The organism is Pseudomonas sp. zfem004, assembly GCF_032621715.1.
Lineage (GTDB): Bacteria > Pseudomonadota > Gammaproteobacteria > Pseudomonadales > Pseudomonadaceae > Aquipseudomonas > Aquipseudomonas sichuanensis.
In genome coordinates, this window is the sequence record NZ_JAVYJF010000022.1 from 1 (window position 1) to 57,671 (window position 57,671).

Here is a 57,671-nt window from a genome sequence, read left to right on the forward strand (position 1 = left end):
CAAGCCCGCTCCCACGCCATGTAGCTATTGGCGTGGGAGCGGGCTTGCCCCGCGATGCATTTCAGATCAGAACTCGACCTTGACCGCCTGCGAGGCGCGGGTCGCCTTGGCCCGGGCGGCCTCGACCGACTCGTCGCGCGCCAGGCACACGCCCATGCGGCGGGTGCCGTTGATCTCTGGCTTGCCGAACAGGCGAATGGCGGTATCCGGCTCGCTCAGGGCGGCGCCAAGGTTGGCGAAGCTGGTCTGCTGCGACTGGCCTTCGGGCAGGATCACCGCCGAAGCCGACGGGCCGAACTGGCGCACCACCGGGATCGGCAGGCCGAGAATCGCCCGGGCGTGCAGGGCGAATTGCGACAGGTCCTGGGAAATCAAGGTCACCAGGCCTGTGTCGTGCGGGCGCGGCGACACTTCGCTGAACCACACCTGGTCGCCCTTGACGAACAGCTCGACGCCGAACAGGCCACGCCCACCCAGGGCGTCGGTGACCGCCTGGGCCACCCGCTGCGACTCAGCCAGGGCTTTCGGGCTCATGGCCTGAGGCTGCCAGGATTCCTGGTAGTCGCCCTTCTCCTGACGGTGGCCGACCGGCTCGAGGAAGGTGGTGCCGCCCACATGGCGCACGGTCAGCAAGGTGATTTCGTATTCGAAGTCGATGAAGCCCTCGATGATCACCCGGCCCTTGCCGGCGCGGCCGCCTTCCTGGGCGTAGTCCCAGGCCTTGCGCAGGTCATCGGCGCTGCGCAGCAGGCTCTGGCCCTTGCCCGACGAGCTCATCACCGGCTTGACCACGCACGGGTAGCCGAGATCGGCGACGGCCTTGCTGTAGTCCTCGAAGGTGTCGGCGAAGTGGTAAGGCGAGGTCGGCAGGTCCAGCTCTTCGGCGGCCAGGCGGCGGATGCCTTCGCGGTTCATGGTCAGTTGGGTGGCGCGGGCGGTGGGAACGACATTGAAGCCTTCGTTCTCAAGCTCCACCAGGGTGGCGGTGGCGATGGCCTCGATCTCGGGGACGATGTAGTGCGGCTTTTCCGCCTCGATCACCGCGCGCAGGGCCACGCCGTCGAGCATGTTGATCACGTGGCTGCGGTGCGCGACCTGCATGGCCGGGGCATTGGCGTAACGGTCGACGGCGATCACCTCGACGCCCAGGCGCTGCAGCTCGATCACCACTTCCTTGCCCAGCTCGCCGCAGCCGCACAGCAGTACACGGGTCGCGGTGGGCGACAATGGGGTTCCGATACGGGTCATTTCAGGTCCTCGAAGGCGTCCGGGGCCGCGCCACGCTGGCTGCCGCCCGCTGAAAATTGGACCCGCATTCTACATCAGGATGCGACCACCGCGCGCCGGGCGCGCCAGGCCATGATCAGCCACACCGCGGTGACCCCGGCGAACTTCGACGCCAGCGCCGTGCCGATCACCACGGGGGTCAATGCGCCAATCATGCCGAAGAAGATGAAGGTGTCCACCGGGATGCTCAGCGCCGAGCTCAGCCACAGGCGGTCGCGCAGGGGCCGGCGGGTGACGCTGAATACCAGCCAGTCGATCAGTTCGGAGACGAAGAACGCCGTAGCGCTGGCCAGGGCGATGGCAGGCTCCGAGGTGGCATACGAGAGCACCAGCGCCACCAGCATGGCCAGCAGCGCACCATGGCCGTAGCGGGTCTGCACCATGTCGCGCAGGATGAACACCAACCCGCCCCAGGCGGACCAGATCACATCCAGGTGCGGCGCGCTGGAGAAGGCGTAGTTGATCAGCACCACGCTGCTGATATAGGCGATGAGATAGAACATGGTCTGCATGTGTGGTGGGCAAGCCGCACAGATTACTTGAATTTGCAGTCAGCGCCAGACTCTTCGCGGGTAAACCGCAGCGGCGAACCGCCGCTCCCACAGGTTTTTCGGTAAGCCTGTGGGAGCGGGCTTGCCCCGCGAATGAAACCGCAACGGTTCACAAGCCGATGATCAGCCCCGCCGCCACTGCCCGCTCATGGCAGCGTTTGAGCACCTCACGGCGCTCCTGGTTGTCCATCCGCCCCCAGCGAGTGATCTCGCTCACCGTGCGCTGGCACCCGGTGCAGATATCCTGCTCGTCCAGGGCGCAAACACTGACGCAGGGCGAGGCCACGGGCCGTTCGTCAGTCTTCATCGAGCACCAGCTCACGGGCGTAACGCTGGGCGTTGTGCACGTAATGCGCAGCGCTGGCTTCGAGCATGCGCTGCTGCTGCTCGGTCAGCTCGCGCACCACCTTGCCAGGCGAGCCCATTACCAGCGAGCCGTCGGGGATTTCCTTGCCTTCCGGGATCAGCGCATTGGCGCCGATGATGCAGTGCTTGCCAATGCGCGCACCATTGAGGACCACCGCATTGATGCCGATCAGGCTGTAGTCGCCCACCGTGCAGCCATGCAGCATGGCGTTATGGCCGATGGTCACGCCCTTGCCGAGGGTCAGCGGCGAGCCCATGTCGGTGTGCATCACCGTGCCGTCCTGGACGTTGCTGTCCTCGCCGATGTCGATCAGCTCGTTGTCGCCGCGCAGCACCGCGCCGAACCACACGCTGGCACGCGCCTGCAGGCGTACCTTGCCGATCAGCGTGGCATTGGGCGCGGCCCAGCTGGTGGGATGGGTCTCGACCCGCAGGTCGCCCAGGCGGTATTTCATGTGTCGCTCCTCACGGTTGAACGCCGGTGGCGGGGTGTGCCCCGCTCAGTTCTGGATGAAACGCTCTGGCGGCTTGTGCAGGCTGATGCCGGCATCGAACAGCAGATTGACCAGTTCGACGATCATGATCGCCGACAGCCCCCAGATCTTGTAGTCGCCATAGCGGTAGCTGGGCACGTACCAGCTGCGGCCCTGGTAATCGATACGGTGGGTGTGGTCGCGCGGGTCCTGGCGAAAGAACGCCAGCGGCACCGTGAACACGGCGGCGATTTCCGCATCGTTGGCGTGGTACTCGACGTAATCGGGGATCACCCCGACGAATGGCGTCACCTTCAGACCATGCAATGAAATCAGCGGACTGAGCGGGCCGATCACCTCGACGAGGCCAGGCGGCAAGCCGATCTCTTCTTCTGCTTCACGCAGGGCCGTGAACACCAGGTCCGGGTCTTCCGGATCGCGCCGCCCGCCAGGGAACGCCACTTCGCCACCGTGGGTGGACAAGCCCTTGGCACGCAGGGTGAGCACCAGCTCGGGCTCATCGCTGCGGGTGATGGGTAACAGCACTGCCGCTTCCGGAAAGCGGCTGTCCACCTGCAGTGACGCAGGGGTGTGGTTGCTCATTCGGCGAAGAAGCTCGTCCAGCATTACGCACTCTCGATTCCAAGGCCTGCCGTGCATGATGCACCAAAGCCTGCGGGCACCCAAGCCCTGCCCCGGGCTGCTTGCAGTGGGCCGACCGCGCGCGCCAAGATAGCCAGACCCCACAGGAATGATGAAAGCATGAAATTCTGCAGCGCGTGCGGCCAGCCGGTCATCCAGCGAATCCCCGAGGGCGACAGCCGCCCAAGGTATGTGTGCGACCACTGCCAGACCATCCATTACCAGAACCCCAACATCGTTGCCGGGGTGTTGCCCACCTGGGGCAGCCAGGTGCTGCTGTGCCGCCGAGCCATCGAGCCACGCCGCGGCTTCTGGACCTTGCCCGCTGGCTTCATGGAGAACGGCGAGACCCTCGACGCCGCCGCTCGTCGCGAAACCGTCGAAGAGGCCTGCGCCCGGGTAACGCAAATGAGCCTGTACCAGTTGTTCGACCTGCCGCACATCAACCAGGTGCACGTGTTCTTCCGCGCGGAACTGGCCGACCTGGACTTCGCCGTCGGCGTCGAGAGCCTGGAGGTGCGATTGTTCGAGGAACACGAGGTGCCTTGGGATGAGCTGGCTTTCCGCACCGTCACACGCACACTAGAATGCTACTATCGCGACCGCGTCAGGCAGCACTACCCGATAGGCCATGAATACCTGCCGCCGATGAATGTCGCGTCGTCCACCACTTAAGTTTTCAGGGATACGGTTTCATGCGCTGGTTGCTTGCCCTTTTCTGCCTCAGTGTCGCCTCGGTGTCGCATGCCGCGTTCACCGAAACCATCATTCGCAAGCCACAACCGGTCGTGCAGACCGTTTCACCCGCCAGCGCCGTGGTGCAGGGGCCGTTGATCGACAAAGTGCTGGTGCTCAAGTCCGAACGGCGCCTGCAACTGATCAGCCGTGGCGAACCGCTGAAGACCTACCGCATTTCCCTGGGCAAGCAACCCAAGGGCGCCAAGGGGCGCGAGGGCGACAAGAAAACCCCCGAAGGCCTGTACTGGCTCGACTGGCGCAAGGTCAGCGACCGCTACAACCTGGCCATGCACATCTCCTACCCGAACATCACCGACGCCGCCAAGGCCCGCCGTGAAGGGGTGGAGGCCGGTGGCATGATCATGATCCACGGCACCCCGATCAACGAGGAATACCCGGAGTGGTACTTCCACACCCTCGACTGGACCGAGGGCTGCATCGCCATGCGCAACGACGACATGCGCGAGGTGTGGAGCATGGTCAAGGACGGCACACTGATCGAAATCCGCCCCTGAGCCGAGCGAATCACTCTCGGTAACATTTCTGCCAAACAATCATCACATTGGCGTCTTAAAGTCGCGGTTTGCCACAAAATCAGCGAACAAAGGACAGCCTGATGAGTCGAGACAGCGGCGACAACCTGGACCGCAACCAGAGCGGCAACCTGCCGATGGCCAGCGTCATGGACACCTACCTGAGCCGTCGGGCCGTGGTACGCGGCGGCCTTGGCGCGGCGATCGCCATGATCGCAGGCGCCGGCCTGGCCGGCTGCTTCGACAGCGGCACCAGCAGCCCTGCCCCTACGCCGAAACCTGCCACGCCCAAACTCGGCTTCCAGTCGATCAAGGGCTCGCGCACTGACGCCTGCGTCGTTGCCGCCGGCTACAGCGCCTATGTACTGGCGCCCTGGGGCACGCCACTCAACAGCAGCGGCAAACCTTGGCAAGCGGACGGCAGCAACAGCGCCGCCGATCAGGCCAATGCCATGGGCATGCACCATGACGGCATGCATTTCTTCCCCATCGATGGCAGCTCCGACGACGGCCTGCTGGCGATCAACTTCGAATACATCGACACTGCCGCCCTGCACCCGGCCGGCCCTACCATGGTCGACGGCAAACGCCCGGCCGAAGAGGTGCGCAAGGAAATCAACGCTCATGGCGCCGGTGTGGTGCGCATACGCAAGGTCGGCGGGCGCTGGCAGGTCGTCGACAACGACCCGCTGAACCGGCGCTTCACCACCGCCACGGTGATGGACATCGCCGGCCCCCTGCGTGGCACAGAGCACGTCAAGACCCGCTTCTCGCCCAGTGGCATGGAATGCCGTGGCACCAACAACAACTGCGGCAACGGCTATACCCCCTGGGGCACCTACCTGACCTGCGAGGAGAACTGGCCGGGCATCTTCGTCAACACTGCTACCCGCCCTGCCGACCAGGTGCGCATCGGCGTCTCCGCCACCACGGGCCAATACAGCTGGGAAACCGCCGCCGGTGACGCCAGCGAGTTCGACGACGAATTCGCCCGCTTCAACCTCACCCCGAGCGGTGCCAGCGCCAGCGACGACTTCCGCAACGAGGCCAGCACCTACGGCTACATCGTCGAGATTGACCCGTACAACAGCGCCACCCGTGCGGTGAAGCGCACCGCGCTGGGCCGATTCCGCCACGAGGGCTGCTGCCCGGGCCTGGCCATGGCCGGCAAGCCGCTGGTCTGGTACACCGGCGACGACTCCAACAACGAGTACCTGTACAAGTTCGTCTCGGACGCGCCGTGGGACCCGGCCGACGCCAAGCCTGCCGACCGCCTGGCCACCGGCGCCAAGTACCTGGACAAGGGCAAGCTCTACGTGGCGCGCTTCGATGCCGACGGCAAGGGTGTGTGGCTGCTGCTCGATGCCGCAACCGCCACCACGGACGGCGCCACCCTGGGGGCACGTTATGGCGACCTGGCCGGCATCATCCTCAATACCCGTGGCGCCGCCGACGCCGTGGGCGCAACGCCGATGGACCGCCCCGAATGGACCGCCGTCAATCCGCTCAATGGCGACGCCTACCTCACCCTGACCAACAACAGCGCGCGCAGCCCGGACAAGGTCGATGCGGCCAACCCGCGCGGCCCCAACCGCCACGGCCACATCATCCGCTGGCACGAAAGCGACGATCACCAGCGCTTCACCTGGGACATCTTCGTGTTCGGCGCCAACGCCGCCGGTGGCCCCGACATCAACCGCTCCGGCCTGACCGAGATGAACCAGTTCGCCAGCCCCGACGGCATGCGCTTCGATAGCCGCGGCGTGCTGTGGTTCGAGACCGACAACGGCGAACAGAGCGTGACCAGCTATACCAACGACCAGCTGCTGGCGGTGATTCCCACCGACCTGGTGGATGGCAGCGGCAGGCAGATTCCGGTCAACCCCAGCAACCAGGCGGACCTGCGTCGCTTTTTCGTCGGGCCCAATGGCTGCGAGGTGACGGGTATCACTTTCACGCCGGATAACAAGACCTTGTTCGTCAATATCCAGCACCCGGAGAACTGGCCGTCCACCGATGTGGCGACCGTTGTCACGGCTGCGGGTAGCAAGGTGCGGCCGCGCTCATCGACCGTGGTGATTCAGCGGCTTGATGGCGGGGAGATAGGCACGGCCTGAAACGCATCGCGGGGCAAGCCCGCTCCCACGGGCCTGTATGGCACGTAGGAGCGGGCTTGCCCCGCGATGGAGAGTGCGGCGAACTTCAGAAATCGGCCAGCGGCCAGACCTCGTAGGCCGGTGTTTCGTAGGGGTGACTGCGCTTGAGCGCGCCGACGACCTCAACGATCAGCTCGTCAGCCACCACCAGCTCCACCTTCCACTCCTCGACCACCTCGACCTGGCCGGCCTGCCCGAGGTACGGCTGGCTGCCGTCCAACGGGCGGAACTGGCCCTGGCCGAGGGTCTGCCAGGCGCAGTGGTCATAGTCGCCGATGCGTCCGCCACCAGCGGCGAACACAGCGGCCTTGACCTCTTCGACATGGCTGTCAGGGACGAAGAAGGCGAGCTTGTGCACCCTTAGTTCACCCAGACGCGCGCGTTACGGAACATGCGCATCAGGGCCGCGTCTTCCTGCCACTCGTCCGGGCGCCAGGAGTTCTGCACGGCACGGAACATACGCTCCGGGTGCGGCATCATGATGGTCACGCGGCCGTCGCGGCTGGTGAGGCCGGTGATCCCGCGCGGCGAGCCGTTCGGGTTGGCCGGGTAGGCTTCGGTGACCTTGCCGTGGTTGTCGACGTAGCGCAGGGCCACACAACCGGACAGGTCGGCTTCCAGCAGTGCCTCTTCGCTTGCGAACTCGGCATGGCCTTCACCGTGGGCGATGGCGATCGGCATGCGCGAACCGGCCATGCCCTGCAGGAAGATCGAGTTGGACTTCTGCACCTCGACCATGGCCACGCGCGCCTCGAACTGCTCCGAGCGGTTGCGCACGAAGTGAGGCCAGTACTCGGTGCCCGGGATCAGTTCGTGCAGGTTGGACATCATCTGGCAACCGTTGCACACACCCAGGGCGAAGCTGTCGGTACGCTCGAAGAACGCCTGGAAGGCATCGCGGGCACGGGCGTTGAACAGCGCCGACTTGGCCCAACCTTCACCGGCACCGAGCACGTCGCCGTAGGAGAAGCCACCGCAGGCCACCAGGCCTTTGAACGCTTCGAAATCGACACGGCCGGCGAGGATGTCGCTCATGTGCACGTCGACGGCAGCAAAGCCTGCGCGGTCGAAGGCGGCAGCCATCTCGACCTGGCCGTTGACGCCCTGCTCGCGCAGGATCGCCACTTGCGGGCGCACACCTTTCTTGATGTACGGGGCGGCGATGTCGTCGTTGACGTCGTAGCCGAGCTTGACCGACAGGCCAGGGTTGTCTTCTTCGAGCAGCAGGTCGAATTCCTGGTCGGCGCAGTCGGCGTTGTCGCGCAGGCGCTGGACCTGGTAGCTGGTCTCGGCCCACTGACGCTGCAGCAGGCGACGATCACCCTTGAACAGTTCCTCACCTTCGAAGTTGATCAGGACTTCGCCGTTGTTGATCGGCTGGCCGATCACCGCGACGCAGTCTTCACCCAGCCCGGCGGCGCTGAACTGTGCCAGCACTTCACCGGTGGCGTCCTGACGCACCTGGATCACCGCACCCAACTCTTCGTTGAAGAGGATCGCAGCAACCTTTTCACGCTTGCTGGTCAGGGTGTTCAGTTCCAGCTCGAGGCCGCAGTGGCCAGCAAACGCCATTTCCAGCACGGTGGTCATCAGGCCGCCGTCGGAACGGTCGTGGTAGGCCAGCAGGTGACCGTCTTCGTTGAGGCCCTGGATCACGGCGAAGAACGCCTTGAGGTCTTCGGCGTCGTCGACGTCAGGGGCGGCACTGGCCAGCTTGCCGTGGGTCTGCGCCAGGATCGAGGCGCCCATGCGATTCTGGCCACGACCCAGGTCGATCAGGATCAGGTCGGTTTCGCCCTTGTCCATGCGCAATTGCGGGGTCAGGGTCTTGCGGATGTCGGTGACCGGGGCGAAGCCGGTGATGATCAGCGACATCGGCGAGGTGACGCTCTTCTCGGCGCCCGCTTCGCTCCACTTGGTCTTCATCGACATCGAGTCTTTGCCGACCGGGATGGTGATACCCAGTTCAGGGCACAGCTCCATGCCCACGGCCTTGACGGTGTCGTACAGACGGGCGTCTTCACCCGGGTGACCAGCGGCGGACATCCAGTTGGCCGACAGTTTGATGTCGGACAGTTTCTCGATACGCGAGGCAGCCAGGTTGGTCAGGGTTTCGCCGATGGCCATGCGACCGGACGCCGGGGCATCCAGCAGTGCCAGCGGAGTACGCTCGCCCATGGCCATGGCTTCGCCGGTGTAGACGTCGAAGCTGGTGGCGGTGACGGCGCAGTCGGCCACCGGGACCTGCCAAGGGCCGACCATCTGGTCGCGGGCGACCAGGCCGGTAATGGTGCGGTCGCCGATGGTGATCAGGAAGCTCTTGCTGGCCACGGCCGGGTGACGCAGGACGCGCTCGACGGAATCGGCCAGGGCCAGGGTGCTCGGGTCGAACTCATCGCCCAGCTCGGCTTCGCGGGTCACCGAACGGTGCATGCGCGGCGGCTTGCCCAGCAGCACGTCCAGCGGCATGTCCACCGGGGTGTTGGCGAAGTGGCTGTCGGTGACGGTCAGGTGCGGTTCTTCGGTGGCTTCGCCAACGACCGCGAACGGGCAGCGCTCGCGCTCGCAGATGGCCTGGAAGCGCTCGAAGTCTTCGGCGCTGACCGCCAGCACGTAGCGCTCCTGCGATTCGTTGCTCCAGATCTCGTGCGGGGCCATGCCCGGCTCGTCGTTGGGCACGTTGCGCAGTTCGAAGCGGCCACCGCGGCCACCGTCGTTGACCAGCTCGGGGAAGGCGTTGGAGATACCGCCGGCACCCACGTCGTGGATGAAGGCGATCGGGTTCTTGTCACCCAGCTGCCAGCAACGGTCGATGACCTCCTGGCAACGGCGCTCCATTTCCGGGTTTTCGCGCTGTACCGAGGCGAAGTCCAGGTCGGCGGAGCTGGCGCCAGTGGCCACCGACGAAGCGGCGCCGCCGCCCAGGCCGATCAGCATGGCCGGGCCGCCGAGCACGATCAGCTTGGCGCCGACGGTGATCTCGCCCTTCTGCACGTGGTCTACACGGATGTTGCCCATGCCGCCGGCGAGCATGATCGGCTTGTGGTAGCCGCGCACTTCTTCGCCGTGGGGGGTGTTGATGCTCTGCTCGAAGGTACGGAAGTAGCCGGTCAGTGCAGGGCGGCCGAATTCGTTGTTGAACGCAGCGCCGCCCAGCGGGCCTTCGATCATGATGTCCAGCGCGTCGACGATGCGCTCCGGCTTGCCATAGGCTTTTTCCCAAGGCTGTTCGAAGCCCGGGATACGCAGGTTGGACACGGTGAAGCCGGTCAGGCCAGCCTTGGGCTTGGCGCCGCGGCCGGTGGCGCCTTCGTCGCGGATTTCGCCGCCGGAGCCGGTGGAGGCGCCGGAGAACGGAGCGATGGCGGTCGGGTGGTTGTGGGTCTCGACCTTCATCAGGATGTGCACCGGCTCCTGTACCGCGCCGTACTGGCGGGTTTCAGGGTTCGGGAAGAAGCGGCCGGCCACCGAACCGACGATCACCGAGGCGTTGTCCTTGTAAGCGGACAACACGCCTTCGCTGTGCATCTGGTAGGTGTTCTTGATCATGCCGAACAGGCTTTTTTCCTGCTCTTCGCCGTCGATGTCCCAGCTGGCGTTGAAGATCTTGTGGCGGCAATGCTCGGAGTTGGCCTGGGCGAACATCATCAGCTCGATGTCGTTCGGGTTGCGCTTCAGGCCCTGGAAGGCATTGACCAGGTAGTCGATCTCGTCTTCGGCCAGGGCCAGGCCCAGGTCGATGTTGGCTTGCGCCAGGGCCGCGCGGCCACCGGCCAGCACGTCGACCGAGGTCATCGGCTTGGGCTGGGCGTGGCTGAACAGGTCGGCGGCGCCTTCGAGCTTGGCCAGCACGCGCTGGGTCATGCGGTCGTGCAGCTCGGCGGCGATCAGCTGGGCGTCGGCGTCGGACAGTTCACCGGCGACGTAGTAGGCGATGCCGCGCTCCAGGCGCTGGATCGACTGCAGGCCGCAGTTGTGGGCGATGTCGCTGGCCTTGGAGGCCCAGGGCGAGATGGTGCCCAGGCGCGGGACCACCAGGAACAGGCGGCCGGTCGGCTCCTGCACCGGCACGCTCGGGCCGTACTTGAGCAGACGGCCCAGCACCTGCTGCTGGTCGGCGGTCAGCTCGCCGTCGACGTCGGCGAAGTGGGCGAAGTGGGCGAATTCGGCATACAAACCAGTAACAGCGGGGACTTTCTGGCTCAGTTGCTCGAGTAATTTACCGTGGCGAAAGGCAGAAAGGGCAGGAGCGCCGCGCAGGATCAACATCGTCGGGACAGCCTCAGGAAGGGGTGTGCTTAGAGGCCGTGCATTCTAGCCTAATTTGCAGGCTTTCGGCACCCGCTCTAAGCCAATGGTGCCGGGCGGTGGAACCGGACTTCGGGGTCAGAAAAATCTGAAATATTTGTGGGTACTGACTTGCCCTGCGGTGAGATCTGAAACCCAGGCAGGCCTTCAATCGCAGGGCAATCCCGCTGCCACACCCGGCCCAATGGCGCTAATGGCGGACAATCCGCTACCAGACAACCCGCATATTGTCGAGATATGGCACCAGCAGTCCTTTGCGTATACTGCACGCTATGTTCGCCCACACTGCTTTGCGCCAGCGTTGCGCCAAATGGCTCTTCGCAACCGGACTCTTCCTGATGCTCGGTGCCTGCGTTGAAAAACCCAGCACCCTCGAACGCGTCAAGGAGGACGGCGTATTGCGCGTGATTACCCGCAACAGCCCGGCCACCTACTTCCAGGACCGCAACGGCGAAACCGGCTTCGAGTACGAGCTGGTCAAGCGTTTTGCCGACGACCTTGGGGTGAAGCTGCAGATCGAGACCGCCGACAACCTCGACCAACTGTTCGACCAGCTGGGCAAGCCGTCCGGCCCGGTGCTGGCCGCCGCCGGCCTGGTCAGCAGCGAGCGGCGCGCCACCCAGGCAAGGTTCTCCCACCCCTACCTTGAAGTCACGCCCCAGGTCATCTACCGCAATGGCCGTTCGCGCCCCACCAATGCCAAAGGCCTGGTGGGCAAGAAGATCATGGTGCTCAAGGGCAGCAGCCACGCCGACCAGCTGGCGGAACTGAAAAAGCAGAATCCGGGCCTGGAATACGAAGAGTCCGACGCCGTCGAGGTGGTCGACCTGCTGCGCATGGTCGACGAAGGCCAGATCGACCTGACCCTGGTCGACTCCAACGAGCTGGCGATGAACCAGGTCTACTTCCCCAACGTACGCGTGGCCTTCGACCTGGGCGACAGCCGCGACCAGCGCTGGGCGGTGGCCGCCGGCGATGACAACAGCCTGCTCAACGAGGTCAACGAGTTCCTCGACAAGGCGCAGAAGAACGGCACCCTGCAGCGCCTTAAAGACCGTTACTACGGCCACGTCGATGTACTCGGCTACGTGGGCGCCTACACCTTCGCCCAGCACCTGCAGCAGCGCCTGCCCAAGTACGAAAAGCACTTCAAGAGCTACGCCAAGGTCGAGCAAGTGGACTGGCGCCTGCTGGCGGCCATCGGCTACCAGGAATCCATGTGGCAACCGGAGGTCACCTCCAAGACCGGCGTGCGCGGCCTGATGATGCTCACCCAGCGCACCGCCCAGGCCATGGGGGTGTCCAACCGCCTCGACCCCAAGCAGAGCATCCAGGGCGGTGCCAAGTACTTCATGAAAATCAAGGAAGAGCTCGACGACAGCATCAAGGAGCCCGACCGCACCTGGTTCGCCCTGGCCGCCTACAACGTCGGCGGCGGCCACCTGGAAGACGCCCGCATCCTGGCCAAGCGCGAGAAGCTCGACCCGAACAAGTGGCTGGACGTGAAGAAGATGCTGCCGCGCCTGTCGCAGAAGCAGTGGTACAGCAAGACCAAGTACGGCTATGCCCGTGGCGGAGAGCCTGTGCACTTCGTGGCCAACATCCGCCGTTACTACGACATCCTCACCTGGGTGACCCAGCCGCAGCTCGAGGGCCAGGTGGCCGAAGGCAACCTGCATGTGCCAGGGGTGAACAAGGACAAGCCGGCAGAGCAGTCGCCGGCTATGTGAATGATCGCGGGGCAAGTCGCAGCGGCGCACCGCSCAGCGGCGCACCGCCGCTGCGACTTGCCCCGCGATTGAGCTACCCCTTCGCCCGCCTGGCCTTGAAGAACTCACTCAAGATCGCCCCGCACTCCTCGGCCAACACCCCACCCTCGACCATCACCCGATGGTTGAGAAAGCCCTGCCCGAAGAACTGCCCCTGGCTCTGCACGATGCCGGCCTTGGGCTCCAGCGCGCCAAACACCACCCGTGCCACCCGCGAATGGACGATCAACCCCGCACACATGCTGCAGGGCTCCAGGGTTACGTAAAGGGTGCTGCCCGGCAGCCGGTAGTTGCTGGCGGACTTCGCCGCAGCACGGATGGCAACCATCTCGGCATGGGCGCTGGGGTCGCTGTCGATGATCGGCCGGTTGTAGCCCTGGCCGATCACCTGGCCGTGCTGCACCAGCACCGCACCCACCGGCACTTCGCCCAGGCTCGCGCCTTCGGCGGCCAGTTGCAGCGCCAGGCGCATGAATTCCTGATCGCGGCTGCGATCGATGATCTGTGGGCGCATCAGACCACCGCGATCGCGGCCATCAGGCCGGTTTCCATGTGGTCGATGACATGGCAATGGAACATCCAGGTCCCGGGGTTATCGGCCACCAAGGCCACCTGGGCACGCTCGTTCTTGCCCAGCAGGTAGGTGTCGGTGAACCACGGCTCGACGATCTTGCGGCGATTGGACGCGATCACCTTGAAACTCATGCCATGCAGGTGGATCGGGTGCTGGTACTGGGTCATGTTCTTCAGCTCGAAGATGTAGCTCTTGCCCTTCTGCAGCGTGGCGATCGGTCGGTCGGCGCAGGTCTTGTCGGTGATGTCCCAGGCCTGGCCGTTGATCTGCCACAGGCTCGGCGGCTTGCCGTTGTCGGTGTTCACCGAGACCTTGCCGACCCATTCGAAGTTGAAGTTGAGCTTCTCGGCATTGTCCAGGTCCGGCTCGGCAATCGGGTTGGCCGGCAGCGCCCTGGGCCAGTCGCCCGGAGCCTGGCTGCTGGCCACCGAACGCAGGGTACCCAGGCGCACGAAGCCGTCACGCAGGGAAATCTCCTCGCCCGCCTCGGGGATACGGATGGCCAGGCAGATCCGCATGCCCGGCCCGAGCCAGTAATCGTCGTCCAGCGGACGCGGCGTGACCGGGTTGCCATCGAGGGCGTAGATCATCGCCTCGCAGTTGCCCTTGAGGTTGAGACGGTAGGTCCAGGTGTTGTCCAGGTTCAGCAGGCGCACCCGCACCACCTGCCCGGCCGGCAGCTCGGTGACCGAGTCGGGCTGGCCATTGATGGTGATCAGCCGGCCTGCGGTGCCGTTGCGCGCAGCCTCGCGCGGCACGCTGAAGGGCATCCAGGCGCCCTGCTCGTCGACATGCCAGTTTTTAAGGCTGAGGGTGCGCTCGTGGGCAAAGCCGGTCGGCTCGCGCTCCTCGACGATCAGCGGGCCGACCAACCCACGGCCAAGCTCTTCGGAGCTGCTGACGTGCGGGTGGTACCAGTAACTGCCCGCATCCGGCACCTTGAACTTGTAGTCGAAGTACTCGCCCGGCTTGACCGGCAACTGCGACACATAAGGCACACCGTCCATTTCCAGCGGCAGGCGGATGCCGTGCCAATGAATGGTGGTTTCCACCGGCAGGTGGTTGATGAAGCGCACCCGCAACCAGGTGCCCTGGCGCACCCGCAGCTCGGTACCCGGCGCCGACGGGCCGAAGGCCCAGGCCTCGGTCTTGAAACCTGGCACCAGTTCGACATCCAGGGGTGCGGCGATCAGCTCGTAGTCGTACCCGGCGTTGTCATCCTCGACCTTGCCCAGCCAGTAGCGCGCTGCGCCCCCGGCGCCCAGGCCTACCACCACCAGGCCGGTCAGGCCCTTGAGCATTTGTCGACGGGTAAAGGACATCGGTGCGGGTACCTCGTTCTCGCGCAATCAGTCTGCCAGCAGCGGCTGGCGATGAAGGGCGAATACGATACACCTGCATTTGCGAAATATTAAGTGAAGTCTTGTCGCAGCCTTGTACAACGCCACCCCGGGGCTTTCTTGCCCAAACAGGGACGCGCTGCTTAAGTGATGTCATTGGCCTGTGCAGGGACTCGGGGAGCGAAGCACCATGGAGCGAAGAAACCATCTGCTTGAGGTTGCGCTGCTGTTTGCCGTTGCGCTGCTGCTGGTGCCGAAGATCATCCTGATCAGCTACTTCTCCAACCGCTGGATCGACACCGACCTTGCCAGTATTGCCCTGTACCTGCTGCAGGACCTGCTGCTGGCGGGCCTGGTCTATCTGGTCGCCGTCACCACGCTGCGCAGGCACAAGTACAACTTTTTCCTGGTCAGCATCCTGTGCGGCGCCTTGCTGCTGTTCCTGTTGATCGACATGCGTGTCAGGGAGCTCTGGCTCAAGCCGCTGGACTGGTCGCTGATCCAATACAGCCTCGAGAACGCCAGCAACCTGACGTCGGGGGCGCCGGTGTTCCTTAACCAGCTGGCAGGCTTTGGCCTGACCTTCCGCTTCATCGTGTTCGTGCTGTTCCTGGCTTACCTGGCCGCTTGGGGGCTGGTGGGCCTGGCCACCTACCAGGCGTTCAAGCGCCCGCCCGCCGCGCCGGCAAGGGCAGGCACACTGGGCTTGGTCGTGTTGCTGTGCGGCCTGTTGCTGGGGGCGATCTTCGCCAAGGACGCCCGTTATGACCTGAACGAGAACATCGTCACCCGCTCGCTGGTCACGGCCCTGCAGAACGCCACCCAGGTGAATGCGAGCCTGCACCCCAACCTGCTGCCTTTCGAACAACCCGCTTACCCCGTGTCCGCCATCAACACCCTGCGCAAGCTGGAAAACGCACCCGCAGCAGACTTCAAGAATCTGGTGTACATCGTCCTGGAGTCGGTGCGCTGGAACAGCATTTTCGGTGCCGAGGTCCGCACCGCCCAGCGCTTCCCCACCTTCGACAGGCTTGCGCGCGAGGGCATGCTGTTCAAGTCGTATGTGACGGTGCCCCACTCCTCCAAAGGCTACTACTCGATCTTCACCGGGCAGCACGCCTACCCCGGCGTTGAAATCAAAGAGGCGATGCCGCTGCACCAGCCCGGCGTGATCCATGCACTGAAGCAGCAAAAGAACATGCAGGCCGTCGCCTTCAGCTCACTGTTCCTGCAGTTCGAAAACATGGACGGTTTCCTCAAATCCATCGGTGTTGCCAACGCCTATGCCGTCGCCGACATCGCGCCTGCCAACACACTGGCGCAGAACAACAGCAGTTTTGGCGAGAGCGACGAGCTGCTGTACGCATCCAGCATTCCCCACCTGCAGGCCATCAGCAAAACCGGCAAAGGGTTTATCGCGTTGTACTTCCCAAGCGCTGCGCACTACCCCTACGACTGCACGGGCACCTCGGCCTCGCAGTCAGCGCTGGAAAAGTACGAAACCTGCATCGAGACCACCGACACCCTGATCGGGCAGATGCTCGAGGGATACGACAAGGCGGGCTTGCTCGACTCGACCCTGTTCGTGCTGGTGGGCGACCATGGCGAGTCGTTCGGCGAACACGGGCTGTTCATTCACAACTCGTCCATGCACGAGGAAGAAGTGACTGTGCCGCTGATTTTCTGGGCCAAGGGCAAGACCCTGGCCAAGCCGATATCGACCACCAGCCAGCAGACCGACATCGCCCCTACCATTGCCGACTTCTTCGCGGTGAGCGATGCGCCGTTCAACGTACAAGGCATCAGCTTGCTCAGGGACCACGGCAAGCGGACGTTCTACATGTCGACGTTCTTCGACCAGCTGTCCTCTGCAGTGGTGGAGCACCCATACAAGTACATCTACGAGTACAGCCCGGATACCCTGGTGCGCTACCACCTCGAGGACGACCCGCAGGAGAAGAACCCTCAGCCGGTCGAAGGCGACGCGTTCACGGCCATGAAGAACCGCCTGCTGTCCTACGATGCGTACCAGAAGGCACTGTTTGCAAAAGACCCCAAGCCAGGCGAGTGATGTGCAATCATCCCCCGTCCATACGCACTCACAAGGAAGGGTCATGAAGGAACATACCTACGCGTTGACCGTGAACTGGACCGGCAATACCGGCCAGGGCACCTGCAACTACACGGCTTACCAACGGGACTTCAGCGTCGAGGCCCAGGGCAAGCCAGCGCTGCCCGGTTCGGCCGACCCGGCTTTTCGTGGCGACCGCAGCCGCTGGAACCCCGAAGACCTGCTGCTCGCCTCGGTATCGGCCTGCCACAAGCTGTGGTACCTGCACCTGTGCGCGGTGAACAACGTGAATGTGCTGGCGTACGTCGACAACCCAGAGGGCCGAATGGTCGAAGGCGATGGCGAACGCAAGGGACATTTCACGGAGATCGTGCTGCGCCCGCAGGTGGTGGTGAGCAACGATTCGGATCCGCAAGTCGCCCTGCGCCTGCATGAAGACGCCCATCACGAATGCTTCATCGCCAACTCGGTGAACTTCCCGGTGCGTTGTGAGGCGGTGATCGAGCGCGAGGGCTGACGCCAGATACGACAAGGGCGCCTTGCGGCGCCCTTGTGGCTCAACTTATTCCCACTCGATAGTGGCAGGCGGCTTGCTCGACACGTCGTAGGTGACGCGGGAGATACCGGCGATTTCGTTGATGATGCGGCCGCTGACGGTTTCCAGCAGCTCGTACGGCAGGTGCGCCCAACGTGCGGTCATGAAGTCCACGGTCTCGACGGCGCGCAGCGCCACGACCCAGGCGTAGCGACGGCCATCGCCGACGACACCCACCGACTTGACCGGCTGGAACACCACGAAGGCCTGGCTGGTCTTGTGGTACCAGTCGGCTTTGCGCAGTTCTTCGATGAAGATGTGGTCGGCGCGACGCAGGATGTCGGCGTATTCCTTCTTCACTTCACCGAGGATGCGCACGCCCAGGCCCGGGCCCGGGAACGGGTGGCGGTAGACCATGTCGTACGGCAGGCCCAGCTCCAGGCCGATCTTGCGCACTTCGTCCTTGAACAGTTCACGCAGCGGTTCGACCAGCTTGAGGTTCATCTCCTCCGGCAGGCCGCCGACGTTGTGGTGCGACTTGATTACGTGGGCCTTGCCGCTCTTGGCGCCGGCCGACTCGATCACGTCGGGGTAGATGGTGCCCTGGGCGAGGAACTGGATGTTGTCCAGCTTGCTGGCTTCGGCATCGAACACGTCGATGAAGGTGCGGCCGATGATCTTGCGCTTCTTCTCAGGGTCCGCTTCGCCTTCCAGGTTGTCGAGGAACTGCTTCTCGGCATCGGCGCGGATCACCTTGACGCCCATGTTCTCCTTGAACATGGCCATCACCTGGTCGCCTTCGTGCAGGCGCAGCAGGCCGTTGTCGACGAATACGCAGGTCAGCTGGTCGCCGATGGCGCGGTGCAGCAGCGCGGCAACCACGGAAGAGTCGACGCCGCCGGACAGGCCCAGCAGGACGTTGGCCGAACCGACCTGCTCACGCACCTGAGCGATGGCGTCTTCGACGATGTTCGACGGAGTCCACAGGGCTTCGCAGCCGCAGATGTCCTGGACGAAGCGCGACAGGATGCGACCGCCCTGCTTGGTGTGGGTCACTTCCGGGTGGAACTGCACGCCGTAGTAGCCCAGGGCGTCGTCGTACATGCCGGCGATCGGGCAGCTCGGGGTGCTGGCCAGCACGTTGAAGTTGCCTGGCATCTGGGTGACCTTGTCGCCGTGGCTCATCCATACGTCCAGGCCCAGTACGCCGTCATCGTCGACGTGGTCTTCGATGCCGTCGAGCAGGCGGCTCTTGCCGACCACGTCTACACGGGCGTAGCCGAACTCGCGCAGCTCGGAACCTTCGACCTTGCCGCCCATCTGTTCGGCCATGGTCTGCATGCCGTAGCAGATGCCCAGCACCGGTACTTTCAGGTCGAACACGGCCTGCGGCGCGCGCGGGCTGTTGGCTTCGTGGACCGACTCGGGGCCGCCGGCAAGGATGATGCCGCGCGGGTTGAATTCGCGGATCGCTTCATCGTCCATGTCGAACGGGTGCAGTTCGCAGTACACGCCGATTTCGCGCACGCGGCGGGCGATCAGCTGGGTGTACTGGGAACCGAAATCGAGGATCAGGATGCGGTGAGCGTGAATGTCGAGGGCCATGACTCAATCTCGTCAGTGGAAATCGGAAACGACGCGGGGCTGTTTGTGACAGCCCCGTTCGGTAATTGCTGGAAGCCTTAGCCTACGCGGTAGTTAGGGGCTTCTTTGGTGATCTGCACGTCATGCACGTGGGACTCGGCCATGCCGGCACCGGTGATGCGCACGAACTCCGGCTTGGTACGCATCTCTTCGATGGTCGCGCTGCCGGTGTAGCCCATGGACGAACGCAGGCCGCCCATCAGCTGGTGGATGATCGCCGACAGGGCGCCTTTGTATGGCACGCGGCCTTCGATCCCCTCAGGAACAAGCTTCTCGGCACCGGCCGAGGAGTCCTGGAAGTAACGGTCGGAGGAGCCTTGCGCCTGCGCCATGGCACCCAGCGAGCCCATGCCGCGGTAAGCCTTGTACGAACGGCCCTGGAACAGCTCGACTTCACCCGGGGCTTCTTCGGTACCGGCGAACATCGAACCCATCATCACGCAGGAAGCACCGGCAACGATGGCCTTGGACAGGTCACCGGAGAAGCGGATGCCGCCGTCGGCGATCAGTGGCACGCCAGTGCCTTCCAGTGCAGCGGCGACGTTGGCGATGGCGCTGATCTGCGGCACGCCGACACCGGCAACGATACGGGTGGTGCAGATCGAGCCTGGGCCGATACCGACCTTGACGGCGTCGGCGCCGGCTTCGGCCAGGGCCTTGGCTGCAGCACCAGTGGCGATGTTGCCGCCGATCACCTGCACTTGCGGGTAGGTCTCTTTGACCCAACGTACGCGGTCGATCACGCCTTTGGAGTGACCGTGGGCGGTGTCGACCACCACCACGTCAACGCCGGCGGCGACCAGGGCGGCAACGCGCTCGCCGGTGTCCTTGCCGGTACCGACCGCGGCACCCACGCGCAGGCGACCCTGGTCGTCCTTGCTCGCCAGTGGGTAGGCCTTGGCTTTTTCGATGTCCTTGACGGTCATCATGCCCTTGAGGGCGAACTTGTCGTCGACGATCAGGACTTTTTCCAGGCGGTGCTTGTGCAGCAGCTCGCGGACTTCGTTCTTGTCGGCGCCTTCGCGCACGGTGACCAGGCGCTCTTTAGGCGTCATCACCTCGCGGACCTTGGCGTCCAGGCGGGTTTCGAAGCGCACGTCGCGGGAGGTGACGATGCCCACCAGGTCACCGTTGGCCAGGACCGGAACGCCCGAGATGTTGTTCAGGCGGGTCAGGTCGAACAGGTCGCGCACGGTGGCGTCGGCGTCGATGGTGATCGGGTCCTTGACCACGCCAGCCTCGAACTTCTTGACCTTGCGCACTTCGCCGGCCTGCTGTTCGATGGTCATGTTCTTGTGGATGATGCCGATGCCGCCTTCCTGGGCCATGGCGATGGCCAGACGCGCTTCGGTCACGGTATCCATGGCGGCGGAAACAAGGGGAATGTTCAGCTCGATGCCACGAGTCAAACGGGTCTTGAGACTGACTTCATTGGGCAGTACCTCGGAATAACCAGGTACAAGGAGGATATCGTCGAAAGTCAGGGCTTCTTGGCTGATACGCAGCATCGCGGGGGCTCCCGGGAGGGAAAAATGGAAGCGCGCCATTATACTCATCCACGGCGCGCCGCTCAATGCAAAATAAGGGCCTTCGGTCAGCCTTGTGGCAGTTTTACCTGCACCACCGCCACCGGCTGATCGAGCCAGTCGGCAAAGCTGTCGAGGAAGGCCTGGGTAAACCCGGCCTCGCCCCAGTTGTTGAAGATGAACCCCAGGTTGGAAAAGGCACATGGCTGCAGGTAAAGGAAGCCATTGATGTCGTCCTCGAAGCCGCACAACGGGCAGGTGAAGTTGTCGCTCACCCCCGGCGTCCACTCCTCCAGGCTCTCGAACAGCGGCTCGCCGACCTCGCGCCGGCACTCCGGGCAGCCGGCTTCTTCGAGGAAACCGTCGGTGGGGGTGTAGATGCAGCGCTTGAGCACCACTTCAAGGCCGTTGACCTGCTCGCCGAAGGGCAGTTTCTCCGGGTGCAGGGCAACCTTGCGCGCCCCCTCGGCCAGGGCATGGCCCATGCGATTGCCGGTGCGTCCGCAGGTGGTCAGTTGCTCCTGGACGATCTTCTCGCGCACCAGCCAGCGCAGGATGGCCCTCGAGCGGGCTTCGTGGGACGGCACGGTGGACAGTTTGGGGACGATGATGCTTTGGGTGTTCATGAACGAAACGGGCCTGCCGACTGCGGTAATGGCGCAATTCTAGCGCCTGCTCACGTGCTCAGGTAGCGACCGATCAAAGCCAGGCCGCTGGCCAGCACCAGCCAGGTGACCAGGCGCACGAAGGCTTCGCGGGACAGCTTCAGGGTCAAACGCCTGCCAACCCACAGCCCGAGGAACATCACCGGCAACAGGCAGGCGGCCAGCAACAGCAGGCTGGTATCGGCATACACACCGGCGATCAGGAACAGCGACAGGCGCACGATCGTGCTGCAACTGATCAAGGCGCTCTGGGTGGCGCGCACCTGCTCCTTCACCTCCAGCCGGGCGCTGAGGTAGATCGCATACAGGAAGCCGCCACTGCCGAACAATGCGCCGAACAGCCCGCCCACCGTGCCCATCGGTACAGCCCACAGGCCGGACAGGTTTGCCGGGCGCACTTTCACCGCCAGGCCGTAGATGGCGTAGGCCGTGACGAACAGGCCCATCAATAGCAACAGCAGATCCGACTTCAGATGCAGCAGGAACACCACGCCCAGGGTGCAGCCCACGGCCATGCAGGGCAGCAGGCGCAGCAACTCGCTGCGCACCACATCCTTGCGTGATGGCAGCAGGTTGCCGAAGGCGGCGACGAAGTCCAGCAGTACCAGCAGCGGGATGATTCGCGACAGGGGCATGAAGTGGATCAGGACCGGGCCTGCGACCAGCGCGGTACCGAAGCCGGCGATGCCGAAGACGATGTAGGCGACGGCGATCGCGAGCAGGATGGCGAGCCAGTCGAAGGGGGTTAGGGAGAGTTGGGCTAGCGTCATGCTGGGTCTCGTCAGTCCTTGGAGGTGCATTTGTTGGGATAGGCGGTGGGGCGAGCAAGTGTATGCCTTGAGAGTTATGGCGCCTATGAGATCGAGCGCCGCCCGCGCGGCGCTTCGCGGGTAAACCCGCTCCCACAGTTTGTTTCGGGCCAATTATTCCTGTGAAAGTACCGGCGCCTGCCTTGGTGCATGCCTCAAGTCAGGCGAGGCGCCAGCAATGCCCACCTTAATACCGCGTCGTACCAACAAGGCGGACCAGGTAATGGCACAGGAGAGACTGGCCCGAAATAAACTGTGGGAGCGGGTTTACCCGCGAAGCGCCGCGCGGGCGGCGCTCGATCTTGAAAGCGCTGCAAGGCTTTCGCCATACACCTGCATGCCCTGACACAACCTCCCGCCATGCACCTGCCTGCCCCACACCCCACCCACCCCAACAATCTCAACCCTGGCATCCCCCCAAACTCCCCCTTATCATGCCCCCATGATCAAAGACCCCTTCGAACGACTCGGCCTGGACCGCGAGGTCCTCACCGTCAGCCAGCTCAACGGCCGCGCCCGGGTGCTGCTGGAAGACGTGTTCCGCAGCGTCTGGGTGGAAGGCGAAATCTCCAACCTCGCCCGCCCCGCCTCCGGCCACATGTACTTCACCCTCAAGGACAGCGGCGCGCAGATTCGCTGCGCACTGTTCCGCCAGAACGCCCTGCGCGTGCGCCAGGCACTGCGCGACGGCCTGGCGGTCAAGGTGCGCGGCAAGGTTTCGCTGTTCGAAGGCCGTGGCGACTACCAACTGATCCTCGACACCGTGGAACCTGCCGGTGACGGCGCCCTGCGCCTGGCCTTCGAGGCCCTGAAGGAAAAACTCGGCGCCGAAGGCCTGTTCAGCACCGAGCGCAAGCAACCCTTGCCGGTGCATCCGCAACGCATCGGCATCATCACTTCGCCCACGGGCGCGGTGATCCGCGACATCATCAGCGTGTTCGGCCGCCGTGCGCCGCAGGTCGAGCTGAACCTCATCCCTACCGCTGTCCAAGGCCGTGAGGCCATCGCGCAGATCGTCCGCGCCCTGCAGTTGGCCGACCGCCAGGGCTTCGATGCGCTGATCCTGGCCCGTGGCGGTGGCTCGCTGGAAGACCTCTGGTGCTTCAACGAAGAAGCCGTGGCCCGCGCCGTGGCGGCCTGCGTGACGCCCACTGTCAGTGCCGTGGGCCATGAGACCGACGTGTCGATCAGCGACTTCGTCGCCGACGTGCGCGCCCCCACCCCGTCGGCCGCCGCCGAACTGCTCGCCCCCGACAGCAGCGGCCTGCAGCAGCGCCTCGACAGCCTGCAGCGGCGCCTGTTGCTGCGCATCCAGAACCGCCTGGCCCACGACCGCCTGCGCGTCGAAGGCCTGGCCCGGCGCCTGCGCCACCCGGGCGAACGCCTGCGCCAGCAGGCCCAGCGCCTGGATGACCTGGACATGCGCATGCGCCGCGCCTTCATGCTCAGCCTGCAACGCCGCCATGAGCGCCTGGGCCGTCTCGACACCCGTCTGGCCGCGCAACACCCCGGCCGCTCGCTGAAGCTGCTCAAGCAACGCCTGGACAGCCTGGGCGAACGCCTGCCACGGGCCATGCGCGAAGTGCTCAAGGACCGTCGCCAGCGCTTCCAGGCGCAACTGCAGACCCTGCAGGTGGTCAGCCCGCTGGCGACCCTGGCCCGCGGCTACAGCATCCTGCTCGACGAGCGCGGCCAGGCCATTCGCAGCGCCGCCCAGACCCACAACGGCCAGCGCCTGACCGCACGCCTCAATGAAGGCGAACTCAAAGTGCGGGTCGAGGACAACCACCAGACTCCGGTCACCCTTTCGCTACTGGACTGACACATGCCCCGCCTGTTCGCCCCCCTGCTCGCCCTGTTCCTGCTGCTGCCGGTCACCGCAGCCCAGGCCAGCTACATCACTCGCACCCTCGACAAGCCGGTGCCCGGCGGCGTCGCGGTGGTCGACCTTGGCCCTTCGGCCAGCGCCCCGAGCGCCCGCTTCGATGGCAAGCCGGTGCTGGTGGTCAAGGAGCAGGACACCTGGCTGGCCATCGTCGGCATCCCGCTGACGCAGAAGCCCGGCAACGCCGTGCTCACCCAGGGCAGCCGCACCCTGCCCTTCACCGTCGGCAGCAAGAAGTACCCCGAGCAGCACATCACCCTGAAGAACAAGCGCCAGGTCAACCCAGAGCCCGACGACCTCAAGCGCATCGAGCGCGAACTGGCCGAGCAGGTGAAGGCCTACCGCAGCTTCAGCCCTGCGCTGCCGAGCAACCTGATCCTCGACAAACCGGTCAATGGCCCGTTGTCGAGCAAGTTCGGCGTGCGCCGCTTCTTCAATGGCGAAGAGCGCAATCCCCACGCCGGGCTGGACTTCGCCGTGCCCGCCGGCACGCCGATCAAGACCCCGGCCAATGGCAAGGTGATCCTGGTGGGCGATTACTTCTTCAATGGCCGCACGGTGTTCGTCGACCATGGCCAGGGTTTCATCAGCATGTTCTGCCACATGTCGAAGATCGACGTTAAGCCAGGCCAGGTGCTGCGCCGTGGCGAGGTGGTCGGCCGGGTGGGCTCGACCGGGCGCGCCACCGGGCCGCACATGCACTGGAACGTCAGCCTCAATGATGCGCGGGTGGATCCGGCGATTTTCATTGGTGCGTTCCAGCCTTGAATGCCCATCGCGGGGCAAGCCCGCTCCCACGGCTGGCGCATTTCAACGTGGGAGCGGGCTTGCCCCGCGATTTGCGCAATAAAAAAACATCGAGCAAAACAAAACCAACAACAAGCAATAATTCGACATAAAATCTCGATCAAATTGCTTTTTTAAGCATTCCTCTCAATTTTTTCACAGTGCTTGCCATCCCCCACCCCACTGGTTAGGGTTGAGCACATGAAAACCTTCAGCACCCTCATCCTTCTCCGACAACACCGCAGCCTCTGCCTGGTCAGTGCACGACTACCAGGGTGAATCGCGTCGCCTCGCCTTTTCATCTCGTTATCGTTTGGCAGGCCCGATTTCGGCCGCACATAAAAGGATTGCTTCCATGACCATGCTCAAAGACCCTTCGAAGAAATACCGCGCCTTCCCGACCATCGACCTGCCCGACCGCACCTGGCCGTCGAAAACCATCACCCAGGCGCCGATCTGGTGCAGCTCCGACCTGCGTGATGGCAACCAGTCGCTGATCGAGCCGATGGATTCGGAGAAGAAGCTGCGGTTCTGGAAGACCCTGGTGCAGGTCGGCGTGAAGGAAATCGAAGCCTCGTTCCCGTCCGCGTCGCAAACCGACTTCGACTTCGTGCGCACCCTGATCGAAGACGGCCACATCCCGGACGACACCACCATCCAGGTGCTCACTCAAGCCCGTGAAGACCTGATCGCCCGCACCTTCGAATCCCTGCGCGGCGCCAAGAAGGCCATTGTCCACCTGTACAACGCCACCTGCCCGTCGTTCCGCCGCATCGTCTTCAACCAGGACAAGCAGGGCGTCAAGGACATCGCGGTCAACGCGGCCAAGCTGTTCGTCAAGTACGCCGCCCAGCAGCCGGAAACCCACTGGACCTTCCAGTACTCGCCAGAAACCTTCAGCGCCACCGAGCTGGAGTTCGCCAAAGAGGTGTGCGACGCGGTGATCGAGGTGTGGAACCCGACCCCTGAGCACAAGGTCATCCTCAACCTGCCGGCCACGGTCGAAGTCGCCACGCCGAACATCTACGCCGACCAGATCGAATGGTTCTGCCGCAATGTCAGCCGCCGCGACAGCGTGGTCATCAGCCTGCACTGCCACAACGACCGTGGCACCGGCATCGCCGCCACCGAGCTGGGCCTGATGGCCGGCGCCGACCGTGCCGAAGGCTGCCTGTTCGGCAACGGTGAGCGCACCGGCAACGTCGACCTGGTGACCCTGGCGTTGAACCTCTACACCCAGGGCATCGACCCGCAGTTGGACTTCTCCGACATCGACGGCGTGCGCAAGGTCGTCGAAGAGTGCAACCAGTTGCCGGTGCACCCGCGTCACCCGTACGTCGGCGACCTGGTCCACACCGCCTTCTCCGGCTCGCACCAGGACGCCATCCGCAAAGGTTTCACCAAGCAGCAGGAAGGCGAACTGTGGGAAGTGCCGTACCTGCCGATCGACCCGGCCGACATCGGCCGCAGCTACGAGGCGGTGATCCGCGTCAACAGCCAGTCGGGCAAGGGCGGCATCACCTACCTGCTCGAACAGGAATACGGCATCAGTCTGCCGCGCCGCATGCAGATCGAATTCAGCCAGGTGGTGCAGGGTGAGACCGACCGTCTGGGCCTGGAAATGACCGCCAAGCAGATTTACACCCTGCTGCAAAAGGAATACCTGCAAGCCAATGCGCCGTACGCGTTGGTCAGCCACCGCCTGCAGGAAGAGAACGGCAGCAGCCACGTGCAGGTGGAAGTCTCCGGTGAAGGCGAGACCACCCTGCACTGGCACGGTAAAGGCAACGGTGCCCTGGAAGCCCTGGTGGCCGGCCTGCCGGTAGCCGTGGAAATCATGGACTACAACGAGCACGCCATCGGCGCCGGCACCAACGCCAAGGCCGCGGCCTACATCGAGCTGCGCGTTGCGGGCGGTCGCCCGGTGCACGGCGTGGGCATCGACGAGAACATCACCACCGCCAGCTTCAAGGCACTGTTCAGCGCGCTTAACCGCTCCCTGAGCCAACAGGAAGCCAAGGCGGCGTAAACCCGCCCTGCTCGCCTGCAAACCCGCATCCTCGGATGCGGGTTTTTTTATGCCCGGAATATCCAGCAAGGTGCGTCGGACAACGCCATCATTTTGCCTGCAATCATGGTTATACTGCCGAACTTCCACCGCTTCGATCACGGATGACGGCCAGTGGACTCATCCGTTCACGTATCGACACAGACACTCGGACACGGATGCTTCGCCCCATGACCCCTGGCTCCCTCGCAGCGCTCGCCGAAGACAACAGCCGCGACTACCTGCGCCGACTGACTCTCGAACAGCGCAACTGCGCGCAATTGCACCACCAGCACCTGCACCTGCAGGCCCGCATCCTCTGTGAGCTCTATGACATCGACGACAGCGCCTTCGAGGCTGCGCAGATTCGCCAGATCCTCGAACAGCGCCAAGCCCGCGAAGACGATGGCTTCACTCGCCTGGAGCAGGCCAACGCCAGCCTGGATAACCAACTGGCCCTGTTCCGTCAGGCCCAGGAGCGGCTCGTCGCCAGTCACAGCCGCGCACTCGCCGAACAGCGCCAGCACCCTGCGCTGCGCCAGGGCCAGCAGCAACTGCAACAGGCCCGCCAAAAGCGCGAGCACATCGCCGCCGACCACCAGCCGTTGGTGGATGAATGCACCGGCAAACTGGCGGCCTACAGCCAGCACCGGATCTATACCTACCTGCGCTTGCGCCAATACGGCACGCAACACTACCGACGCAATGTACTGTCACGGCGCATGGACGACTGGCTCGCCCGGCAGTGCAACTTCGTCAGCAACCGGCAGAACGAACAGCTGTTGCTCGCCATGCTGGAACAGGACGCCACCCGCCTGGCCGCCTGTGACCAGCAAATTGCCGAGCTCGAACGGCAACTGACCGCACTGCTGCGCAGCAGCCTGCCTGCCGCTGACCTGGGCCCGCTCAGCCAGGAGACCGAAACCCTGGCACGCCAGGTGATCGTCGCCCAGCAGCACCTCAAGCGGGTGCGCCAGGACATCGACCTGCTCGAACAATGCGCCGACGGCGACAGCCAGGATGCCCTGCGCTGGCTCAGGTACGAACTCAAGACCGACAGCCTCAACCAGGCGCTCGCCCAGTGGGCAGCCATTGGCTCCCCGCAGGCCACCCGCTTCCAGCAGGAGCTCGACGAGCTGCGCCGGCGCCTGGACAGCGCCAGCCAGCGCGTCGGCCAGGCCAGGGAAGTGTACGAACAGGCATGCACCTTGGAGTCCGCGCTGGGCAGGCGCCTGCGTGGCGACGCCGGCTGCGCCAGCGACTGCAACTGCCACACCCAGCCCAGCCTGGACGACTGCCCCTGCCAGCTGCGCTACCCCTTGGCCGACCAGTACCGCGACGACACCAACTACGGGCAACTGATCGTCGAGTACATGAACAGGGCCCAGACGCTCAATACCGTGCTCGGCACCATCAGCGCCCTGCGCCTGCTCCCCGGCAACCCGGACACCACCCTTTCCGACCGCCCCCTCATGCAAGGACAACCATGAGCCAATACCTGGAACGCGCCCTCGACGGCCTGCGCAAACTCGGCATCACCTTCGGCCAACCGGCACAACAGGCGCCGGTGATGGTCCTGCTGGACAAGGTCGCCCATTACGACAACCAGCGGGTCACCGGTATCGCTGCCGTGCTGCAACAGGCCACGGTGTTCAACCAGACCGTGCGTGAACAGATCGCCGGCATGGACATCTCGCACCGCTACATGGACATCACCGACAGCTTCACCTCGATTCGCGAGGATGCGTCGGCCATGGCCTCGTGGATGGACGATGGCCGCCTGGACACCCTCGAACGCCTCAGCATGGCCTGGATGAACCTGCGCCGCGGCTCGATCCCGAGCCGTTTCGAGGATATCCGCAAGCACTACCTGGATGTGTGCAAGGCCGCCAGCGACCAGATCACCCGCGAGGGCCTGATTCTCGAGTCGTACATGGACTTCCGCCTGGCCATGAAGACCGCCGAAGTGGACGCCCAGCAGGTGCTGGCCATCGCCGGCCAGTCGCTGCAGGAATGCACCACTGCCCTGGACACCGCAAACGCCACGGTGGCCGCGGCCGCCAACCAGGAGCCGGCCCAACGCGCCGCGCTGGAGCTGCAACGCGACGAAGCGGTGCGCGCCCTGCAGAACGAAGACAAGCGCTACCAGATCGTCAAGGACATCGCCGACGACCTGCGGGTCGGCTACAACACCGCCGAACTGGTGTTCGCCCGCATCAGCCAGGTGCACGTGGTCAAGGAGCGCCAGTACCAGCGCATGGTCTCGTTCTTCTCCACCAACGAAGTGGTGCTGACCAGCCTGGCCGTGTCGTTCACCGCCAACCAGGGCATGGCCGAGGCCACCCACACCCTCAACGCCACCACCGACGGCATCAGCAAGGGCCTCGAAGCCCTGGGCGAAATCGGCAACCAGCAGCTCGGCGCCGCGGTCAAGGCCAGCTATGGCTCGACCATTCGCGTCGACTCGGTCCGCGCCCTGGCCCAGGCCACCCTGGACTTCCAGAGCGACATGCAAGGCCTGACCGAAACCTACCGCGCCGAATCGAGCAAGGCCGCGCTGGAAATCTCCACCGCCGTCGAAGATGCCAAGCGCGCCTTCGCCGCCTTGCTGACCAAGGCCGCGCAATGAGCAACGGCTCGCTCAGCGAACAGATGGGGGCCATGGCCCTCGTCGACGAGCTGCGCCAACAGCAGCGCCAGGTGCAGGAGCACCTGGACCTGCCGCGGCGCCGCGCGGAAGTCGCCGAACGCATTCGTGGCTATTACCAGCGCCAGGGCATCGCCTGCGACGACAAACTGATCGAGCAGGGCGTGCGCGAATTCTTCGCCCGCCGCCTGGTGTTCGAGGCACCGACGCTGGCCTGGCCTCGCCGGCTGCTGGCCGGCGTGTTCCTGCGCCGCAGCCTGGTGGCGTGGGTGCTGGTGTGGATTGCGCTGCTGGGCGGCGCCCTGCTGGCGGCGAACCTGCGCCAACCCGCCGCGCCCAGCCAAGCGGCCACCGCCACCAAGGCTACCGACACCGGCCTGGGGACGGCGGCGCCAGCCTGGACGCCGGAGGCGGACCGGGCCGCGCACCAGGCTCGCCTGGACCAATACACTGCGCTGATGGCCCGCCTGGAGGCCATGCCGTTGCCGGATGACGTGCGCGCCAAGCTGCTGCCGTTCGCCCGCTCCACTGGCGCGCTGGTGGCCGACCATGGGCCGGCCAAAGCCATCCGGGCCCTGCGCGAGCTGCAGGTGTATGCCGACTTCACAGAGGCAAAACTGCAACTGCGCATCCCCGACGTCGCCGGCCAGATGTCTGGTTACGAACGCTGCCGCAAGACCTCGGCGTGCAAGCCAGACAGCGAAGACGGCAAGGCATGGTTCCTGGCATTCCAGGCACGCGACCCGCAAGGCAAGGTAGTGACGATGCCACTCGCCAACGGCCGCACCGGTGATATCGCACTTACCGACACCCTCGGCGTACAGGTCAGTCACGCGCAGTACTTGCAAGCACAGCAGGCCAAGCAGGCCACGGGCCGCGTCGATAAACCGGTCATCGGCAGCAAGGATGCCTACAGCATGGCCCGCAAGTTCGACAGTCGCGCCCTCGTCGGTGGCGCCTACGACAATCCGGCCGACACCAGCCAGCACATCATCTCCGCCAGCTTCTGATAGGCCGCCAATGACCGTCTCACTTTCCGAACAGATGGGAGCCATGGCCCTGGTCGACGAACTGCGTCACCGGGACATGGAACTGCAGGACCACCTTGACCTGACTCGGCGCCGCGCCGAGGTGGCCGAGCGGATCCGCGCCTACTACCAGAGCAACGGCATCCACTACGAGGACGCCCAGGTCGAGGAAGGCGTGCGTGCGTTCTTCTCGCGCCGGCTGATGTTCGAGGCCCCCACCTTGAACTTCGCGCAACGCCTGCTGGCGTGCCTGGCCATGGCCCACCGCAAGCTGATGATCTGGGCAGCGTGCGGCGCAATGGCCTGCGCCCTTGGCCTGGGCATCGCCCACCTGGTAGACACGGCCCTGAACACGAAAGTGGGGCAAAGCGCCGACCGATTGGCCAGGATCGGTGAGCAGTTGAACGACGACATTGCCGTGCAACGACAACGGCTTGAACGGGTGAAGGCGCGCCTGGAACAACAACCGCAACCCGTGGTGGCGGCGCTGGTTGCGAAAATCGACCCTCTGCTGCCCAGCACCAACCTGCCTTACACCCTGGATCGCCCGGACCCGATCACCCGTGAAAACCGCGCCCAGCTCCAGACCCGCATCCAGATGGCGCAACTGCAGCTGTCGACACCGCGCAAGCATCTGGAAAGCGCCAGAAAAAGGCTCAATCGCGTGGATCACGTCTACGCCAGCCTCGATCTCCAACGCCATTTGCTCGATCGCCTGAAGGCAATGCCATTGCCTGCGGCCGAGCGCCTGGATATGACGAACTGGGCCGAGTCGGTCGGGAAGGACATTGCCAGGCTACGGTTGAAAAAGGCGGACGCTACACTTGCAGCGCTGAAGGACTACCTGGACTTCGCCGCCGAGCCCCTGACGATCGAACTGATCGATCGCCCCGGTATCAAGTCCGGCGTGGAACGCTGCTATGAAGAGACCGGTTGCAGCGAGAACAGCCTGCGCGGCAAGAGCTGGTACTTGATCGTCGAGCCGCTGGACAGCACCGGCAAGCCGGCCTTCGCCCCGGTGACCAGCGTGGAGGACGGCACGACTCGTTGGGCCAAGCGCTTCGGCGTGCGCGTCAGCTACGAGGAATACCTCAGGGTCCGCCAGGACAAACTCGACGATGGCCACATCAGCCAGCGCTTGATCGGTGAAAAACCGGCCAATAGCCTGACCCTGCGCTTCAACCAGCGCACCAGCCCCGCTCCCGACATGATCCTGGAATGGTGACGCCATGACCCCGACCGCCCTCGGCAATGCGCTCGAAAGCAATACGCGCCAGGCCGAGCAACAGCTGCGCGAGGCCGAACGGGCGCTGTATGCCGAGACCGAACAGCAAACCCGGCTCGAACACCTGATCAGCTCGAAACTGTCCGATATTGCCAGCCTGCAGCTCAGGATCGACCCGATGCGGGACCTGCAGACCCGGCAGTTGTTCGAACAACGCGAGCGAACCCATGCCGCGCTCACCCAGCAGCTCGAAGACGTCGAAGGGCTCATCGCCCGCAGGCTGGAAGCGCTGCAGGCGGTGCGTAGCAACCTTGATCGCCTGGACAGCCAGTCGCAGGACCTGCTCAAACAGGATCCGGCCGTGCGCCAGCTGAGCGAGCAACTGGACGCAGCCCTCCAGGCCGAACAGCAAGCCCATGCCAGCTACGATGAAATCCGCGACGAGTGCGCCAGCAAGCTGCAAGGCTACAACAGCAACCCGCTGTACCGTTTCCTGAAGGCCAACCACTACGGCACCGAGCAGTACCGCCCGCGTCTGTTCCAGCGCGCGTTCGACAACTACCTCGCACGCAGGGTCGGCTTTCGCGTCAATTACGCCAACGAGCAGATCCTGCTGAGCATGCAGGCACGCAACGAGACACTGCGCCAGGCCCTCGGCGAAGCCCGCGAGCAACTGCAGGCACAGCACCGGCAACAACTGGACAAGGCCCGCGAAACCTTCGGCATGCCGGCGTTGCGGGTCGAGGAGCAAGGCCTGGGCACGCTGCTGAGCGAGGGCAAGGCCCAGGCCCGCTCACTGCAGGCCCAACTGACCGACTACGCCCAGAAGCGCGATCCGTATCTGCAACAGATTCGCCAGGGCATCGCCGACCAGCTCCAGGCTCGGCCATTGGCCGAACTGATCGCCGAAGCGGCGAAGACCCCCAGCCCCCATGACGATGTCCTGGTGAATGACCTGCAGCTGCTGCATGCCCGCCTGCGGGAAATCCAGCAACGTCTGCACGGCCTGCAGGACCAAGCACTGGGCAAGCGTCGCCTTTACGACCGCGCCAAGGCTCTGGAATACGCACTGCGCAACGATCATTTCAGCGATCCGCGCCACGAGTACCAGTTGAGCCCGCCGATCGAGCAGGTGCTTGCCGACTACATGAGCGGCCTGCTCGACCAGCAAGCCGTGGAAAAACGTCTCGATGAAGGCCGCGAGTATGTTGCCCCAAGGCATCGCGGCAACAACACGCACAGCACGGGCAGATCGTCCGGCGGTTCAAGCAGCGATGGCTTTCGTACCAGCGGCAGCTCCGGCGGCGGTGGCTTCTCGTCCAGTCGCAGCTCCGGCGGCGGCGGGTTCCGCACCACTGGCAGTTTCTGACAGGCGAAACATCGCGGGGCAAGCCCGCTCCCACGCTGCTAGTGGTGTATCCGTGGGAGCGGGCTTGCCCCGCGATTGGGCCCAGGCAAAAAAAAGGGGCGCCGACCAAGCGCCCCACAAGCCGTGTAGCACACAACGAAATCGGTCAGTCCAGCAGCGCCATCGCCTCGGCGCTGCACGCCTCGATACGGGCCCAGTCGCCGTTCTTGATCCAGCTGCTGTCGAGCATCCAGGTGCCGCCCACGCACATCACATTGGGCAGTGCCATGTAGTTGCGCACGTTGGCCGGGTTCACCCCGCCCGTGGGGCAGAAGCGGATGTCGCCGAACGGGCCACCGAATGCCTTGATCGCCGCCACGCCGCCGCTGATCTCGGCCGGGAACAGCTTGAAGCGCCGGTAACCCAGGGCGTAGCCCATCATGATCTCGGACGGCGTGCTGATGCCGGGCAGCAGCGGGATGTCGCTCTCCACGCCGGCCTCGAGAATGTCCTGGGTGATGCCCGGGGTGACGACGAACTGCGCGCCTGCGGCCTCGACCGCGGCGAACATGCTGCGGTCGAGCACGGTACCGGCACCGACGCACAGCTCCGGGCGCTGCTCACGCAGTACCTGGATGGCCTTCAGGCCCAGCGCCGAGCGCAGGGTCACTTCCAGGGTACGGATGCCACCGGCGGCCAGGGCGTCGGCCAGCGGCAGGATGTCTTGCTCGCGGGCGATGGTGATCACCGGCAGGATGCGCGCCTTGGCGCAGATCGCGTCGATGCGTTCGGCTTTCTCGGCCATCGAGAGCAAAGGCTGTGGGCGTTCGAGGGTGGTCATGACTGTGGATCCTTGGCTCATGGGCACCAGTAGATGCTCAGGGGGTCGTGAAGAAAAGCGCGAATCGGCATTTCGGTAAGGTCGTTGCCCGCCAGTGCGGCGCGCAGGGTAGCGAGCTTGCCTGCCCCTTGCACGGACAGGGCGGTGAAAGCGGCGCTGGCCAGCAGCGCGCGGGTCATGCTCAGGCGCTGGTGCGGCACGCTGGGCGCCAGCATCGGCAGACAGCGGCGCTCACCCACCTTGGCCAGGCCCTGGCGCAGGTTGGGGCTGGCCGGGAACAGCGAGGCGGTGTGGCCATCGTCGCCCATGCCCAGCACCAGTACATCGATCGGCGGCAAGTCGGCCAGTACCTGGTCGGCCTGCTCGGCAGCGGCTTCCAGGTTGGCGGCAGCCTGGTAGAGGCCGATGAAGCGTGCCTGGGCCGCCGCGCCCTTGAGCAGGTGACGGCCCAGCAAGCCGGCGTTGCTGTCGGCATGCTCCACCGGCACCCAGCGCTCGTCGGCCAGGCTCACGGTCACCTTCGACCAGTCCAGCACTTGAGCCGCCAGCTGCTCGAGGAACGGCACCGGGCTGCGCCCGCCGGACAGCACCACACAGGCCTGGCCCTTGCTGGCGATGGCTTGGCGCAGGCGTTCGGCCACGTCATGGGCCAGGGTCGCCGCCAGGGTGTTGGAATCGGCCAGCGCATGCGCCTTCACGCTCGCCGGCAGTTGCAGTTCAGATATCGCCATACCAGGCCCTCCCATCACGTGTGATCAGTGCAATCGAGCTCATGGGCCCCCAGGAACCGGCCGCATAGGGTTTGGGGGCATCGCCGCTGGTCTTCCAGCCGGCGATCAGTTGGTCGCACCATTTCCAGGCGTATTCGATTTCGTCCTTGCGCACGAACAGGTTCTGGTTGCCGCGCATCACTTCCAGCAGCAAGCGCTCGTAGGCATCAGGAATCCGTGCGCTGCGCCAGGTGTCGGAGAAATTCAGTTGCAGCGGCCCACTGCGCAGCTGCATGCCCTTGTCCAGGCCCTGCTCCTTGGTCATTACCCGCAGCGAGATGCCTTCGTCCGGCTGCAGGCGGATGATCAGCTTGTTGCCGATCTGCAAGCGCTGTTCCGGGGCAAAGATGTAGTGCGGCGTCTCTTTGAAGTGGATGACGATCTGCGACAGCTTGCCGGGCATGCGCTTGCCGGTGCGCAGGTAGAACGGCACGCCCGACCAGCGCCAGTTGCGGATGTCGGCGCGCAGGGCGACGAAGGTTTCGGTGTCGCTCTGGGCGTTGGCGTTGTCTTCTTCCAGGTACCCCGGCACCGGCTTGCCATCGCTGTAGCCGGCGATGTACTGGCCACGCACCACGCGAGTACTCAGGCCCTCGCCGGTGATCGGCGCCAGGGCCTTGAGCACCTTGACCTTCTCGTCGCGGATGCTGTCGGCGGAAAGGTCGCTGGGCGGGTCCATGGCGATCAGGCAAAGCAGCTGCAACAGGTGGTTCTGGATCATGTCGCGCAGCTGGCCGGCCTTGTCGAAGTAGCCCCAGCGGCCTTCGATACCGACCTTTTCGGCGACGGTGATTTCCACGTGGGAGATGGAATTCTGGTTCCACTGGGTTTCGAACAGGCTGTTGGCAAAGCGCAGGGCGATCAGGTTCTGCACCGTCTCTTTGCCCAGGTAGTGGTCGATGCGATAGACGCGGTTTTCCGGGAAGTAGCGCGCCACGGCGTCGTTGACCCGGCGCGACGACTCCAGGTCGTGGCCGATAGGCTTTTCCAGCACCACCCGGGTGCGTGGCGCCAGGCCGGCCTTGTCGAGGTTCTCGCAGATCGCCCCATAGACGGCGGCGGCCGTGGCGAAGTAGGCGATCAGTGGCAGCTCGCCTGGCGCGTGCTCGACCAGGGCCTGGTAATCCTCGGGCTGGACGAAGTCCACGTGCAGGTAGTTCAGGCGTTCGAGGAAACGACCCAGGGCAACGGCGTCGATGTCCGCGTCGGGGACGTGGCGACGCAGGTGCGCCTCGATGGTGCCCAGGTGCTCCTGCGTGGTGCCCGGCTCACGGGCCAGGGCCAGCAGCCGGGTGTCCGGGTGCAGCAGGTTGGCACGGTCGAGCTGGTAGAGCGCGGGAAACAGCTTGCGCAATGCCAGGTCGCCCAAGGCGCCAAACAGGGCAAAGGTGCAAGGTTCGACACTGATCGCAGCCATGATGTTGGTTCTTTTATTAAAGTTGAGCTAGGAATACCGCTTTCAAAGCGGGTTTTCAAGGCCTAATGTAGTAAAAACCACAACATTATCTACATCTATTACAACCCAGTGGTGTGACAATCTCACCGCCAGTAGGATACACAACACTGCAAAAAGCCTGCTGCCCCGCCAGCCGGCTGTCACCTAGAGCCGACCAAGGACACCCCATGGACCGCGTGCGTAACCTCCTGGAACAGATCCAGGGCCGCCTGGACGAGTTGAACAAGGCCGAACGCAAAGTCGCCGAAGTCATCCTGCTCAACCCGCAACAAGCCACCCGCTTCAGCATCGCCGCGCTGGCCCAGGCGGCCTCGGTCAGCGAACCGACCGTCAACCGCTTCTGCCGCTCGTTCGGCGTCAACGGCTACCCCGAGCTCAAGCTGCAACTGGCGCAGAGCCTGGCCAGCGGCGCGGCCTACGTCAGCCGCGCGGTGGAGGCCGACGACGATCCGGCGGCCTACACCCAGAAAATCTTCGGCAGCGCCATCGCCTCGCTCGACAGCGCCTGCCAGCAACTCGACCCACAGCAGGTCAGCCGCGCCGTGGACATGATGATCCAGGCCCGGCAGATCCACTTCTTCGGCCTCGGCGCTTCCGCCCCGGTGGCCCTCGATGCGCAACACAAGTTCTTCCGCTTCAACCTTGCCGTGTCGGCCCATGCCGATGTGCTGATGCAGCGCATGCTGGCCTCGGTGGCCCACACCGGCGACCTGTTCGTGATCATCTCCTACACCGGGCGCACCCGTGAGCTGGTCGAGGTGGCGCGCGTGGCGCGGGAAAACGGCGCCTCGGTGCTCGGCCTGACCGCCGCCGGCTCGCCACTGGCCCAGGCCTGCAGCCTGAGCCTGCACATCCCGTTGCCGGAGGACACCGACATCTACATGCCGATGACCTCGCGGATCATCCAGCTCACCGTGCTCGACGTGCTCGCCACCGGCATGACCCTGCGCCGCGGCGTGGACTTCCAGCCGCACCTGCGCAAGATCAAGGAAAGCCTCAACGCCAGCCGCTACCCGATCGAGGACGACGACCTCAGCTGAGGCGGTGCGCCTGCAGCCGCAGGTGCGCACGTTCACCCGGCCTCAGGCTCAGGCCCTCGTCGCTGCCACTGGCCGCCTCGACGCAGACGAAACCCTGGCACTCGCGCCCGCTCACACCCATCAGCGGGCGGTTGCCCGGGTGCCAGACCACGGTGTCGTCACTGTCACCGGTGTCGATGCACAGCTCGCGCTGCCAGGCCGGGTCCTGCAACTGCACCTTGGGCGTGCCGGGGTAGACCTTCTGGCAACCGCCCTTGAGTTTCAACGCGCCGTCTTCGCGGCAAGCCTGGCGGTTGAGGCGGTCGTAGCCTTCGATATCCTCAAGCCCAGACAGCGCTATCTTCGACACGTCACTGATCCGCCAGTAAGCCAGCAGCGCATGGCTCAACTGGCAGGGTTCGCTGTCCTGGTGCTCGGTACTCAGGCTCAATTCCATGCTGGCGCCCAGGCGCGCATGCAGGTCGACCTGCCAGTCGCACAGGTCCAGGCGCCACTTCAGGGTCACGCCCTGCTCGTCCTCACGGCTGTCCACCAGCTTCCAGTCCAGCAGCCGCGCCCAGCCATGGGCCGGCCACAGGTCCTCGCTGGGATGGCGGCCATACCAGGGCCAGCACACCGGCACGCCACCGCGGATGGCGCCAACCTGCGGCCACTGCTCGGCGCACCACAGCCAGGGCTTTTCACCGGTGGGCTGGAAGTGCAGCAATTGCCCGCCCTGGCGGCTGAACACCGCCTGGCAGCGAGGGTGGTCGATGATCAGCACATCGCGCTGCTGGTAACGCTCCCACTCGAAGGTCGGCCTCGGCCGTTGCGAGGTGAAGAAGCGATGTAGCGGATGTTCTGCCATGGTTCCAAGCTCTTTTGTTGTTCGAGATAGCGCTGTCTCGACCCGTACCCGCTAACCACTGCAGACCAGTGGTTAGCGGAAGGCCGAAAATGGATGGCGTAAATTTACAACAATTCGTCTCAGAATGACGACTGAATCTTCAACCCTGCGACCAGCGCGTTGTCCACCTCGTCCACCGCACCCGGGCTCTTGATGTACTGCAGGTTCGGCCGCACGGTCAGCCAATTGGTGACGTGGAAGCCGTAGTAGAGCTCGGCGTTGTACTCGGTGCGTTGCAGCGGCACGAAGCCTGGATTGTCGTAATCGATAATGCCGGACTGGGCGTTGAGCAGCTCGGCACGCTTCTTCACGTCGTCGTTGACATGGATACGCGCCACGCCGAAACCGATATCGTCCTTGGGCCGGGCGTCAAAGGCGCCTTTGTAGACCAGGCCGACCTGCTGGTAGTTGTCGACCACGTTGGTGGCCTTGTCGTGCACGGTGAAGTTGGCGAACAGGCTCAGGCCACGGCTGGCATCGCTGGCGTGGGCAGTCACCTGCTGCTGCGCCACCACCCACCAGCCATGCTTGCTGGAGTGCGACTTGAAGTCCTGCCCGGTCAAGGCCTGCGGGTTGCCGTTGATGTCGTCATACACATCGTCGGCCTTGGCGGTGCTGTAGTAGTAGCCCAGGCGGTACTCGCCCGGCAGGCCGTTGACCTTGGGCGACCACACCGCTTCCACCGGCAGGATCGCGCCCTTGGTGCCGCTGCCGCTGAGCTTGAAGCCGTTGCCGGTCTCCAGGTTCGAAGGGTTCTGCTCATAGGCACCGACCTGGACGAAGAATTCCGGGGTGATGTTGTATTTCACCCGCAGGGCCCACTGGCTGACCGGCCAGTTGTACCAGATGCCACCCACCCAGTTGCCCACCTGCGAGCCGCAGAACGCCAGGTTCTGGAAGTCGCAGGGGAAGCTGTTGAAGTCCTCGCCTTCGCCGAAGCGGCCGACTTTCACATCCAGCGCGCCGTCGAAGTACTTCTGCTTGACCCACATCTGCGTCAGCCGCCAGGTCTGGCCGCGCCCCCAGACTTCCTGCACCGAGCTGAACTGCCCGGCGCGCGGGTCGCTGATGCGGTCGTTGGACAGGTTGCGGCCACTGCGTTCGGTGATCGCCAGCTTGAACTCGGCATCGTGCCAGCCGAAGATCTTCTCCAGGTCCAGGTGCGCGCCGAGGGCGAACTGGTCGCTGTAGCGCGCGGTCTTGTCGTCGTTGTAGCCACCGTGCAGGTTGCCGGCCACCTCGCCGACGTAATCGAGGGTGAAGTCGTAGCCCTTGTCCAGCAGCTCGGTGCGGGTGCCGCCCCAGTCGCCGGTCATCCATTTCGATTCCGACGAGAAAGCCTCGGCAGCCTGGGCCCCGCTGCTGCCGACCATGGCCAGCAGTGCCAGCGAGCCCAATGTCCTGATGCGATTGCGCTGTTCCATCCCTTTGCGTCCTCTTTTCTTGTTATTAACAGAACGGTTTAACGGTCGAGCCCTTGCAGCCCGCTCCCACATCAACGCCCCTTGAAGCGGGCCACGTTGTCTTTCACCGCGGTAGCGGCCAAGTCCAGCCGCTCACCACTGGCAGCATCGAACAGCAGCACCCGCGCCGGGTCGAACTGCAGGTTCAGGCTGTCGCCCACCCGACACGCCACATCCGGCGCCAGGCGGCAGCAGACCTTGGTCTGGTTGAGGGTGACGAACACCAGCAGGTCCGGCCCGGTGGGCTCGGTCACCTGCACTTCGGCGCGGATACCCGGCAGGCCGTTACCCTCCGTGCCCCCCAGCGAAATCTGCTCCGGGCGCACACCCAGGATCACCTCGCGCCCGTCCAGCGCATCGGCATCCACCCCCAGCGGCAGTTCGCAGCGCGCCTGGCCGCTGTCGAGCAGCGCCAGCACCCGGCCGTCCTGGCGGGTCAGGCGCACCGGGATGAAGTTCATCGGCGGCGAACCGATGAAGCTGGCGACGAACAGGTTGGCCGGATCGTTGTAGATCTGCTGCGGCGTGCCGAACTGCTGGATCAGGCCGTCCTTCATCACCGCCACCTTGTCGCCCAGGGTCATGGCCTCGATCTGGTCGTGGGTGACGTACACCGTGGTGGTCTTCAGGCGCTGATGCATCAACTTGATCTCGGTGCGCATCTCTACCCGCAGCTTGGCGTCGAGGTTCGACAGCGGCTCGTCGAACAGGTAGATCTTCGGCCGCCGCGCCAGGGCCCGGCCCATGGCCACGCGCTGCTGCTGGCCGCCGGACAGCTGGCCGGGCTTGCGGCCCAGCAGGTGCTCGATCTGCAGCAGCTTGGCGACCCGCGCCACTTCCTCGTCGATGGCTGCCTGGGGCAGCTTGCGGATCTTCAGGCCGAACGCGATGTTGTCGCGCACGTTCATGGTCGGGTACAGCGCATAGGACTGGAACACCATGGCGATGTCGCGATCCTTCGGGCTCATGCCGCTGACGTCTTCATCGTCGATCAGGATCGCACCGCCACTGATGTTCTCAAGGCCGGCGATGCAGTTCATCAAAGTGGACTTGCCGCAGCCCGAGGGGCCGACCAGGATCAGGAACTCGCCGTCCTTGATCGCCAGCTGGATGTCCTTGAGCGTGTCCGGCAAACCGGTGCCGTAGGTCTTGTTCACGTTGCGAAGTTCGAGCGTTGCCATGACTTACCCCTTTACCGCGCCGGCGGTCAGCCCGCGCACGAAATACTTGCCCGCAATCACGTAGACCAGCAGCGTCGGCAGCCCGGCGATCATCGCCGCGGCCATGTCGACGTTGTATTCCTTGGCCCCGGTGCTGGTGTTGACCAGGTTGTTGAGGGCCACGGTGATCGGCTGCGAGTCGCCGCTGGAGAACACCACGCCGAACAGGAAGTCGTTCCAGATCTGGGTGAACTGCCAGATCAGGCAGACCATGATGATCGGCGTCGACATCGGCAGAATGATCCGCCCGAAGATGGTGAAGAACCCGGCGCCATCCAGGCGCGCAGCCTTGACCAGTGCATCGGGGATGCTCACGTAGTAGTTGCGAAAGAACAGCGTGGTGAAGGCCAGCCCGTACACCACGTGCACCAGCACCAGGCCACTGGTGGTGCTGGCCAGGCCGAGCTTGCCGAGGGTGAACGAGGCCGGCAGCAGCACGGTCTGGAACGGCAGGAAGCAGCCAAACAGCAGCAAGCCGAAGAACAGCTGCGAGCCACGGAAGCGCCACATCGACAGCACGTAGCCGTTGAGCGCGCCGATGGTGGTGGAGATCAGCACCGCCGGCACGGTGATCAGCACCGAGTTGACGAAGTAGCCGTTGACCGTGGCCCAGGCCTTGGCCCAGCCGATGCCGGTGAACACCGCCGGCCAGCTCAGCAGGTTGCCGGTGCTGATGTCTTCGGGGGTCTTGAAGCTGGTCAACAGCATCACCACCAGCGGCACCAGGTACAGCAGCACGGCAAGCAGCAGCACGGCGTGGATGGCGATGCGGCTGAAGCTCAATGCGGGTTTGTCGAGGCGGCTAGTCATGGCGTTTACCCCGCAGCTCCGAGTACAGATAGGGGACGATGATCGCCAGGATGGCGCCGAGCATCAGGATCGCACTGGCCGAGCCCATGCCCATCTGCCCGCGGCTGAAGGTGAAGGCGTACATGAACATCGCCGGCAGGTCGGAGGAGTAGCCGGGGCCGCCGGCGGTCATGGCCGCGACCAGGTCGAAGCTCTTGATGGCGATGTGCGCCAGGATCATCAGCGAACTGAAGAACACCGGGCGCAGGCTGGGCAGCACCACGGTCCAGTAGATGCGCGGCAGGCTGGCGCCATCCAGTTGCGCGGCGCGGATGATCGACTGATCGACCCCACGCAGGCCGGCGAGGAACATCGCCATGATGAAGCCCGAGGCCTGCCACACCGCGGCGATCACCAGGCAGTAGACCACCCGATCCGGGTCGATCAGCCAGTCCAGGCGAAAGCCCTCCCAACCCCAGTCGCGCAGCAGCTTGTCCAGGCCCATGCCGGGGTTGAGCAGCCACTTCCAGGCGGTGCCGGTGACGATCATCGACAGCGCCATGGGGTACAGGTAGATCGTGCGGATGAAGCCCTCGCGGCGGATGCGCTGGTCCAGCAGCACGGCAAGCAACACGCCGATGGCCAGGGTGATGGCGATGAACAAACCGCCGAACAGCAGCAGGTTCTTGCTCGCCACCCACCAGCGGTCGTTGTCGAACAGCCGCGCGTATTGCGCAAGCCCGGCCCATTTGTAGGTGGGCAAAAAGGTCGAGGTGGTGAACGAGAGGACGAAGGTCCACAGGATGTAGCCGTAGAACCCCACCAGGATGATGAACATGCTCGGCGCCAGCACCAGCTTTGGCAGCCAGCGCTGAAGCGCGTCCAGGGGTGAGGCCCGCAGGCGGGCGGTTGCTGTAGTCATGATCTGGTTTCCCGATGTGCCGCATCGCGGGGCAAGCCCGCTCCCACGCAGGCAGTGAGTTCACTGTGGGAGCGGGCTTGCCCCGCGATCAGGGTTACTTGGCGGCGTTGACTGCTGCGGCCAGCTTCTTCGCCGCATCCGCCGGGTCAGCCTTGGGGTCATTGATGTAGTTGGTCACCACATCGAAGAACGCCCCCTGCACGGCCAGCGTGGTGGCCATGTTGTGCGCCATGCTCGGCTGCAGGCCGCCGCTCTTGGCGTCGGCCAGGAAGTCCTTGGCGGAGGTCTGGGCGCAGGCGTCGAAGCCGTACTTGCCCATGTCGGCGAGCATGTCGTTACGCACCGGGATAGAGCCCTTGTTGGTGCTGAATACCTTCTGGAAGTCCTCGCCCAGCACCTTGCGGGCGATGTCCTGCTGGCCCGCTGCAGTGCCGGCGTCCTTCTGCTTGAACACCACCAGCGAGTCGATGTTGTAGAGGAAGGCCTTGTCGGTGCCGGGGAACGCCACGCACTGGTAGTCCTTGCCGGCGGTTTTCTTGGCCAGGGTCCACTCGCTCTTGGCCCAGTCCCCCATGATCTGCATGCCGGCCTTGCCGTTGATCACCTTGGCGGCTTCCAGGTTCCAGTCCTGGCCCTTGCCGTCGGGGTCCATGTAGGTGGCGACCTTCTTCAGTTCGGTCAGCGCCTTGACCATCTCGGGGCCGGTCAGGGCTTTTTCATCGAGGTCGACCAGGGCCTTCTTGTAGCCTTCCACGCCCATCACCGAGAGCACCACGCTTTCGAACACGGTGCTGTCCTGCCAGGGCTGGCCACCGTGGGCAAGCGGAATGAAACCGGCGGACTTGAGCTTGTCGCCGGCTGCGTAGAACTCATCGAGGGTGGTCGGCGCCTTGTCGATCCCGGCCTTCTTGAACACCTCGGGGTTGATCCACAGCCAGTTGATGCGGTGGATGTTCACCGGCACGGCCACGTAGTCACCATCGTACTTCACGGTGTCGGCGACTTTCTTGTCGAGCAGGCTGTCCCACTTCTCTTGCTTGGCAACGTCTTTCAATACATCGGCATCGAGCAATCCCGTGGACGCCCAATCCTGGATATCCGGCCCCTTGATCTGCGCCACGCCCGGCGGGTTGCCGGCCACTGCGCGGCTCTTGAGCACGGTCATGGCGGTGGCACCGCCGCCACCGGCAACCGCACCGTCCTTCCAGGTGAAACCGTCTTTTTCAACCTGGGCCTTGAGCACATCCACGGCGGCTTTTTCACCGCCGGAAGTCCACCAATGGACAACTTCCACGCTGCCTTTGGTATCGGCGGCATGGGCACTGAGGGTGTACAGGGAAGCGAACGAGATCGCGGCGGCGAGACGAAGCGTCGAATGCATGGGGGAATACCTTTCTTGTTGTTATGCGTGGCAAGACTGTCGCTTGCTTTGCAGTGAGTGTAAGGACCTCGCACCCGGCGCCAGGTAACGAACGGATGCGCGAATGTCAGCGTTTGGTTACAAAGCCAGCGCAGTGGCCAGGCTCGGCGCCAGAGGCAAGCGCGGCAGCAGCAGTGCCTGCAAGGCGTGGTAGAGATCAGGCTTGCCGCCCCAGATGCGCGCGCTGGGCTGGTTGGTCGGGTCCAGTTCGTGGTGCCAGCTGCCGTGTACGCGGTCGATGAAATGCGTGGCGATGAAGTCCCAGAAGCAGCGGTACCACTGCTCGTAGCGCGGCTCGCCAGTGCGCCGCAGCAAGGCGGCAGCGGTGGCGCAGGCCTCGGCATGCACCCAGTGCAGGCGCTCGCGCACCAGCGGGCGGTCGCGCCAGTCCAGGGTGTAGACCAGGCCCGGCGCGCCGTCGGCGTGCCAGGCATCGCGGCAGGCACTGTCGAACAGCCCCCTGGCGGCCGGCAACAAGGACTCGGGCGCAGGCAGTTGCGCCCGTTGCAGGGCCGCCTCCAGGTGCAGCACCAGCCGTGCCCACTCGAAGGCATGCCCAGGCGTGGTGCCGTAGGGACGGAAGCCGTCGGCGGGGTTGTCGCGGTTGTAGTCGGGCAGTGCCTGCCAGTGCCCGTCGAAATGCTCGGTGACACGCAAACCGTCGCTGGCAGCCTGGGCAAGGATCAAGCGCTCGACCATGCGCAGGGCGCGGTGCAGCCACAGCGTGTTGCCGGTCACGTCGGCCAGGGCGAGAAACGCCTCGACGCCATGCATGTTGCTGTTGGCGCCGCGGTAGGCTTCTGCCTGCTGCCAGTCGCGGGAGAACGACTCGCGCAGGGCGCCCTCCTCCTCGCACCAAAAGCGCTGCTCGATGACCTGGACCACAGCGTCCAGCAGTGCCTGGGCCTGGCTGACGCCCGCCACCACCGCCGAACTGGCGGCCAGGGCGACGAAGGCGTGCAGGTAGGCGGCCTTGCCGGTGTCGCCGTGGCCTTCGGGCTGTGCATACCAGCCATCATGCTCCTGGTCGCGCAGCGGGCCTTGCAGGGCGGCGACGCCATGCTCGACCAGTTCGCGGCAACCCGGGACACCCTGGATATGTGCCAGGGCGAAGCTGTGGGTCATGCGTGCGGTGTTCATGGTCTCGGCCAGGGCGCAACGGGGCAGGCGGCCATCGTCATCGAGGTTGCCGAAGCCCTGGGGCAGGCGTGCGGCCCTGGCGAAATCGAGCAGGCGCAAGGCTTCGGTGGTAAGCCAGGCGTGGTGTGCGGGGGAATCGAGCCAGCTGCGGGTCATTGGCGTCTTCCTTGTAGTTGTCAGCCGATTCTAGCCAGCCGTCCTGGGTGGCATGTCACAAAGGCCGGTGCAATTGTCACCAGTCCGAGACATTCCCTTCGGCCCCTTTGAGAACGGCTCACCCGGATGACGCCAGCATGGGAGGATGGCACTATGCAATCAACGTTGATACTTACACAGGACATGTGAATGAAACTGCTGCACGGAAGTGGGATCAAACAAGCGCTGCGCGAGATCGCGCCTCGGCAAGTGGCGGTTGCCTATGCAGGCAAAGACTGGCGCGACTACCTCTCAACCGATCACCTGCAGGAAATCATCCTGTCGCCAACCATCGGCTCCAATCCCTTCGCAATTTCTGCACTGGTCAGCCAGCTTGGTTGGGAACGGGTGCACTTCCTCGACAACCTCCACACCAAACTGTATCTGGGCAAAGGCGCAGCAGCCTTGGGCAGCTTCAACCTCACTGCCAACGGGCTTAGCGCAGAAGGGCTTGAGGAAGCCGGTTACCTTGTGCAGGAAGACAAGGCAATCGAAGAGCTTCGCCAGCTTTTTGATTCCTACCTGGCCAAAGCACATGAGAACTACCCCAGCGTTGAAGAAAAGGCCTCGAGGCTCACGGCGCTTTACCAATTGTGGGGGCGCGCCATCAGAGCCGACATCATCAGGAACGATGGGCAAGATCAAAGTCTGACTGCATTCCTGCCCTTCGCCGAAAATATCTACATTTGTGGCGTTACCGGTGAGTGCGAATACAACGAGGAGGTTGTGGACAGCTCGATTATCAGAGATTCAGTGTGCTTCATGCCGCGAGATGATATCGAACGAGGCAAGTGGGTCCTATGTTGGCATGCGGATGACAACGGCTACCCTCGTGACGAAACTGAACCTTACTGGGTCCACATCGACGAAATAATTGAACATGGTGTAAAGGACACGGAATACAGCAAACTGGCCATCGAGCTGAAAACAAGATCTGCTATTTCACCTCCGTTCGAACTTACTCCAATAGTTGTAGCCGCCGTGCACGCCACATTGAGGCTCAAACGCTTCGTCAAGTTCCTCTGGCTTAAAGACCCGTGGCGCATCGCACCGACGCTGCCTCTGATGCCCGCCTTTCTGGCTGAGGTCGAACGGCAAATGCGCAAGCCCGAAACACATCCAGCCCCCGAAGCCACCGACCTGGACAGCATTCGGCAAGAATTCGATGCCCTGGTGCGCCGTAACATGGAAATTGCGCATTCGAACGGATGGATCAGTGCTTTGATCCTGACGCTGCTTGCCGAAGCCAATGCCGTCGAGGTAGCCAGACGCCTGATCAAGCCTTCCCGCGCCAGGGAGACGACGCGCGACGAATTGCGTGAAGGCCTCAAGTCCTTGGCAAAGGAGAATGCGCTGGAACTGAGCCTGGAACACACCATGGTCGAAGAAAGGTACAAGCCTCTGTTTACTCGGGCGGAACTTGAGGCCGCACACGCCAACCTTTATCAAGTGAACTCGGAATATTGGCGCACAATTTGAGCCCCAAGAACTACAAGCACCGCCCTTAAGCACCAGCCTTGCCGCCTCTTGAGCCGGCAAGGTTGGTGCTTGCCGCTCGACAGCACCTGCCCACCTCAATCCATACTGCGCGGTAAATACAGCGTCACCCGCAAGCCACCCTCACGCAGGTTCAGCAAACTCACCTCACCGCCATGGCTATGGGCGATATTGCGCGCAATCCCCAGCCCCAGCCCATATCCCTGCTGCTGTCCGGCCAATCGGAAGTGCGGCTCGAACACCTGCTCCAAACGCTGCTCCGGCACCCCCGGCCCCTGATCGTCGACCTGCAGCACAAAGCTCTCGGCACTGTCGATGATGCGCAGTTGCGCCCGTTCGCCGTACTTGATGGCGTTGTCGATCAGGTTGCCGATGCAGCGGCGCAGGGCCAGCGACTTGCCCGGATACGGCGCCAGCGCCCGGCCTTCGAGGGTGATGCGGCCGTCGCGCAGGTAGGGCTCGGCCAGCAGCTCCAGCACCTGGTTGAGGTCGATCGGCTCGATGTTCTCGTGAATGTCGGTGTCCTTCACGCATTGCAGCGCGCCCTTGACCAGCAGCTCCAGCTCATCGAGGTCACGGCTGAACTTGGCCTGCAAGGCCTCGTCTTCCAGCAGCTCGACCCGCAGCCGCAGGCGGGTGATCGGTGTGCGCAGGTCATGGGAGATGGCGCTGAACAATTGCGAGCGTTCGGTCAGATAGCGGCTGATGCGCTCGCGCATGTTGTTGAAGGCCCGCCCCACTTCCACCACTTCACTGCCGCCGCCCTCGGCCACCGGTGCCACCTCGGCGCCCAGCGACAGCTCCCGGGCCGCCCGCGCCAGGCGCTTGAGCGGCCGGCTCTGCCAATGCACCAGCAAGCCGATGAACAGCAGCAACAGGACGGTGGTCAGGGCGATGAAACCGATCTGCTGGCGTGGCAGGCGTTCGGCTTCGAGGCTGGTGTAGGGCTCGGGCAGCAACGAGGCGATATACAGCCACTCGCCCTCGCCCAGGCGGATCTGGGTGACCAGCACCGGCGGGTTGAGCGGTTCGAGGGTCAGCGAGTAATGCGCCCACGAACGCGGCAACTCATCGAGCTTCAGGCCACTGTTGAAGATGCGCAGGTCGTCGGGGCTGACGAACTCCACCGAGATGTCCATCTGCTGCCCGAGGCGTTCGTGCAGCACCTGCTGGAATACCTCGATCACCGCCTGCTTGCGTGGGGTGACGGGCAGCACCGGCATGTCCAGCGGCTTGACGTTGAGCGACACAAAGAAGCGCGTACCGCCCATGCTGCGCAACTGGTCGAGCACCATCGGCCGGTAGGCCACCGGCAGCGAACGGAAGTAGCTGACACTGGCGCTCATCGAGTGAGCCAGGCTGCTGGCGCTGGCCCGCAGGCCCTGCAGCTGGCTTGCGCGCAGCTGGGCGACCCAGATCACGCTGGAAAGCCCCTGGGCCAGTACCACCACCAGCAGGGTGAGCAGCAACATGCGCCCCAGCAAGGAGCGTGGCAGCAGGCGCCAGCGCCGCTCGCTAGGCCGGGCTGACATGGGCCGCCAGCAAGTAGCCGCTGCCACGCACGGTGCGGATCAGCCGGGGTGGTTTTTCGGTGTCACGCAGGCGCTGGCGCAAGCGGCTGACGCCCATGTCGACGATGCGGTCCAGGGGCATCGGCTCGCGCCCGCGGGTGGCATTGCCGATGGTGTCGCGGTCGAGGATCTGCTGGGGGTGGTCGAGGAACAGCTTGAGCAGGGCGAAGTCGGCGCCGGAGAGGATCACCTCCTCGCCATCGCGGTGGAACAGCCGGTGGCTGACCGTGTCCAGGCGCCAGTCGTCGAACGCCAGCACGGCGCTGACCGGTGCGGCCTGGCCGAAGTCGGCGCGGCGCAGCAGGGCCTTGATCCGCGCCTGCAGCTCACGCGGGCTGAAGGGTTTGCCCAGATAGTCGTCGGCGCCAAGCTCCAGGCCGATGACCCGGTCGGCCTCGTCGGAGCTGGCGGTGAGCATGATGATCGGTACCCGCGACAGCCTGGGGTGCTGGCGTACCCAGCGGCACAGGCTGAAGCCGTCTTCGTCGGGCAGCATCACGTCGAGGATCACCAGATCGCAGGGGTTGGCGTCCAGTGCCCGGCGGAAGGACTGACCGTCGGGCTCGGCCTGCACCTGGAAGCCGGCGCGGCTGAGGTAGGTTTGCAGCAGTTCGCGGATATCCTGGTCGTCGTCGACCATCAGGATCGATTTGCCGGCAGTGGTCATCATGGTCCGTCCTCTTGTTATGCGCAGATCTTCTGCCTGCTTTACGGATCCTGTGGGAGCGGGTTCACCCGCGAAAGCGTCGGTAAGGCAGCCGCCGCATTCGCGGGTAAACCCGCTCCCACAGCAATCGCCTTGTGCTTCAGCTACCCAGCTCTTGCTGCAAGGCCACCCCCGCCCCCAGCAACCCGGAAAACTCCGCAGTCACCAGCCACACCGGCACCCCGGCAAAATACCCGCTCATGCAACCCTTGTCGGCAAAACTTGCGGCAAAACCACTGCGCAGGAACAGCTCGGCAAAACGCGGAATCACCCCGCCGACGATATAGACCCCGCCGCGCGCGCCCAAGGTGAGCACATTGTTGCCCGCCACCCGACCGAGAAACCGGCAGAACTGCTCGACCACCGCCAGCGCCCGTGGCTCGTTGGCCAGTGCCGCATCGGTGATCTGCGCGGGGGTCTTGTGCCTGGGCGTGTCGCCATCGAGCGCGCAGAGCGCCTGGTACAAACGCACCAGCCCGCCCCCGCTGAGCACCGTCTCGGCACTGACATGGCCGATCTGCCGCTGAATCTCCTGGTGAATCGCTGCTTCGCGGGCATTACCCACCGGCAGGTCGACATGCCCACCCTCGCCCGGCAACGCCAGCCACTGCTCGCCATGCCGCACCAGGCTACCAACGCCAAGCCCGGTGCCAGGGCCAATCACCAGCACTGGGCGCGAGGGGTCGGCCTGGCCCGCGCAGACTTCTCGATATTCACCTTCGCGCAAACGGGTCATGCCCAGCGCCATGGCGGAAAAGTCGTTGATCAATTGCAGCCGCTCGACCTGCAGGGTCTGGCAGAACGCCCGGCGGCTCAGCCGCCAGTGATTGTTAGTAAAGCGAAATTCATCGCCATCCACCGGCCCGGCAACCGACAGGCACACCGCCTCCAGTCCGCCACGGGCGATGCCCTGTTCGCCCAGGTACGCCTCGATCGCCTGTTCGGGGCTGGTGTAGTCAGCGGTCGCGAGCACCTGGACCGCGTGCAACTGGTTGTCGCGCCACAGGGCAAAACGTGCGTTGGTACCACCAATGTCGCCAACCAGCAGTTCTTTCACTTGAGATTCTCCAGGCCAGAGGTGAAGGCACTGGCGCCCTTCTCTGCCGAGCTGAACGCCACACGCATGAAGCCGAACAGCTCGCGACCGCAGCCCAGGTCATTGCCCTTGGGCGGCTCGGGCAGCTCGCGGCTGGCCAGTTCCTCGGCCGAGACCATGATCCGCAACGTCCCTTCGACACCATCGACGCGCACGATATCACCATCGCGCACCCGCGCCAGCGGGCCACCGTCGAAGGCCTCCGGGCATACATGGATGGCCGCCGGGATCTTGCCCGAGGCGCCGGACATGCGCCCGTCGGTGACCAGCGCCACCTTGAAGCCACGGTCCTGCAGTACGCCGAGGAACGGCGTCAGCTTGTGCAGCTCGGGCATGCCGTTGCAGCGCGGGCCCTGGAAGCGCACCACGGCCACGAAGTCGCGCTCCAGCTCACCGGCCTTGAACGCATCGGCCAGCGACTGCTGGTCGTGGAACACCCGCGCCGGGGCCTCCACCACCTGGTGTTCAGGGGCCACGGCGGAGACCTTCATCACGCCACGCCCCAGGTTGCCTTCCATTACCCGCAGGCCGCCCTCGGCGGAGAACGGCCGCGCCACCGGGCGCAGGATGCTCTCGTCGAGGCTCTGTTGCGGGCCTTCGCGCCAGACCAACTGGCCGTTGTCGAGGAACGGCTCCTGGGTGTAGCGGCGCAGCCCCGGGCCGGCCACGGTGTTGACGTCCTCGTGCAGCAGCCCGGCATCGAGCAGCTCGCGGATGAGGAAGGCCATGCCGCCGGCGGCCTGGAAGTGGTTGATGTCGGCTTTGCCGTTCGGGTACACGTGGGACAGGGTCGGCACCACCTCGGACAGGTCGGCCATGTCCTGCCAGGTCAGCTGGATGCCGGCGGCCTGGGCGATGGCCGGGATGTGCAGGGTGTGGTTGGTCGAACCGCCGGTGGCGTGCAGCGCAACGATCGAGTTGACCAGCGCCTTCTCATCGACGATTTCGCCGATCGGCATGAAGCTGCCGCTGGCCTTGGTCATGCGCGTGACCTGGCGCGCGGCCTCGGCGGTGAGGGCATCGCGCAGCGGCGTGTAGGGGTTGACGAACGAGGCGCCCGGCAGGTGCATGCCCATCACCTCCATCACCAGCTGGTTGGTGTTGGCGGTGCCGTAGAAGGTGCAGGTGCCTGGGCCGTGGTAGCTGTTCATTTCCGATTCGAGCAGCTCTTCGCGCGTGGCCTTGCCCTCGGCGTAGCGCTGGCGCACGTCGGCCTTCTGCTTGTTGGAGATGCCCGAGACCATCGGCCCGCCGGGGACGAAAACGGTCGGCAGGTGGCCGAAGCGCAGCGCCCCCATCATCAGCCCGGGGACGATCTTGTCGCAGATACCCAGCATCAGGGCTGCATCGAACATGTTGTGGGACAGGGCGATGGCGGTGGACATGGCGATCACTTCGCGGCTGGCGATAGCCAGCTCCATGCCCGGCTCGCCTTGGGTCACGCCGTCGCACATGGCCGGCACGCCACCGGCGAACTGGCCGACCGAGCCGACCTCGCGCAGGGCCTGCTTGATCTGCTCGGGGAAGTGCAGGTACGGCTGGTGCGCCGAAAGCATGTCGTTATAAGACGAAACGATGGCCACGTTGGCAGCGTTCATCAGGCGCAAGGTCTGCTTGTCGTCGGCACCGCAGCCGGCCACGCCATGGGCGAAGTTGGCACATTGCAGGCTGGCGCGCATCGGTCCGTCACTGGCCGCGCCGCGGATAAGCTCAAGGTAGCGTTCACGGGTGGGGCGGCTGCGTTCGATCAGCCGTGCGGTGACCTCAAGGATGCGCGGATGCATGTACTGGACTCCAGGCTAACGGTAAGGGCGGCTTCAACGGGCATTTTCCCTCCAAACGATTGCGGCCTAGGCTTGCAGTAAAGCTACCTGGCCCATTCGCGGAGCAGCCTGCCCGGCCACTCGTTGTAGATTTAACAAAATACTGCCACTAAAAAGGCTTGTTTTCTATCACGCAGTGAATAATCTTGTAATTCCAATAACAAAACCGTTTCAGTGAAGCTGCCTTTTTGCCACAGGCTTCACCCGACTGCCAGAGGTAACGCCATGACCCTACGCATCGCCATCAACGGATTCGGCCGCATCGGACGCAACGTCCTGCGCGCACTCTACACGCACGGCTACCGTCAGGACCTGCAGGTCGTCGCCATCAACGACCTGGGCGACAGCGCGATGAACGCCCACCTGCTCAAGTACGACAGCGTTCACGGCCATTTCGATGCACAGGTCGAGGCCGACCACGAGAGCCTCACCGTCAACGGCGACCGTATTGCCGTCAGCGCCATCCGCAACCCCGCCGAGCTGCCCTGGAAAGCCCTGGCCATCGACGTGGTGTTCGAATGCACCGGGCTGTTCACCGAGCGCGCCAAGGCCGCCGCGCACCTGGCCGCCGGCGCCGGCAAGGTAATCATCAGCGCACCGGCCAAGGGCGCCGACGCCACCGTGGTGTACGGGGTCAACCACGATGTGCTGCGCGCCTCGCACCAGATCATCTCCAACGCCTCGTGCACCACCAACTGCCTGGCCCCAGTGGCCCAAGTGCTGCACCGCGAGTTCGGCATCGAGCAGGGGCTGATGACTACCATCCACGCCTACACCAACGACCAGGTGCTCACAGACGTCTGCCACGCCGACCCGTACCGGGCGCGCTCGGCCACCCAGTCGATGATCCCGAGCAAGACCGGCGCCGCCGAGGCGGTGGGCCTGGTGCTGCCGGAGCTGGCCGGCAAGCTCACCGGCATGGCCGTGAGGGTACCGGTGATCAACGTGTCGCTGGTCGACCTTACGGTCAACCTGCAGCGTGAAACCACCACCGAAGAGGTCAACCAGCTGTTCCTCGAGGCCAGCCGCCATTCGCGGGTGCTGGGCTATAACGCGCTGCCGCTGGTGTCGTGCGACTTCAACCACAACCCGCTGTCGTCGATCTTCGACGCCAACCACACCCGCGCCAACGGCCGCATGCTCAAGGTGCTGGCCTGGTACGACAACGAGTGGGCGTTCTCCAACCGCATGCTGGACAACTGCCTGGCGCTGTTCAGCGCCAAGTAAGTAGATGGGCGGTGGGCGTGGACGCTCACCGCCCACCGCGCACCACGTAAACCGCAATCTTTACCTGTTCGTGACATTTCAACGCTTGACCTGCCATATGGATGATAAGCATTATCATTAACCCCAAAGTGGCCAGGTCCCCCCGTGAGTCAATCCCGGTTCAATTCAGTCTTCCTCACCCAGCGCCTCAGCCTGCTGCGCACCTTGCAACGCATGGTCGGCAACCCCAGCACCGCCGAGGACCTGCTGCAGGAAACCTACCTGCGGGTCACCCGTGCCCTGGGCGAGCGGCCGATCGAGCACCTTGAACCCTTCGTGTTCCAGACCGCGCGCAACCTCGCCCTTGACCACCTGCGCGCCCGCCGGGTGCAGGCACGCACCCTGGTCGACGACGTGCCCGAGCAAGTGCTGCACAACGTCGCCGCCCCCGCCGGCAGCAGCGAGGATGCCGCCCACGCCGAGCAACTGCTCAAGCACCTGAGCACGAGCCTCGGCCAGCTGACCGAGCGCCAGCAGCGCATCTTCATCCAGAGCCGCCTGCATGGCGCCAGCTATCTGGAAATCGCCGAGCAACTGAACGTCTCGGCCAGCACCGTGCAGAAGGAACTGAAACTGATCATGGCCATCTGCATGGGCGTCGCCGCTCGGCACCAGTGACGCGACCACTCGCCGCGCACCTGCGCAAAGCCCTTGCCATGTGCCGGGCCTGCGCCGATCATGCGCAAAAAAGCCCCCGCAAGGATCCTTCGTGACCGATCAGCCCACCCCTCGCCCGACACCTGCCGAGCCTGATGCCCGCGCCCGTGCCCGCGAAGAGGCGATGGACTGGCTGATCCGCCTGCAGTGCGCCAATGACCAGGACACCCAGGCCTTCGAGCACTGGCTGGGCGCCGAGCCGGAAAACGCCGAAGCCTACGTCGAGGCCGAAGCGCTGTGGAACGGTGCGCCGCTGCGCCAGGCCGCCGAGCAACTGCAGCAACGTCAGCGCCGCTCCCTCGGCGGGCGCCTGCGCAGCCACTGGAAGCCGCTGGCCACCGCCGCCGTGCTGCTGGTTGGGCTGTTCACCTTCGGCAACCTGCCTGTGCGCCTGCAGGCCGACCACCTCACCGTGGTCGGCGAGCGCCAGCGCCTGCAACTGGACGACGGCGCAAAAATCCTGCTCAACACCAACTCGGCCTTCGCCAGCGATGTGCGCGACGGGCGCCAGGTTGCCCGCTTGCTGCAGGGCGAGGCCTACTTCCAGGTCGCCGGCGGCAGCCAGCCGCCGCTGGAAGTGCAGGCCGGGCCGCTGCGCGCCAACGTGCGCGACACCGACTTCGCCGTGCGCTACCTGGATGGCGAAGCGCAGTTGCGGGTGCAGCGTGGCGACGTCGATCTGCAGGGGGCCCGCGACCAGCGCATCCGCCTGAGCGCTGGCGACAGCATCAGCGTCGGCCCCCAGGGTTTTGGCCAGCGCCAGCGCGTCGACCTGAACAAGGAGCTGGCTTGGGTCGAAGGCCGCCTGGTGTTCGAGAACTGCCCGCTGGGCCAGGTCATCGCCGAAGTGCAGCGCTACTACCCAGGCTGGATCATCAGCCGCAATGCGCAGCTGGAGCAGGTCGCGGTCACCGGCAACTACCGCCTCGACCAGCCCCTGCAAACCCTGCGCGCCCTCGCCCAGATCACCTCGGCGCAACTGCATGAATACCCTGCCGTGGTGATTCTCAACTAAGCCAACAAGTTTTTTTACGCGACCCCTGTAGGCAGCACGTCTCGTTATAGCCAATGCAACTGATTCTCGTTCGATAACGACAACAGTCCACGCCTATAACCCCTCGCGCGACAGGGAGCGCTTTCGATGTCCACAGGTCCAACCCGCCCGTTCACCCCTTCCCGCCGCCACGGACAGCTGTCCTTGCTGACCCTCGCCCTGCTCGCCAGCGGCGCCTGTAGCCTGCCGGCCCTGGCCGTGGAGCCTGCCCAGGCGAGCAGCCAGCGCATGGGCGACTACCGCTTCGCCATTGCCCAGCAGCCGCTGGTTTCGGCGATCAATGCGTTCAGCCAGGTCACCGGCTGGCAGGTCGGCTTCAACGCCGAGCTGGCCGAAGGCGTGGCCTCGCCAGGGGTGCAAGGCTCGCTGGCCCCGGAAGCGGCATTGCAACGCCTGCTGCACGGCACCGGCCTGGCCTATCGCAAGATCGACAACGCCAACGTGGTGCTCGAACGCCAGGCGGGCAGTGCCATCGCCCTGCAACAGATGACCGTCAGCGCCACCCGTAGCGCCCAGGAGGTCAGCCAGGTGCCCAGCACCGTCAGCGTGCAGACCCGCGAGCAGCTGGACCGGCAGAACGTCAACGACATCAAGGACCTGGTGCGCTACGAGCCGGGCGTGTCGGTCGGCGGCGTTGGCCAGCGCAGCGGCCTGAACGGCTACAACATCCGCGGCATCGACGGTGAGCGCATCCTTACCCAGGTAGACGGCGTGTCGATCCCCGACAGCTTCTTCTACGGCCCCTACGCCCAGACCCAGCGCAACTACGTCGACCCGGAAATCGTCAAGCGCGTCGAGATCCTGCGCGGCCCGGCCTCGGTGTTGTACGGCAGCAACGCCATCGGCGGCGCGGTCAGCTACTTCACCCTCGACCCTGAAGACATCATCAAGCCCGGCAAGGATGTCGGCGCGCGCCTGAAGACCGGCTACAGCTCCGCCGACGAGAGCTGGCTGACTTCCGCCACCGTCGCAGGCCGCCACGCCGACTTCGACGGCCTGCTGCACCTGAGCCAGCGCAATGGCCACGAGACCGAGTCCTACGGCGAGCACGGCGGCAGCGGCCTGGCCCGTACCGAAGCCAACCCCGAGGATGTGCGCACCACCAACGTGCTGGCCAAACTGGGCTGGAACTACGCCGACGACGCCCGCCTGGGCCTGACCTACGAGCACTACAAGGATGATCGCGACCAGAACATCCTGAGCTCCGTGGGCGGGCCGTTCATTCCCGGTTTCGCTGCGTCCAACTCGTACCGCATGCGCCAGGGCAACGATACCGTTACCCGCGAACGCTTCGGCATCAATCATGAGTTCGGCCTCGACAGCCTGGTCGCCGACCACGCGAAGTGGAGCCTCAACTACCAGATCGCCAAGACCGACCAGCGCACCGACGAGCTGTACTTCGCCGCCGGCCGCCAGGTGTTCCGCGACCGCCAGACCACCTACAAGGACCGCCAGTGGGTCCTTGACGCCCAATTGGACAAAGCCTTCAGCATTGGCGCCACCGAGCACCTGCTGACCTATGGCACCACCCTCAAGCACGAGAAGATCAGCGGCATCCGCCAGGGCGTCGGCACCTGCCTGAACGTTGGCGGCTCCTGCACGGCCGTCGGCCAGAACAGCGCCCGCGATGGCCAGGTACCGGTCAGCGACTTCCCCGATCCGACCGTGAACACCTACAGCCTGTTCGCCCAGGACGAGATCCGCTGGAACAACTGGACCTTCCTGCCGGGTGCCCGCTACGACTACACCCGCATGGAGCCCAAATTCACCGACGAATTCCTGCGCGGCGTACAGAGCACCAGTGTGACCGGTGCCGCCAATGCCGACGACTCGGACAAGAAGTGGCACCGCGTATCGCCCAAGCTGGGGGTCACCTACGCCTTCAACGACAACTACACCTGGTACGGTCAGTACGCCGAGGGCTTCCGCACCCCAACCGCCAAGGCCATGTACGGCCGCTTCGACAACCCGGGCCTGGGTTACAGCGTGCAGCCCAACCCTGACCTGGAGCCGGAAAAGAGCAAGAGCTACGAGACTGGCCTGCGCGGCAATTTCGACGCCGGCAACTTCGACGTGGCGGTGTTCTATAACAAGTACCGCGACTTCATCAACGAAGACGCCATCCTGTCGTCCAACCTGGGCGCCAAGTTCCAGGCCAACAACATCAAGCACGCCACCATCCGTGGCGCCGAGTTCAAGGGCCGTCTGAACCTCGACCACTTCGGTGCCGCGCAGGGCCTTTACACCCAGGGTTCGGTGGCCTACGCCCGTGGCCGCAACGACGACAACGGCCAGCCGCTGAACAGCGTCAACCCGCTCACCGCCGTGCTCGGCCTGGGCTACGAGCAGCAGAACTACGGTGGCTTGCTGAGCTGGACCCTGGTCAAGCAGAAGGATCGCGTCGACGACACCACCTTCTTCGCCCCCGACGGCACCAGCAAGCAGTTCCGCAGCCCCGGCTACGGCGTGCTGGACCTGACCGGCTTCTACAAGGTGAGCGAAGACGTCACCGTCAACGCCGGCCTGTACAACCTCACCGACAAGAAGTACTGGCAATGGGATGACGTACGCGGCTACGACTCGATCGGCGAAGCCAGCGTGACCCAGCCGGCCAACCTCGACCGCCTGACCATGCCGGGGCGCAACTTCGCCATCAATGTGGTGTGGGATATCTGATTCGAACGCTTTGACCTTGCAAGCCTGTGCGAGCAACTGACTTGCTCGCCATTCGAACAGCTGCGCGATCACTGTGGGAGCGGGTTCACCCGCGAACACGGGCATAGCCCGTGCCAGGCACCGAGGTGTCACCTTCGCGGGGCAAGCCCGCTCCCCCAGTTCGCAGCCCGGTAAATGATTCAACTTCCCAGCTGAGTTTTTTTACTGTCACGCATCATCTGGTTCGTCTT

General features: G+C 64.6%; 47 protein-coding genes. 20 read left to right on the forward strand and 27 right to left on the reverse strand.

The window, feature by feature from the left end; translation table 11 throughout:
• Positions 1-66: 66 nt before the first annotated feature.
• The 5 genes from purT to RTH46_RS20940 all read right to left on the reverse strand — a co-directional run bounded on the left by purT (position 67) and on the right by RTH46_RS20940 (position 3,304).
• Complete coding sequence (gene purT, locus RTH46_RS20920; protein ID WP_153788483.1) at positions 67-1,248, reverse strand: formate-dependent phosphoribosylglycinamide formyltransferase; 1,182 nt, start codon at positions 1,246-1,248, stop codon at positions 67-69.
• Between the two features lie 74 nt (positions 1,249-1,322).
• Positions 1,323-1,790, reverse strand: a complete 468-nt coding sequence (locus RTH46_RS20925) for a VUT family protein (protein ID WP_153788482.1) — start codon at positions 1,788-1,790, stop codon at positions 1,323-1,325.
• Positions 1,791-1,947: 157 nt separating this feature from the next.
• Complete coding sequence (locus RTH46_RS20930; protein ID WP_153788481.1) at positions 1,948-2,145, reverse strand: DUF1289 domain-containing protein; 198 nt, start codon at positions 2,143-2,145, stop codon at positions 1,948-1,950.
• Positions 2,135-2,659 (reverse strand): gamma carbonic anhydrase family protein, encoded by a 525-nt coding sequence (locus RTH46_RS20935; protein ID WP_316906516.1) that lies wholly within the window; start codon positions 2,657-2,659, stop codon positions 2,135-2,137. The genes RTH46_RS20930 and RTH46_RS20935 overlap by 11 nt, the downstream gene beginning before the upstream one ends.
• A 45-nt stretch (positions 2,660-2,704) precedes the next feature.
• Complete coding sequence (locus RTH46_RS20940; protein ID WP_153788479.1) at positions 2,705-3,304, reverse strand: CoA pyrophosphatase; 600 nt, start codon at positions 3,302-3,304, stop codon at positions 2,705-2,707.
• A 135-nt stretch (positions 3,305-3,439) separates the two neighbouring features.
• On the opposite strand from RTH46_RS20940, the gene RTH46_RS20945 reads away from it, so the two are divergent.
• The 3 genes from RTH46_RS20945 (at position 3,440) to RTH46_RS20955 (ending at position 6,707) form a co-directional block, all read left to right on the forward strand.
• A complete protein-coding gene (locus tag RTH46_RS20945) occupies positions 3,440-3,994 on the forward strand; it encodes an NUDIX hydrolase (RefSeq protein ID WP_153788478.1) in 555 nt (184 codons plus the stop codon).
• A 20-nt stretch (positions 3,995-4,014) separates the two neighbouring features.
• Complete coding sequence (locus tag RTH46_RS20950; protein ID WP_153788477.1) at positions 4,015-4,572, forward strand: murein L,D-transpeptidase family protein; 558 nt, start codon at positions 4,015-4,017, stop codon at positions 4,570-4,572.
• Positions 4,573-4,673: 101 nt separating this feature from the next.
• Positions 4,674-6,707, forward strand: coding sequence for a PhoX family phosphatase (locus RTH46_RS20955; RefSeq protein ID WP_316906517.1), 2,034 nt, complete (start codon positions 4,674-4,676; stop codon positions 6,705-6,707).
• An 85-nt stretch (positions 6,708-6,792) separates the two neighbouring features.
• Here RTH46_RS20955 and RTH46_RS20960 read toward each other — a convergent pair whose 3' ends face one another.
• Positions 6,793-7,104 carry an NGG1p interacting factor NIF3 gene (locus tag RTH46_RS20960; protein ID WP_153788475.1) on the reverse strand — a complete coding sequence of 104 codons (312 nt, stop codon included), beginning with the start codon at positions 7,102-7,104 and terminating at the stop codon, positions 6,793-6,795.
• 2 nt (positions 7,105-7,106) lie between these two features.
• A complete protein-coding gene (purL, locus tag RTH46_RS20965; protein WP_316906518.1) occupies positions 7,107-11,015 on the reverse strand; it encodes a phosphoribosylformylglycinamidine synthase in 3,909 nt (1,302 codons plus the stop codon).
• A gap of 311 nt (positions 11,016-11,326) precedes the next feature.
• Between purL and mltF the strand changes: the two genes are divergently transcribed.
• Positions 11,327-12,784: a membrane-bound lytic murein transglycosylase MltF gene (gene mltF, locus RTH46_RS20970; protein WP_153788473.1), complete on the forward strand. Its 1,458-nt coding sequence runs from the start codon at positions 11,327-11,329 to the stop codon at positions 12,782-12,784.
• A 73-nt stretch (positions 12,785-12,857) separates the two neighbouring features.
• Here mltF and tadA read toward each other — a convergent pair whose 3' ends face one another.
• The gene (gene tadA, locus RTH46_RS20975) at positions 12,858-13,337 is read right to left on the reverse strand and encodes a tRNA adenosine(34) deaminase TadA (protein ID WP_153788472.1); all 480 of its coding nucleotides are present in this window, start codon (positions 13,335-13,337) and stop codon (positions 12,858-12,860) included.
• On the reverse strand, positions 13,337-14,719 hold the full coding sequence (locus tag RTH46_RS20980; RefSeq protein ID WP_316906519.1) for a multicopper oxidase family protein: 1,383 nt from the start codon (positions 14,717-14,719) through the stop codon (positions 13,337-13,339). Before RTH46_RS20980 ends, tadA begins: the two co-directional genes overlap by 1 nt.
• Before the next feature lie 208 nt (positions 14,720-14,927).
• Here RTH46_RS20980 and RTH46_RS20985 point away from each other — a divergent pair, with 208 nt between their 5' ends.
• Together RTH46_RS20985 and RTH46_RS20990 are read left to right on the forward strand one after the other, a co-directional pair.
• A complete protein-coding gene (locus tag RTH46_RS20985; protein ID WP_316906520.1) occupies positions 14,928-16,808 on the forward strand; it encodes a sulfatase-like hydrolase/transferase in 1,881 nt (626 codons plus the stop codon).
• A 43-nt stretch (positions 16,809-16,851) separates the two neighbouring features.
• Positions 16,852-17,325: an OsmC family protein gene (locus RTH46_RS20990; protein WP_316906521.1), complete on the forward strand. Its 474-nt coding sequence runs from the start codon at positions 16,852-16,854 to the stop codon at positions 17,323-17,325.
• A gap of 45 nt (positions 17,326-17,370) precedes the next feature.
• Here RTH46_RS20990 and guaA read toward each other — a convergent pair whose 3' ends face one another.
• The 4 genes from guaA to RTH46_RS21010 all read right to left on the reverse strand — a co-directional run bounded on the left by guaA (position 17,371) and on the right by RTH46_RS21010 (position 21,948).
• On the reverse strand, positions 17,371-18,948 hold the full coding sequence (gene guaA, locus RTH46_RS20995) for a glutamine-hydrolyzing GMP synthase (protein ID WP_125465272.1): 1,578 nt from the start codon (positions 18,946-18,948) through the stop codon (positions 17,371-17,373).
• 77 nt (positions 18,949-19,025) lie between these two features.
• Positions 19,026-20,495: an IMP dehydrogenase gene (guaB, locus tag RTH46_RS21000; RefSeq protein ID WP_110993278.1), complete on the reverse strand. Its 1,470-nt coding sequence runs from the start codon at positions 20,493-20,495 to the stop codon at positions 19,026-19,028.
• A gap of 86 nt (positions 20,496-20,581) precedes the next feature.
• Positions 20,582-21,139 carry a sugar ABC transporter ATPase gene (locus RTH46_RS21005; RefSeq protein WP_153788468.1) on the reverse strand — a complete coding sequence of 186 codons (558 nt, stop codon included), beginning with the start codon at positions 21,137-21,139 and terminating at the stop codon, positions 20,582-20,584.
• 50 nt (positions 21,140-21,189) lie between these two features.
• Entirely contained in the window at positions 21,190-21,948 is a 759-nt protein-coding gene (locus RTH46_RS21010) for a sulfite exporter TauE/SafE family protein (RefSeq protein ID WP_316906522.1), read from the reverse strand.
• A 481-nt stretch (positions 21,949-22,429) separates the two neighbouring features.
• On the opposite strand from RTH46_RS21010, the gene xseA reads away from it, so the two are divergent.
• From xseA to RTH46_RS21050, 8 genes are all read left to right on the forward strand, one after another.
• Positions 22,430-23,809, forward strand: coding sequence for an exodeoxyribonuclease VII large subunit (gene xseA / locus RTH46_RS21015; RefSeq protein WP_316906523.1), 1,380 nt, complete (start codon positions 22,430-22,432; stop codon positions 23,807-23,809).
• 3 nt (positions 23,810-23,812) lie between these two features.
• Positions 23,813-24,640, forward strand: coding sequence for a M23 family metallopeptidase (locus tag RTH46_RS21020; RefSeq protein WP_153786645.1), 828 nt, complete (start codon positions 23,813-23,815; stop codon positions 24,638-24,640).
• Positions 24,641-25,013: 373 nt separating this feature from the next.
• Positions 25,014-26,687, forward strand: a complete 1,674-nt coding sequence (gene leuA, locus RTH46_RS21025) for a 2-isopropylmalate synthase (protein WP_153786646.1) — start codon at positions 25,014-25,016, stop codon at positions 26,685-26,687.
• 209 nt (positions 26,688-26,896) lie between these two features.
• Entirely contained in the window at positions 26,897-28,195 is a 1,299-nt protein-coding gene (locus tag RTH46_RS21030) for a hypothetical protein (RefSeq protein WP_316906524.1), read from the forward strand.
• Positions 28,192-29,334: a merozoite surface protein 3b gene (locus RTH46_RS21035; protein ID WP_279846852.1), complete on the forward strand. Its 1,143-nt coding sequence runs from the start codon at positions 28,192-28,194 to the stop codon at positions 29,332-29,334. The genes RTH46_RS21030 and RTH46_RS21035 overlap by 4 nt, the downstream gene beginning before the upstream one ends.
• Positions 29,331-30,362: a DUF6384 family protein gene (locus tag RTH46_RS21040; protein WP_316906525.1), complete on the forward strand. Its 1,032-nt coding sequence runs from the start codon at positions 29,331-29,333 to the stop codon at positions 30,360-30,362. Before RTH46_RS21035 ends, RTH46_RS21040 begins: the two co-directional genes overlap by 4 nt.
• Before the next feature lie 10 nt (positions 30,363-30,372).
• Positions 30,373-31,605, forward strand: a complete 1,233-nt coding sequence (locus tag RTH46_RS21045) for a DUF6384 family protein (protein WP_316906526.1) — start codon at positions 30,373-30,375, stop codon at positions 31,603-31,605.
• Positions 31,606-31,609: 4 nt separating this feature from the next.
• Positions 31,610-32,974, forward strand: a complete 1,365-nt coding sequence (locus RTH46_RS21050) for a hypothetical protein (protein WP_316906527.1) — start codon at positions 31,610-31,612, stop codon at positions 32,972-32,974.
• A 145-nt stretch (positions 32,975-33,119) separates the two neighbouring features.
• Here RTH46_RS21050 and RTH46_RS21055 read toward each other — a convergent pair whose 3' ends face one another.
• Genes RTH46_RS21055 through zwf form a run of 3 tightly spaced genes read right to left on the reverse strand, consistent with a single transcriptional unit; the run spans position 33,120 to position 35,981 of the window.
• Positions 33,120-33,794: a bifunctional 4-hydroxy-2-oxoglutarate aldolase/2-dehydro-3-deoxy-phosphogluconate aldolase gene (locus tag RTH46_RS21055; protein WP_153786652.1), complete on the reverse strand. Its 675-nt coding sequence runs from the start codon at positions 33,792-33,794 to the stop codon at positions 33,120-33,122.
• 17 nt (positions 33,795-33,811) lie between these two features.
• On the reverse strand, positions 33,812-34,525 hold the full coding sequence (pgl, locus tag RTH46_RS21060; RefSeq protein WP_153786653.1) for a 6-phosphogluconolactonase: 714 nt from the start codon (positions 34,523-34,525) through the stop codon (positions 33,812-33,814).
• Positions 34,512-35,981, reverse strand: a complete 1,470-nt coding sequence (gene zwf / locus RTH46_RS21065) for a glucose-6-phosphate dehydrogenase (protein WP_316906528.1) — start codon at positions 35,979-35,981, stop codon at positions 34,512-34,514. The genes pgl and zwf overlap by 14 nt, the downstream gene beginning before the upstream one ends.
• Before the next feature lie 215 nt (positions 35,982-36,196).
• Between zwf and hexR the strand changes: the two genes are divergently transcribed.
• Positions 36,197-37,060, forward strand: coding sequence for a DNA-binding transcriptional regulator HexR (hexR, locus tag RTH46_RS21070; protein WP_178125804.1), 864 nt, complete (start codon positions 36,197-36,199; stop codon positions 37,058-37,060).
• Here the strand turns inward: hexR and RTH46_RS21075 are convergent.
• The 7 genes from RTH46_RS21075 to RTH46_RS21105 form a co-directional block, all read right to left on the reverse strand.
• Entirely contained in the window at positions 37,053-37,907 is an 855-nt protein-coding gene (locus RTH46_RS21075; protein ID WP_153786655.1) for a D-hexose-6-phosphate mutarotase, read from the reverse strand. The two genes, hexR and RTH46_RS21075, sit on opposite strands and share 8 nt — an antisense overlap.
• Positions 37,908-38,026: 119 nt before the next feature.
• The gene (locus RTH46_RS21080; RefSeq protein ID WP_316906551.1) at positions 38,027-39,319 is read right to left on the reverse strand and encodes a carbohydrate porin; all 1,293 of its coding nucleotides are present in this window, start codon (positions 39,317-39,319) and stop codon (positions 38,027-38,029) included.
• 122 nt (positions 39,320-39,441) lie between these two features.
• A complete protein-coding gene (locus RTH46_RS21085; RefSeq protein WP_153786656.1) occupies positions 39,442-40,590 on the reverse strand; it encodes an ABC transporter ATP-binding protein in 1,149 nt (382 codons plus the stop codon).
• Positions 40,591-40,593: 3 nt separating this feature from the next.
• Positions 40,594-41,439 carry a carbohydrate ABC transporter permease gene (locus RTH46_RS21090; protein WP_316906529.1) on the reverse strand — a complete coding sequence of 282 codons (846 nt, stop codon included), beginning with the start codon at positions 41,437-41,439 and terminating at the stop codon, positions 40,594-40,596.
• Positions 41,432-42,340: a sugar ABC transporter permease gene (locus tag RTH46_RS21095; RefSeq protein ID WP_316906530.1), complete on the reverse strand. Its 909-nt coding sequence runs from the start codon at positions 42,338-42,340 to the stop codon at positions 41,432-41,434. The genes RTH46_RS21090 and RTH46_RS21095 overlap by 8 nt, the downstream gene beginning before the upstream one ends.
• A gap of 94 nt (positions 42,341-42,434) precedes the next feature.
• Positions 42,435-43,721: an ABC transporter substrate-binding protein gene (locus RTH46_RS21100; protein ID WP_316906531.1), complete on the reverse strand. Its 1,287-nt coding sequence runs from the start codon at positions 43,719-43,721 to the stop codon at positions 42,435-42,437.
• A gap of 117 nt (positions 43,722-43,838) precedes the next feature.
• Entirely contained in the window at positions 43,839-45,056 is a 1,218-nt protein-coding gene (locus tag RTH46_RS21105; RefSeq protein ID WP_316906532.1) for an AGE family epimerase/isomerase, read from the reverse strand.
• 189 nt (positions 45,057-45,245) lie between these two features.
• Between RTH46_RS21105 and RTH46_RS21110 the strand changes: the two genes are divergently transcribed.
• Entirely contained in the window at positions 45,246-46,574 is a 1,329-nt protein-coding gene (locus RTH46_RS21110) for a phospholipase D family protein (protein WP_316906533.1), read from the forward strand.
• A 95-nt stretch (positions 46,575-46,669) separates the two neighbouring features.
• On the opposite strand, the gene RTH46_RS21115 is transcribed toward RTH46_RS21110, so the two are convergent.
• From RTH46_RS21115 to edd, 4 genes are all read right to left on the reverse strand, one after another.
• Positions 46,670-48,124 (reverse strand): ATP-binding protein, encoded by a 1,455-nt coding sequence (locus tag RTH46_RS21115; protein WP_153786662.1) that lies wholly within the window; start codon positions 48,122-48,124, stop codon positions 46,670-46,672.
• Complete coding sequence (locus RTH46_RS21120) at positions 48,108-48,830, reverse strand: response regulator (RefSeq protein ID WP_153786670.1); 723 nt, start codon at positions 48,828-48,830, stop codon at positions 48,108-48,110. The genes RTH46_RS21115 and RTH46_RS21120 overlap by 17 nt, the downstream gene beginning before the upstream one ends.
• A gap of 139 nt (positions 48,831-48,969) precedes the next feature.
• Complete coding sequence (locus tag RTH46_RS21125; protein ID WP_153786663.1) at positions 48,970-49,926, reverse strand: glucokinase; 957 nt, start codon at positions 49,924-49,926, stop codon at positions 48,970-48,972.
• Positions 49,923-51,749, reverse strand: a complete 1,827-nt coding sequence (gene edd, locus RTH46_RS21130; protein WP_316906534.1) for a phosphogluconate dehydratase — start codon at positions 51,747-51,749, stop codon at positions 49,923-49,925. The genes RTH46_RS21125 and edd overlap by 4 nt, the downstream gene beginning before the upstream one ends.
• A 264-nt stretch (positions 51,750-52,013) precedes the next feature.
• On the opposite strand from edd, the gene gap reads away from it, so the two are divergent.
• The 4 genes from gap to RTH46_RS21150 all read left to right on the forward strand — a co-directional run bounded on the left by gap (position 52,014) and on the right by RTH46_RS21150 (position 57,441).
• On the forward strand, positions 52,014-53,015 hold the full coding sequence (gene gap, locus RTH46_RS21135) for a type I glyceraldehyde-3-phosphate dehydrogenase (protein WP_125860030.1): 1,002 nt from the start codon (positions 52,014-52,016) through the stop codon (positions 53,013-53,015).
• A gap of 144 nt (positions 53,016-53,159) precedes the next feature.
• Positions 53,160-53,672 (forward strand): RNA polymerase sigma factor, encoded by a 513-nt coding sequence (locus RTH46_RS21140; RefSeq protein WP_110993252.1) that lies wholly within the window; start codon positions 53,160-53,162, stop codon positions 53,670-53,672.
• 91 nt (positions 53,673-53,763) lie between these two features.
• A complete protein-coding gene (locus tag RTH46_RS21145) occupies positions 53,764-54,726 on the forward strand; it encodes a FecR family protein (RefSeq protein WP_316906535.1) in 963 nt (320 codons plus the stop codon).
• Positions 54,727-54,852: 126 nt separating this feature from the next.
• The gene (locus RTH46_RS21150; protein ID WP_153786666.1) at positions 54,853-57,441 is read left to right on the forward strand and encodes a TonB-dependent receptor; all 2,589 of its coding nucleotides are present in this window, start codon (positions 54,853-54,855) and stop codon (positions 57,439-57,441) included.
• Positions 57,442-57,671 lie beyond the last annotated feature (230 nt).

Coding starts and splice junctions, on each gene's coding strand:
- purT (WP_153788483.1), bottom strand. CDS start 1,248: ATGACCCGTATCGGAACCCCATTGTCGCCCACCGCGACCCGTGTACTG.
- RTH46_RS20925 (WP_153788482.1), bottom strand. CDS start 1,790: ATGTTCTATCTCATCGCCTATATCAGCAGCGTGGTGCTGATCAACTAC.
- RTH46_RS20930 (WP_153788481.1), bottom strand. CDS start 2,145: ATGAAGACTGACGAACGGCCCGTGGCCTCGCCCTGCGTCAGTGTTTGC.
- RTH46_RS20935 (WP_316906516.1), bottom strand. CDS start 2,659: ATGAAATACCGCCTGGGCGACCTGCGGGTCGAGACCCATCCCACCAGC.
- RTH46_RS20940 (WP_153788479.1), bottom strand. CDS start 3,304: ATGCTGGACGAGCTTCTTCGCCGAATGAGCAACCACACCCCTGCGTCA.
- RTH46_RS20945 (WP_153788478.1), top strand. CDS start 3,440: ATGAAATTCTGCAGCGCGTGCGGCCAGCCGGTCATCCAGCGAATCCCC.
- RTH46_RS20950 (WP_153788477.1), top strand. CDS start 4,015: ATGCGCTGGTTGCTTGCCCTTTTCTGCCTCAGTGTCGCCTCGGTGTCG.
- RTH46_RS20955 (WP_316906517.1), top strand. CDS start 4,674: ATGAGTCGAGACAGCGGCGACAACCTGGACCGCAACCAGAGCGGCAAC.
- purL (WP_316906518.1), bottom strand. CDS start 11,015: ATGTTGATCCTGCGCGGCGCTCCTGCCCTTTCTGCCTTTCGCCACGGT.
- mltF (WP_153788473.1), top strand. CDS start 11,327: ATGTTCGCCCACACTGCTTTGCGCCAGCGTTGCGCCAAATGGCTCTTC.
- tadA (WP_153788472.1), bottom strand. CDS start 13,337: ATGCGCCCACAGATCATCGATCGCAGCCGCGATCAGGAATTCATGCGC.
- RTH46_RS20980 (WP_316906519.1), bottom strand. CDS start 14,719: ATGTCCTTTACCCGTCGACAAATGCTCAAGGGCCTGACCGGCCTGGTG.
- RTH46_RS20985 (WP_316906520.1), top strand. CDS start 14,928: ATGGAGCGAAGAAACCATCTGCTTGAGGTTGCGCTGCTGTTTGCCGTT.
- RTH46_RS20990 (WP_316906521.1), top strand. CDS start 16,852: ATGAAGGAACATACCTACGCGTTGACCGTGAACTGGACCGGCAATACC.
- guaA (WP_125465272.1), bottom strand. CDS start 18,948: ATGGCCCTCGACATTCACGCTCACCGCATCCTGATCCTCGATTTCGGT.
- guaB (WP_110993278.1), bottom strand. CDS start 20,495: ATGCTGCGTATCAGCCAAGAAGCCCTGACTTTCGACGATATCCTCCTT.
- RTH46_RS21005 (WP_153788468.1), bottom strand. CDS start 21,139: ATGAACACCCAAAGCATCATCGTCCCCAAACTGTCCACCGTGCCGTCC.
- RTH46_RS21010 (WP_316906522.1), bottom strand. CDS start 21,948: ATGACGCTAGCCCAACTCTCCCTAACCCCCTTCGACTGGCTCGCCATC.
- xseA (WP_316906523.1), top strand. CDS start 22,430: ATGATCAAAGACCCCTTCGAACGACTCGGCCTGGACCGCGAGGTCCTC.
- RTH46_RS21020 (WP_153786645.1), top strand. CDS start 23,813: ATGCCCCGCCTGTTCGCCCCCCTGCTCGCCCTGTTCCTGCTGCTGCCG.
- leuA (WP_153786646.1), top strand. CDS start 25,014: ATGACCATGCTCAAAGACCCTTCGAAGAAATACCGCGCCTTCCCGACC.
- RTH46_RS21030 (WP_316906524.1), top strand. CDS start 26,897: ATGACCCCTGGCTCCCTCGCAGCGCTCGCCGAAGACAACAGCCGCGAC.
- RTH46_RS21035 (WP_279846852.1), top strand. CDS start 28,192: ATGAGCCAATACCTGGAACGCGCCCTCGACGGCCTGCGCAAACTCGGC.
- RTH46_RS21040 (WP_316906525.1), top strand. CDS start 29,331: ATGAGCAACGGCTCGCTCAGCGAACAGATGGGGGCCATGGCCCTCGTC.
- RTH46_RS21045 (WP_316906526.1), top strand. CDS start 30,373: ATGACCGTCTCACTTTCCGAACAGATGGGAGCCATGGCCCTGGTCGAC.
- RTH46_RS21050 (WP_316906527.1), top strand. CDS start 31,610: ATGACCCCGACCGCCCTCGGCAATGCGCTCGAAAGCAATACGCGCCAG.
- RTH46_RS21055 (WP_153786652.1), bottom strand. CDS start 33,794: ATGACCACCCTCGAACGCCCACAGCCTTTGCTCTCGATGGCCGAGAAA.
- pgl (WP_153786653.1), bottom strand. CDS start 34,525: ATGGCGATATCTGAACTGCAACTGCCGGCGAGCGTGAAGGCGCATGCG.
- zwf (WP_316906528.1), bottom strand. CDS start 35,981: ATGGCTGCGATCAGTGTCGAACCTTGCACCTTTGCCCTGTTTGGCGCC.
- RTH46_RS21075 (WP_153786655.1), bottom strand. CDS start 37,907: ATGGCAGAACATCCGCTACATCGCTTCTTCACCTCGCAACGGCCGAGG.
- RTH46_RS21080 (WP_316906551.1), bottom strand. CDS start 39,319: ATGGTCGGCAGCAGCGGGGCCCAGGCTGCCGAGGCTTTCTCGTCGGAA.
- RTH46_RS21085 (WP_153786656.1), bottom strand. CDS start 40,590: ATGGCAACGCTCGAACTTCGCAACGTGAACAAGACCTACGGCACCGGT.
- RTH46_RS21090 (WP_316906529.1), bottom strand. CDS start 41,439: ATGACTAGCCGCCTCGACAAACCCGCATTGAGCTTCAGCCGCATCGCC.
- RTH46_RS21095 (WP_316906530.1), bottom strand. CDS start 42,340: ATGACTACAGCAACCGCCCGCCTGCGGGCCTCACCCCTGGACGCGCTT.
- RTH46_RS21100 (WP_316906531.1), bottom strand. CDS start 43,721: ATGCATTCGACGCTTCGTCTCGCCGCCGCGATCTCGTTCGCTTCCCTG.
- RTH46_RS21105 (WP_316906532.1), bottom strand. CDS start 45,056: ATGACCCGCAGCTGGCTCGATTCCCCCGCACACCACGCCTGGCTTACC.
- RTH46_RS21110 (WP_316906533.1), top strand. CDS start 45,246: ATGAAACTGCTGCACGGAAGTGGGATCAAACAAGCGCTGCGCGAGATC.
- RTH46_RS21115 (WP_153786662.1), bottom strand. CDS start 48,124: ATGTCAGCCCGGCCTAGCGAGCGGCGCTGGCGCCTGCTGCCACGCTCC.
- RTH46_RS21120 (WP_153786670.1), bottom strand. CDS start 48,830: ATGACCACTGCCGGCAAATCGATCCTGATGGTCGACGACGACCAGGAT.
- edd (WP_316906534.1), bottom strand. CDS start 51,749: ATGCATCCGCGCATCCTTGAGGTCACCGCACGGCTGATCGAACGCAGC.
- gap (WP_125860030.1), top strand. CDS start 52,014: ATGACCCTACGCATCGCCATCAACGGATTCGGCCGCATCGGACGCAAC.
- RTH46_RS21150 (WP_153786666.1), top strand. CDS start 54,853: ATGTCCACAGGTCCAACCCGCCCGTTCACCCCTTCCCGCCGCCACGGA.